Source organism: Bacillus sp. MYb209 (assembly GCF_002975175.1).
In the GTDB taxonomy this organism is placed as follows: Bacteria; Bacillota; Bacilli; order Bacillales; family Bacillaceae_G; genus Bacillus_A.
This window is the reverse complement of the sequence record NZ_PCNZ01000009.1, coordinates 57672-115342: the sequence shown is the minus strand read 5'-3', so window position 1 is coordinate 115342 and position 57671 is coordinate 57672. Positions and strand designations below refer to the sequence as shown.

The 57671-nt window shown below is 35.0% G+C and carries 50 protein-coding genes and 1 pseudogene (2 of these 51 cut by a window edge); 35 read left to right on the top strand and 16 right to left on the bottom strand.

The window, feature by feature from the left end; genetic code table 11:
* From CQZ94_RS16115 to CQZ94_RS16055, 13 genes and pseudogenes are all read left to right on the top strand, one after another.
* On the top strand, positions 1-657 hold the 3' portion of the coding sequence (locus CQZ94_RS16115) for a carbohydrate ABC transporter permease (RefSeq protein WP_105586176.1). It extends 276 nt beyond the left edge of the window; only the last 657 of its 933 coding nucleotides appear in the window; its start codon lies off the left edge, out of view; the stop codon is at positions 655-657.
* The gene (locus tag CQZ94_RS16110; RefSeq protein ID WP_105586175.1) at positions 654-1475 is read left to right on the top strand and encodes a carbohydrate ABC transporter permease; all 822 of its coding nucleotides are present in this window, start codon (positions 654-656) and stop codon (positions 1473-1475) included. Before CQZ94_RS16115 ends, CQZ94_RS16110 begins: the two co-directional genes overlap by 4 nt.
* Positions 1476-1502: 27 nt before the next feature.
* Positions 1503-2879, top strand: a complete 1377-nt coding sequence (locus tag CQZ94_RS16105; protein WP_105586174.1) for an ABC transporter substrate-binding protein — start codon at positions 1503-1505, stop codon at positions 2877-2879.
* Positions 2880-3298: 419 nt separating this feature from the next.
* Positions 3299-4003, top strand: a complete 705-nt coding sequence (locus tag CQZ94_RS16100; protein WP_105586173.1) for a metallophosphoesterase family protein — start codon at positions 3299-3301, stop codon at positions 4001-4003.
* A 212-nt stretch (positions 4004-4215) separates the two neighbouring features.
* Entirely contained in the window at positions 4216-4887 is a 672-nt protein-coding gene (locus CQZ94_RS16095; protein WP_105586172.1) for a response regulator transcription factor, read from the top strand.
* Entirely contained in the window at positions 4884-6134 is a 1251-nt protein-coding gene (locus CQZ94_RS16090) for a sensor histidine kinase (protein WP_105586171.1), read from the top strand. Before CQZ94_RS16095 ends, CQZ94_RS16090 begins: the two co-directional genes overlap by 4 nt.
* A gap of 236 nt (positions 6135-6370) precedes the next feature.
* The gene (locus CQZ94_RS16085) at positions 6371-7192 is read left to right on the top strand and encodes a transporter (RefSeq protein ID WP_105586170.1); all 822 of its coding nucleotides are present in this window, start codon (positions 6371-6373) and stop codon (positions 7190-7192) included.
* 43 nt (positions 7193-7235) lie between these two features.
* A complete protein-coding gene (locus CQZ94_RS16080) occupies positions 7236-7964 on the top strand; it encodes a C39 family peptidase (protein ID WP_105586169.1) in 729 nt (242 codons plus the stop codon).
* Between the two features lie 7 nt (positions 7965-7971).
* Positions 7972-8487 (top strand): annotated as a pseudogene (locus CQZ94_RS16075) (GrpB family protein).
* Positions 8488-8794: 307 nt separating this feature from the next.
* The gene (locus tag CQZ94_RS16070; RefSeq protein WP_308727844.1) at positions 8795-10393 is read left to right on the top strand and encodes a sensor histidine kinase; all 1599 of its coding nucleotides are present in this window, start codon (positions 8795-8797) and stop codon (positions 10391-10393) included.
* Between the two features lies 1 nt (position 10394).
* The gene (locus CQZ94_RS16065) at positions 10395-11102 is read left to right on the top strand and encodes a response regulator (protein WP_105586167.1); all 708 of its coding nucleotides are present in this window, start codon (positions 10395-10397) and stop codon (positions 11100-11102) included.
* 122 nt (positions 11103-11224) lie between these two features.
* On the top strand, positions 11225-12571 hold the full coding sequence (locus CQZ94_RS16060; protein WP_105586166.1) for a 2-hydroxycarboxylate transporter family protein: 1347 nt from the start codon (positions 11225-11227) through the stop codon (positions 12569-12571).
* Positions 12572-12637: 66 nt separating this feature from the next.
* Positions 12638-13840, top strand: coding sequence for an NAD(P)-dependent malic enzyme (locus tag CQZ94_RS16055; protein WP_105586165.1), 1203 nt, complete (start codon positions 12638-12640; stop codon positions 13838-13840).
* Between the two features lie 67 nt (positions 13841-13907).
* On the opposite strand, the gene CQZ94_RS16050 is transcribed toward CQZ94_RS16055, so the two are convergent.
* Together CQZ94_RS16050 and CQZ94_RS16045 are read right to left on the bottom strand one after the other, a co-directional pair.
* Positions 13908-14432, bottom strand: a complete 525-nt coding sequence (locus CQZ94_RS16050; protein WP_105586164.1) for a DUF4871 domain-containing protein — start codon at positions 14430-14432, stop codon at positions 13908-13910.
* 115 nt (positions 14433-14547) lie between these two features.
* A complete protein-coding gene (locus tag CQZ94_RS16045) occupies positions 14548-15474 on the bottom strand; it encodes a DMT family transporter (RefSeq protein ID WP_105586163.1) in 927 nt (308 codons plus the stop codon).
* Between the two features lie 120 nt (positions 15475-15594).
* On the opposite strand from CQZ94_RS16045, the gene pdxR reads away from it, so the two are divergent.
* Entirely contained in the window at positions 15595-16995 is a 1401-nt protein-coding gene (gene pdxR, locus CQZ94_RS16040; protein WP_105586162.1) for a MocR-like pyridoxine biosynthesis transcription factor PdxR, read from the top strand.
* A gap of 33 nt (positions 16996-17028) precedes the next feature.
* Here pdxR and CQZ94_RS16035 read toward each other — a convergent pair whose 3' ends face one another.
* The 3 genes from CQZ94_RS16035 to CQZ94_RS16025 all read right to left on the bottom strand — a co-directional run bounded on the left by CQZ94_RS16035 (position 17029) and on the right by CQZ94_RS16025 (position 19846).
* Positions 17029-17541: a GNAT family N-acetyltransferase gene (locus tag CQZ94_RS16035; RefSeq protein WP_105586161.1), complete on the bottom strand. Its 513-nt coding sequence runs from the start codon at positions 17539-17541 to the stop codon at positions 17029-17031.
* A 146-nt stretch (positions 17542-17687) separates the two neighbouring features.
* On the bottom strand, positions 17688-19142 hold the full coding sequence (locus CQZ94_RS16030) for a HAMP domain-containing sensor histidine kinase (RefSeq protein WP_105586160.1): 1455 nt from the start codon (positions 19140-19142) through the stop codon (positions 17688-17690).
* Positions 19143-19174: 32 nt separating this feature from the next.
* Positions 19175-19846 carry a response regulator transcription factor gene (locus CQZ94_RS16025; protein ID WP_105586159.1) on the bottom strand — a complete coding sequence of 224 codons (672 nt, stop codon included), beginning with the start codon at positions 19844-19846 and terminating at the stop codon, positions 19175-19177.
* Positions 19847-20179: 333 nt separating this feature from the next.
* Here CQZ94_RS16025 and CQZ94_RS31775 point away from each other — a divergent pair, with 333 nt between their 5' ends.
* Positions 20180-20302, top strand: coding sequence for a hypothetical protein (locus tag CQZ94_RS31775; RefSeq protein WP_002010441.1), 123 nt, complete (start codon positions 20180-20182; stop codon positions 20300-20302).
* Between the two features lie 513 nt (positions 20303-20815).
* Here CQZ94_RS31775 and CQZ94_RS16020 read toward each other — a convergent pair.
* Together CQZ94_RS16020 and fdhD are read right to left on the bottom strand one after the other, a co-directional pair.
* Positions 20816-21322, bottom strand: a complete 507-nt coding sequence (locus CQZ94_RS16020) for a GNAT family N-acetyltransferase (RefSeq protein ID WP_105586158.1) — start codon at positions 21320-21322, stop codon at positions 20816-20818.
* Between the two features lie 258 nt (positions 21323-21580).
* Complete coding sequence (fdhD, locus tag CQZ94_RS16015) at positions 21581-22387, bottom strand: formate dehydrogenase accessory sulfurtransferase FdhD (RefSeq protein ID WP_105586157.1); 807 nt, start codon at positions 22385-22387, stop codon at positions 21581-21583.
* A gap of 298 nt (positions 22388-22685) precedes the next feature.
* Here fdhD and fdhF point away from each other — a divergent pair, with 298 nt between their 5' ends.
* The 8 genes from fdhF to CQZ94_RS15975 all read left to right on the top strand — a co-directional run bounded on the left by fdhF (position 22686) and on the right by CQZ94_RS15975 (position 34817).
* Positions 22686-25628: a formate dehydrogenase subunit alpha gene (gene fdhF, locus CQZ94_RS16010; RefSeq protein WP_105586156.1), complete on the top strand. Its 2943-nt coding sequence runs from the start codon at positions 22686-22688 to the stop codon at positions 25626-25628.
* A gap of 12 nt (positions 25629-25640) precedes the next feature.
* Positions 25641-26123 carry a helical membrane plugin domain-containing protein gene (locus CQZ94_RS16005; protein ID WP_105586155.1) on the top strand — a complete coding sequence of 161 codons (483 nt, stop codon included), beginning with the start codon at positions 25641-25643 and terminating at the stop codon, positions 26121-26123.
* A 155-nt stretch (positions 26124-26278) separates the two neighbouring features.
* Positions 26279-28150, top strand: a complete 1872-nt coding sequence (locus CQZ94_RS16000) for a glycerophosphoryl diester phosphodiesterase membrane domain-containing protein (RefSeq protein WP_105586154.1) — start codon at positions 26279-26281, stop codon at positions 28148-28150.
* 369 nt (positions 28151-28519) lie between these two features.
* Positions 28520-29653, top strand: a complete 1134-nt coding sequence (gene ald, locus CQZ94_RS15995) for an alanine dehydrogenase (RefSeq protein ID WP_105586153.1) — start codon at positions 28520-28522, stop codon at positions 29651-29653.
* Between the two features lie 101 nt (positions 29654-29754).
* The gene (locus CQZ94_RS15990; RefSeq protein ID WP_105586152.1) at positions 29755-31170 is read left to right on the top strand and encodes an amino acid permease; all 1416 of its coding nucleotides are present in this window, start codon (positions 29755-29757) and stop codon (positions 31168-31170) included.
* Between the two features lie 126 nt (positions 31171-31296).
* A complete protein-coding gene (locus CQZ94_RS15985; RefSeq protein ID WP_105586151.1) occupies positions 31297-31848 on the top strand; it encodes a class I SAM-dependent methyltransferase in 552 nt (183 codons plus the stop codon).
* A 210-nt stretch (positions 31849-32058) separates the two neighbouring features.
* Entirely contained in the window at positions 32059-32436 is a 378-nt protein-coding gene (locus tag CQZ94_RS15980) for an ArsR/SmtB family transcription factor (RefSeq protein WP_002010461.1), read from the top strand.
* Positions 32437-32456: 20 nt separating this feature from the next.
* Positions 32457-34817 (top strand): heavy metal translocating P-type ATPase, encoded by a 2361-nt coding sequence (locus CQZ94_RS15975; RefSeq protein ID WP_105586150.1) that lies wholly within the window; start codon positions 32457-32459, stop codon positions 34815-34817.
* 116 nt (positions 34818-34933) lie between these two features.
* Here CQZ94_RS15975 and CQZ94_RS15970 read toward each other — a convergent pair whose 3' ends face one another.
* Positions 34934-36397: a nicotinate phosphoribosyltransferase gene (locus tag CQZ94_RS15970; protein ID WP_105586149.1), complete on the bottom strand. Its 1464-nt coding sequence runs from the start codon at positions 36395-36397 to the stop codon at positions 34934-34936.
* A 199-nt stretch (positions 36398-36596) separates the two neighbouring features.
* Here CQZ94_RS15970 and CQZ94_RS15965 point away from each other — a divergent pair, with 199 nt between their 5' ends.
* From CQZ94_RS15965 to CQZ94_RS15960, 3 genes are all read left to right on the top strand, one after another.
* On the top strand, positions 36597-37868 hold the full coding sequence (locus CQZ94_RS15965) for a helix-turn-helix domain-containing protein (protein WP_070140831.1): 1272 nt from the start codon (positions 36597-36599) through the stop codon (positions 37866-37868).
* A 1-nt stretch (position 37869) separates the two neighbouring features.
* On the top strand, positions 37870-37995 hold the full coding sequence (locus CQZ94_RS30900) for an NprX family peptide pheromone (protein ID WP_131798947.1): 126 nt from the start codon (positions 37870-37872) through the stop codon (positions 37993-37995).
* Between the two features lie 167 nt (positions 37996-38162).
* The gene (locus CQZ94_RS15960) at positions 38163-39863 is read left to right on the top strand and encodes a M4 family metallopeptidase (protein ID WP_105586148.1); all 1701 of its coding nucleotides are present in this window, start codon (positions 38163-38165) and stop codon (positions 39861-39863) included.
* A 63-nt stretch (positions 39864-39926) separates the two neighbouring features.
* Here the strand turns inward: CQZ94_RS15960 and CQZ94_RS15955 are convergent, their stop codons facing one another.
* Positions 39927-40475, bottom strand: coding sequence for a TVP38/TMEM64 family protein (locus tag CQZ94_RS15955; RefSeq protein WP_105586147.1), 549 nt, complete (start codon positions 40473-40475; stop codon positions 39927-39929).
* Between the two features lie 400 nt (positions 40476-40875).
* Here CQZ94_RS15955 and CQZ94_RS15950 point away from each other — a divergent pair, with 400 nt between their 5' ends.
* Both CQZ94_RS15950 and CQZ94_RS15945 read left to right on the top strand, forming a co-directional pair.
* Positions 40876-41394, top strand: a complete 519-nt coding sequence (locus CQZ94_RS15950) for an RNase A-like domain-containing lipoprotein (protein WP_105586146.1) — start codon at positions 40876-40878, stop codon at positions 41392-41394.
* A 14-nt stretch (positions 41395-41408) separates the two neighbouring features.
* Complete coding sequence (locus CQZ94_RS15945; protein WP_105586145.1) at positions 41409-41681, top strand: hypothetical protein; 273 nt, start codon at positions 41409-41411, stop codon at positions 41679-41681.
* Positions 41682-41735: 54 nt separating this feature from the next.
* On the opposite strand, the gene CQZ94_RS15940 is transcribed toward CQZ94_RS15945, so the two are convergent.
* The 3 genes from CQZ94_RS15940 to CQZ94_RS15930 form a co-directional block, all read right to left on the bottom strand.
* Entirely contained in the window at positions 41736-42998 is a 1263-nt protein-coding gene (locus CQZ94_RS15940; RefSeq protein ID WP_105586144.1) for a VanW family protein, read from the bottom strand.
* Positions 42999-43232: 234 nt separating this feature from the next.
* Positions 43233-44249: an LCP family glycopolymer transferase gene (locus tag CQZ94_RS15935; RefSeq protein ID WP_305037873.1), complete on the bottom strand. Its 1017-nt coding sequence runs from the start codon at positions 44247-44249 to the stop codon at positions 43233-43235.
* Positions 44250-44435: 186 nt separating this feature from the next.
* Positions 44436-45614 carry a NupC/NupG family nucleoside CNT transporter gene (locus CQZ94_RS15930; protein WP_105586142.1) on the bottom strand — a complete coding sequence of 393 codons (1179 nt, stop codon included), beginning with the start codon at positions 45612-45614 and terminating at the stop codon, positions 44436-44438.
* Positions 45615-45705: 91 nt separating this feature from the next.
* Here CQZ94_RS15930 and gloA2 point away from each other — a divergent pair, with 91 nt between their 5' ends.
* The 3 genes from gloA2 to aspA all read left to right on the top strand — a co-directional run bounded on the left by gloA2 (position 45706) and on the right by aspA (position 49119).
* Positions 45706-46092 (top strand): SMU1112c/YaeR family gloxylase I-like metalloprotein, encoded by a 387-nt coding sequence (gene gloA2, locus CQZ94_RS15925; protein ID WP_105586198.1) that lies wholly within the window; start codon positions 45706-45708, stop codon positions 46090-46092.
* 110 nt (positions 46093-46202) lie between these two features.
* The gene (locus CQZ94_RS15920; RefSeq protein WP_105586141.1) at positions 46203-47501 is read left to right on the top strand and encodes a hemolysin family protein; all 1299 of its coding nucleotides are present in this window, start codon (positions 46203-46205) and stop codon (positions 47499-47501) included.
* Between the two features lie 181 nt (positions 47502-47682).
* Positions 47683-49119, top strand: coding sequence for an aspartate ammonia-lyase (gene aspA / locus CQZ94_RS15915; protein WP_105586140.1), 1437 nt, complete (start codon positions 47683-47685; stop codon positions 49117-49119).
* Positions 49120-49290: 171 nt separating this feature from the next.
* Here the strand turns inward: aspA and CQZ94_RS15910 are convergent, their stop codons facing one another.
* Positions 49291-50910, bottom strand: coding sequence for a lactate permease LctP family transporter (locus CQZ94_RS15910; RefSeq protein ID WP_105586139.1), 1620 nt, complete (start codon positions 50908-50910; stop codon positions 49291-49293).
* A gap of 203 nt (positions 50911-51113) precedes the next feature.
* Positions 51114-51542: a TlpA disulfide reductase family protein gene (locus CQZ94_RS15905; RefSeq protein WP_080020866.1), complete on the bottom strand. Its 429-nt coding sequence runs from the start codon at positions 51540-51542 to the stop codon at positions 51114-51116.
* Positions 51543-52040: 498 nt separating this feature from the next.
* Here CQZ94_RS15905 and CQZ94_RS15895 point away from each other — a divergent pair, with 498 nt between their 5' ends.
* Positions 52041-52328 (top strand): ArsR/SmtB family transcription factor, encoded by a 288-nt coding sequence (locus tag CQZ94_RS15895; protein WP_001075217.1) that lies wholly within the window; start codon positions 52041-52043, stop codon positions 52326-52328.
* Positions 52329-52535: 207 nt separating this feature from the next.
* Positions 52536-52715 (top strand): acid-soluble spore protein H, encoded by a 180-nt coding sequence (locus CQZ94_RS15890; RefSeq protein ID WP_002010492.1) that lies wholly within the window; start codon positions 52536-52538, stop codon positions 52713-52715.
* A gap of 40 nt (positions 52716-52755) precedes the next feature.
* Here the strand turns inward: CQZ94_RS15890 and CQZ94_RS15885 are convergent, their stop codons facing one another.
* Both CQZ94_RS15885 and CQZ94_RS15880 read right to left on the bottom strand, forming a co-directional pair.
* Entirely contained in the window at positions 52756-54141 is a 1386-nt protein-coding gene (locus tag CQZ94_RS15885) for a peptide MFS transporter (RefSeq protein ID WP_105586137.1), read from the bottom strand.
* Between the two features lie 379 nt (positions 54142-54520).
* Positions 54521-55489, bottom strand: a complete 969-nt coding sequence (locus tag CQZ94_RS15880; protein WP_105586136.1) for an ABC transporter substrate-binding protein — start codon at positions 55487-55489, stop codon at positions 54521-54523.
* Between the two features lie 172 nt (positions 55490-55661).
* On the opposite strand from CQZ94_RS15880, the gene CQZ94_RS15875 reads away from it, so the two are divergent.
* Together CQZ94_RS15875 and CQZ94_RS15870 are read left to right on the top strand one after the other, a co-directional pair.
* The gene (locus CQZ94_RS15875) at positions 55662-56666 is read left to right on the top strand and encodes a FecCD family ABC transporter permease (protein ID WP_105586135.1); all 1005 of its coding nucleotides are present in this window, start codon (positions 55662-55664) and stop codon (positions 56664-56666) included.
* Positions 56663-57671: the 5' portion of a FecCD family ABC transporter permease gene (locus CQZ94_RS15870; protein ID WP_105586134.1), read on the top strand. 50 nt of this gene lie beyond the right edge of the window; 1009 of the gene's 1059 nt are visible here — the first part of the coding sequence; it begins with the start codon at positions 56663-56665; its stop codon lies off the right edge, out of view. Before CQZ94_RS15875 ends, CQZ94_RS15870 begins: the two co-directional genes overlap by 4 nt.

Sequence of the window (57671 nt, the reverse complement as noted above, 5' to 3'; positions counted from 1 at the left end):
TTTGTTGTATATACAGTGCCTACTAGTATTGTATTTGCTTTATTTCTTGCATTAATTGCAAATGAGAAAGTAAAAGGTATTGGATTGTTCCGGGTGCTCTTTTCTTCAACGATGGGGATATCGGTAGCTGCTAGTGCAGTGATTTGGTTATTTTTATTCCATCCAAGCGTAGGGTTATTTAATAATATATTAGCCTCTATGAATCTCCCTGCAATTGCATGGTTAACGAGTCCAGACTGGGCATTATTTTCTGTATCGGTTACAACTGTTTGGGTGAATACAGGATTTGCATTTTTAGTTATATTAGGCGGTTTACAAAATATTGATACGTCTTTATATGAGAGTGCATCTATAGATGGTGCTAGTTATTTATATAAGCTTCGCTGCGTTACATTACCGATGCTATCACCAACTTTATTTTTTATCGTGACAGTAACGTTGATTAGTGCATTTCAAAGCTTTGGGCAAATTGATATTTTAACACATGGTGGACCGAATGATGCAACGAATTTAATTGTGTACTCGATTTATAAAGAGGCATTTGTGAATCATCAATTTGGAACGGCAAGTGCACAAGCAATGGTATTATTTGTTTTCATTTTCATTGCTACATTACTTCAATTCAAGTTTGCAGAGAGAAAGGTGCATTATAAATGATCGTGAAAAAATGGAAACAAAATTTTCTTTTATATATGTTGCTCATCATTAGTGCGATGATGGTATTTTTTCCTGTACTCTACGCGTTTTTAATAAGCTTTATGACACCAGACGATATTCAAATGAGAAGGTTATTTCCAACTCAATTTACTTTTGATAATTTCATTAATATTTTTCAAAAAGTACCGCTTTTTACATATTTATATAACAGTTTAATTGTATCGACAGTTGTTATGTTTGGACAACTTATCGTATCAAGCTTAGCAGCTTATGCTTTTGTCTTTCTTCAGTTTAAAGGAAGGAACTTTATTTTCTTCTTGTTTATTTCAACGATGCTCATTCCGTGGGAAGCGACGATGGTACCAAACTTTTTAACGATTCAAAACTTCGGATGGATCAATAGCTTTGCTGGGATGACAGTGCCATTTTTTGCAACAGCTTTCGGTATTTTTTTACTACGTCAGCATTTTATGACACTTCCAAATGAACTGAAAGAAGCTGCTTTTATTGAAGGGATTGGAAATGTAAGATTTTTATTCAGTGTTGTAATTCCGTATTGTAAAACGAGTTTTATTACGCTTGGAGTATATAGCTTTTTAACAACATGGAATATGTATTTATGGCCGCTTTTAGTGACCACTGATGAAAAAGTAAGAACAGTTCAAATTGGTGTGAAGCAGCTCCAGTCTCAAGAAGTTGCAACTGATTGGGGAAGTGTAATGGCTGGTGTTACTGTTATCGTCATTCCAACATTGATTTTATTATTTTTAGGACAAAAGCAATTGCAACAAGGATTAACAAAAGGTGCAATTAAATAAGCATACATAGGAAAAGGTGGGATTGAGATGAGTTTATTGAAAAAAAGTGCTGCTCTTTTGATGGCAGCCACAATGGCGTTAACTGGGGCAGCTTGTTCAAGTAGTAAAACAGAGGGGAAATCTGAAGCACAGGAAAAAGTAGCTCCTGTTGAAAAAAATGGTGATAAAACTGTAATTCGCTTCTGGCATGCGATGGGTGGAAAAACACAAGGTGTGCTAGATGGGCTTGTTGCAGACTATAATAAGTCACAGAATAAATACGAGATAAAGGCAGAGTTTCAAGGAACATACGAAGAGTCTTTAACGAAGTTCAAAACGATAGCTGCAACGAAAGAAGCACCAGCTCTTGTTCAATCAAGTGAAATTACAACGAAATATATGATTGATAGCAAAAAGATTACGCCTATTGATAACTGGATTAAAAAAGATAAGTACGATACATCAAAATTAGAAAAAGCAATTACGAATTATTATTCAGTTGATGGAAAAATGTACTCTATGCCATTTAATTCATCTACACCAGTATTAATTTATAATAAAGATGCTTTCGCAAAGGCTGGGTTAGATGCGGAGAAAGCTCCAAAAACATATGCAGAATTAAAAGAAGCAGCGAAGAAGTTAACGATTAAAGAGGGCGGAAATGTAAAACAATATGGATTCTCTATGCTGAACTATGGTTGGTTCTTTGAAGAATTATTAGCGACACAAGGCGGTCTATATGTAGATAAAGAGAATGGACGTAAAGATGCAGCTACGAAAGCAGTATTTAACGGAAAAGAAGGTCAAAAAGTATTTGGGATGTTAGATGAATTGAATAAGGCCGGTACACTCGGAAAGTATGGAGCAAGTTGGGATGATATTCGTGCCGCATTCCAATCTGGACAAGTTGCTATGTATTTAGATTCTTCAGCTGGTGTTCGTGATTTAATTGATGCATCTAAGTTTAATGTTGGTGTTGCATATATTCCATATCCAGAAGATACGAAACAAAATGGTGTTGTAATTGGCGGAGCATCATTATGGATGACGAATATGGTTTCAGAAGAAACGCAGCAAGGTGCTTGGGACTTTATGAAATATTTAACGAAACCAGACGTACAAGCGAAATGGCATACAGCAACAGGGTATTTCTCAATTAATCCAGATGCATATAATGAGCCGTTAGTAAAAGAGCAATACGAAAAATATCCACAGCTAAAAGTAACGGTAGAACAACTACAAGCGACGAAGCAATCTCCAGCAACTCAAGGGGCATTAATTAGTGTATTTCCAGAATCACGAGATGCAGTTGTAAAAGCATTAGAAGCAATGTATGACGGGAAAAATAGTAAAGAAGCATTAGATGAAGCTGCAAAAGCAACAGATAGAGCAATTAGTATTTCAACTCGTACAAGTCAAAAATAAAAGAAAGCCGTATCCTTAAAAAGGATACGGCTTTCTTTACAGGGAGATAAGGGATCAAAGAAATGAGGAACTCTTATCTCTTTTATATGAGTAAAGGGTCTAGAATGAATCTTGTCTTTTTCATTATTTGTTTAACTCCATTGCAACTTGTTTGCCATTTACGAAAACCACTGCCACCGCTACTACAACTTCCATCACTTTTTTCATATCTCATCTCTCCTTGTTTTTTGTTTCATTTCTTACCTTAAGTATAAGGAAATGTAGTAATTACAACTATCGAATTGGATGACAAGAGACTTACATTGTTGTAAGGGTAATAGCTTTATTTGTAAGAAATGATATTTCGGATTAGGATTCAGAAATTTCTGCTGGTTTGATCTATAATTAGAAAGAGAGTGGTTTAGAAAGAAGGGGAAGAAATGAGGAGAATACTTGTTATTAGTGATATTCATGGAGAAATAGAAAAGTTCGAGAAATTATTGAAAGAAGCTCAATACGACGCGAAACAGGATCAGCTCATTTTATTAGGGGATTATGTGGACCGGGGTCCAAATGCATGTGCTGTAATTGAAAAGGTGAAAGAGTTAAAAAAAGAGGGAGCTTTCGTTTTAAAGGGAAATCATGAGGATATGATGATTAAAGCGTTAACGACAGATGAGGAACGTTCATGGAATCATTGGGTAAAAAGAAATGGTGGCGATAAAACATTATATAGCTATGGATTCCTAGAAGAAGATATTGCGGTTAATGAGGAGGACTTCCAAAAGCCGGTTTTACAATCTCATGTATTAGAAGAACATGTAAAGTTTATTCAAGAACTAGATCATTACATTGAAACAGAAGAGTATATATTTGTACATGCTGGTGTTGAGCCGATGAAACGAGTTTCTGAATCTGAACCGTACACGTTAATGTGGATCCGTAATGAGTTTCATAGTGGATATAGTGGCGAAAAGGTTGTTGTATTTGGCCATACGGAAACGAAGACGCTTCATGGTAATGGAAATTGCGGAGTATATTTTGGTAGTAATCGTATTATTGGAATTGATGGCGGGTCTGTGTATGGTGGGCAGTTAAATTGTTTGGAGTTGCCGAGTAAAAAGGTGTATGTAGTAAAAAATTGAAAGAGATAAGGGAAATCTTATTTCTTTCAATTTTTTATTAAGCAAAATTTAAGAAAGAGCTTTTATAATAAAGGTTCAAAATTCTATATCAAGCAAAACCTTAGAAGGAAATATTCGAAAATAAAATTACATAATATGATTACATTCTTTCGTTATGAAGAGAAGAAATGTAATAATAAATAGAGTTGAAATAGATTGTGGAAGGTGAGAATATGCGCTTACTTGTAGTAGAAGATAATGCTTCTTTATTAGAGTCTATTGTCCAAATCTTACGTGATGAGTTTGAAGTAGATACAGCGTTGAATGGAGAAGATGGATTATTTTTAGCACTGCAAAACATTTATGATGCAATCCTACTTGATGTGATGATGCCAGAAATGGACGGATTTGAAGTGATTCAAAAAATACGTGATGAAAAGATTGAAACGCCAGTCCTGTTTTTGACAGCGAGGGATTCTTTGGAAGACCGGGTGAAAGGATTGGATTTTGGTGGAGACGACTATCTCGTTAAGCCATTTCAAGCACCGGAATTAAAAGCGAGAATTCGTGCTTTATTACGACGAAGTGGTAGTTTAACAACAAAGCAGACAATTCGTTATAAAGGGATCGAACTGTTTGGAAAAGATAAAGATGCACAAGTAGATGGACAAGCAATTAAGTTGACTTTAAAACAGTATGAACTTCTAGAGTACCTCATTCAGAATAGCGGTAAGATTTTAATGCGTGAACAAATTTTTGATCGTGTTTGGGGATTTGATTCAGATACGACAGTAGCGATTGTAGAAGTGTATGTGCATCATTTACGTAAAAAATTAGAACCATTCGGTTATCAGAAAGATATTCAAACCGTTCGAGGTATTGGATATATATTAAAAGAACAATGAAAAAAGGAAGTATGTTTCAAAAAACACGCATTCGTCTGACTATATTAAATTCGTTAGTGTTTATCCTATTAATAGGAGTTTTAGGCAGTATTATTTATGCATACACATATAAACGTACTTATAATGAAGTAAATAGATCTATAGAAAAAACGGTTCAATATAGAGAAAGATTAGATGATAAAATCCCTCGTAGGAAATTTATGGAAAAAATTCCAGTTGGAGATCCGCGGGTAGTGCAGTTAACTTGGATTGGAAAAACGGTAGAAGTAGATGTTGATAATCGTAAACTTCGTCCCACTTTTGAAGAGCATTTAGAGAAGTTTTATCCCAAAAAGTTAGAATCCGTACAAGATATCGAAGTGCAAGGCAAATATTTTAGAACATTTTCGTTTCAAAAAGATGGGAAAATAGTTCAAATCGTACGTGATACAACAGCTGAAGAAGAGATGCTAAATACTTTATTTTTAATTCTCGTTATTGGCTGTAGCATAGGAAGTCTATGTGCAATTGGTATCGGTTTTTTCCTAGCTGGTAGAGCGCTCATACCTATTCAAAATTCATGGGAAAAACAGCAACAATTCGTTTCAGATGCATCACATGAATTAAGAACACCGCTTGCAGTTATTCAATCAAAAACGGATGTGTTATTCCAATCACCATCCGCTACGATAGAAGAAAAAGCGATGGATATTTCTACGATTTCAAAGGAGTGTAGACGGTTATCGAAGCTCGTAGCTAATTTATTATTGTTAGCACGTTCGGATTCTAATCAAATCGAGATGGATAAGAAAACATTTGAATTGGATAAATTGTTAGAAGAAATAATAGATCCATATAAAGAAATTGCTTCTTATCAAGAAAAAGAGATGCTATTAAAAGTAGAACGTGACATATCGTTTATTGGCGATAGAGAGAGAATCCATCAATTGATGGTTATATTGCTAGATAATGCGATGAAGTATACGAATGAAGGTGGACATATTCAAATTAATTGTATGCAAACGAGTAGTTCAATTCGCATACAAGTGAAAGATAACGGGATAGGAGTTAAAGAAGGGGATATTCCAAAGTTATTTGATCGTTTTTATCAAGGAGATAAAGCGAGAAGTCCATCAGAAGGAGCGGGATTAGGTCTTTCAATCGCTAATTGGATTGTAGAAAAGCATTATGGGAAAATATCGGCAGAGAGCAAATGGGGAGAAGGAACTTGTTTTGAAGTGATTTTCCCAAAAAATCAAAGATTATAAGTGAGAAGACGATCTTGTTTTTACAAGGTCGTCTTTTTTAAGGGAAAGTTAAGGAATAACTTGTAGCATGTATTACATCATGGAAACTTGTAATAGAAAGAGACGCAGGAGTAGATGTTTTTTGAATGAATTAGATGAATCATACTGTTATTTCTAACAGTGATGAAGTTGATGTATAGTATTGGAAAAATTATGGTGAAGATGGAAAAAGAAAGCGTGACAGGGAGGAAGAAGTCTTGAAAAAGAAAATGATGACGGTATTCGCTATTGGAGTAATGAGTTTAAGTATATTAGGGGGTGCCTCTCCTTCTGGAATGACAAAAGGAAAGACAGATTACACGCAGCGTAGTAAAGAACAATTAAATGATGGGAAAATACATGCAATGCATACAGAAGAAAAAGCGGAAAAGTTAGGCATTGAAACGGATGGTAAAGAACAAATTACGTTAGAAAAAGAAATTCATGAGACGGAAGTAGGAAGAGAAGCTGATCAATTAGGTATCTCGGCAGAAGGAAAAGATGTTGGAATTCTTTCAGAAGAAATTTATGAAACAAAAGTGAGGCAAGAAGCATTGAAATTAGGAATATCTATAGAGAATACGTCGATTGTAAGTTTAATTGATCAAATTAATAAGATTAAAATTAATAATGAAGCAGAAAAGCTTGGTGTTTCAACTGAAGGAAAAGAAATAGAAGAGATTGAGGAAGAAATCTACGGAACGAAAGTTAGAGAAGAAGCAGAAAAGCTAGGTATTGCTCAACAAGGAAAAGATATGGAAGAGTTAGCACAAGAAGTGTACGAACAAAAAGTGCAGGAAGAAGCAAAAAAATATCATATTGATTTATATGGCAAAGATATATATCAAGTATTAAGAGAAATAAATGAGCAAAAGGTAATAGAAATAGCAGATGAGCTTGGTATGGATAGAGCGAATTTGAATATTCAAGATTTAGCGGAGAAGATAAATCTTGAACAACCTGAAAAGGGAAAAGAGCTTAAGTTTGTTCCTATGGTTCAAACAGATGCTGATGCGTTTTATTCGTATTTAACGAATTAAAAAGGGTGTGAGAGTGATACGAAAATGGAAGTGGTATATATGTATGGCCGTACTATGTATAGGAATATGGGGTGTATATACAAATGGGATTACAACGTATGTGGAGAAAGTAAAGGGGTTACTATTCTCAAGTATACAAAGTCAAAAACGAATAGAGTTTAGTAATAACGATGAAAAAGTCATGTTATCAAATGTGCCTTTAATTCAGCAGTTACCAGAGCTAGAGAGAGGATGCGAAGTAACAAGTTTAGCGATGATGTTACAATATGCGGGTGTTTCTGCAGATAAGATGAAGCTAGCAAATGAAATAAAAAAAGTTAATTTTTTAGACGATGGTGTAAGAGGAAATCCGAATGAAGGATTTGTTGGGAACATTTATACGTTTTCTGAATCGGGATACGGTGTATATCATGGACCACTTTTTCAATTAACAAAAAAATATTTACCGAATGAAGCTGTAGATTTAACAGGAAACAGTATAGAAGAAATTTATAAGAGTGTAAATAATGGGCAACCGGTAGTAATGATTACGAATGCAACATATGCCCCATTAGATGAGGATGAATTTACTATATGGGAAACAAATAGTGGGGATGTTTCTATTACTTATAATGAACATTGTGTTGTTCTTGTTGGATATGATAAGGAGTCTGTATATATTCAAGATCCACTTAATGAACGCCCGAATATCAGTGTATCGAGAGCGGATTTTGAAAAGGCGTGGGTACAAATGGGGAGCCAAGCGATTAGTTATGTGAAAAGATCAAAATAAATTAGGCATAACGGGTGACGAAATTAAATTAGTGACTTATACAGATGAATGGAAAAAAGAATTTTCTAAAGTGAAACATGAAATACAAGAAAATATGCATATAGAGGCGAATCGTATAGAACACATTGGTAGTACAGTTATTGAAGGTATGGTATCCAAGCCAGTTATAGACATATTAGTAGCTGTAGAGGATTTTAATGCAGTAGAAAAGTGTATTACGGATGGTTTTAAATCTATAGGATTTTTACAATTAAAGGTGGAACGACCTGGTGAAATTATCTTTGAAAAGTTTACTGATTCTACTTTTTAAAAACGCACACATTATATCCATTTAGTAGAGTATGAAAAAGGGATTTGGAATGATTTAATCTTCTTCAGAGATTATTTGAATGCCAATGAGGAAGCGAAAGTGGAGTACAAAAATTTAAAATTAGATTATGCTAAGAAGCATTCAGTCGGGATAAAGAAGTACATGGATCATAAAGAAAGTTTTGTAAAAGGTGTTTTTAAGAAGCGAAAGTGATATGAAACAAGAGAACTTCTATATGGGGTTCTCTTATTCTGTAAGTTAATCTTTTTAAAAATAACTAAATATGCAGAAATGCATAATTGAGCAAAATAATACATGTTATTATTATATATTGTTTCCTAAGTTGGTGAAATAACGAAGAGTGCAGCGGCTGTAGAAGAATAAGTTAATTTGATGGAAGAAGAAAAGAACTATAAGAAATGACTGTAAATTTAAAGTATAATAACAGCAAATAGGTAAGGTGAAAATGATACCACCTTACTTATTTTTCTATTTAATAACTAGGGGAGCTATTGAAGGAATGAGAAAAAGAAAAAAACTATGGAATTTATGGAAAACGATTACATTATTAGTGTGTACAGTTGTAATTTTTTCTTTACTCGTAACAGATATTTTAATTAGCCATAATGTTGAACGGGCGACAGAAGATAGTCAGGCTGAGAAGGCAAAAACGATTGCACGTATTGTGGCGAATGATTCTATTGTAATTGATGGGTTGGCGGGGAAGGTAGATACCTCCTTGATTCAGGTGTATACAAATAAGCTCTTAAAGAGTACAGATGTTCAATTTATTGTAGTTATGGATATGAATGGAATCCGGAAATCTCACCCCAATCCTCAAAAAATAGGGCAACATTTCATTGGAGGAGATGAAGGAACGGCATTGAAGGGAAAGGAACATGTGTCGCTAGCAGAAGGAACTTTAGGGATTTCTATGAGAGTATTTGTGCCGGTTTTTTCTGAAACAGGGGAACAACTTGGAGCGGTTGCGGTTGGAATTTCAGCAGATAATGTAAAAGAGCGAGTTAAGGAAAGTAGATATATTATGTATATCGGTGTTGGAGTTGGAGTATTAGTTGGCATTATAGGGGCGATATTGCTAGCTAGACATATAAAGAAAAGTTTATTTGGTCTTGAGCCGCATAGGATAGCAAAAATTCTTGAAGAAAGAAATACGATGTTGCTTTCGGTGAAAGAAGGTATTATTGCTGTAGATAAAGAGGCGAATGTAACTTTAATAAATAATGAGGCAAAACGATTATTTAAGAAAAGTGGACTTGAAGAAGATTTTATTGGTAAAGATGTTGAATTGTATATGCCAAATTCACGTATAAAAGAAGTGTTGCAAACAGGAGAGGTACAATTAAACGAAGAACAAAATATTTATGGAATTACGATTGTTACTAATCGTGTTCCTTTATATGTAAAAGGAGAAATAGTTGGCGCGATTGCAACATTTCGTGATAAAACAGAAATTAGAAAATTAGCAGAAGAATTAACTGGTATTAGGCTATATGCGGAAGCATTACGGGCTCAATCTCATGAATTTATGAATAAAATGCATGTCGTATTAGGGTTAACACATATGAAACAGTATGAAGAATTGCAGAAATATGTAAGTAGTATGGTATCAGAGCATCAATATGAAATTGGGGGGGTTATGAAAAAAATTAAAAGCCCAGTATTTGCTGGATTTTTACTAGGTAAACTTAGTTATGCTAGAGAGAAGAATATAAAGTTAATTATAAAAGAAGATTCTTACTTACCAGAAATATATGATGAACGTATCATTCATGAACTGATCACCATTGTCGGAAATTTAATTAATAATGCATTAGACGCAGTGACGAATTGTGAGAAGAAACAGGTTGAAGTTGGAATACAATATGGGGATACATTAATTATTACAGTACAAGATACAGGGAAAGGCATAAAAGAAGATGAAATTGATGCATTATTTATAAAAGGTTATTCCACAAAGGGTGATAATCGGGGGTATGGTTTGCATCTCGTAAAGGAAAGCATACAGCGAATAAATGGGGAAATTTATGTTCATTCATTGTTAGGAACGGGAACGACAATAACGATTGAAATACCTAAAAGTAGGGATGAGAGATAAGATGATCAAAGTTTTGATTGTAGAAGATGATCCGATGGTTGCGATGTTAAATACGCATTATTTAGAGCAAGTGGGAGGGTTTGAACTTGTCCATGCAGTTAACTCAGTAAAATCGGCGATAGAAGTATTAGAGAAGTCACGAGTAGATTTCATATTACTTGATATTTTTATGCCTGAGGAGACTGGATTTGAGCTTTTAATGTATATTCGGAATCAAGAAAAAGAAATTGATATTATGATGATTTCAGCTGTGCATGATATGGGAAGTATCAAAAAAGCATTACAATATGGAGTTGTAGACTATCTAATTAAACCATTTACATTTGAACGCTTTAAAGAGGCATTAACTGTATATCGAGAAAAGCTTACTTTTATGAAAGATCAACAAAAAATTAGTCAATCGGAATTAGATTCGCTAATTTTACAAAAAGAAAAAAGAGAGTCCTTTATCTATAAAGAGCTTCCGAAAGGATTAACAAAGCAAACGCTGCAACTAATTTGGCAGCAAATCAAATCGCTTCATGGACAAGCATTTACAACAGATGAAATGGCGAAATTAGTAGGGGTTTCAAGAGTTTCTATTCGAAAATATGTAATGTTTTTGACTGAAATTGGAGTGTTAGAGAATGAAATGGTGTATCAGCATGTTGGAAGGCCTGTAAGTAAATTAAGGTGTATTGACCAAAACAAAATAGACTTTTACGTATAAGCGACTTATTATAGGTCGCTTATACTTTTTTTAATTACAAAAGTAGTTACAAAACTTACAAAAACTATTTTTACTATTGAAAGCGTTTTAATATTGTTATTAAGAAAACAAGGAGGTGCCATATGGGAATTCAAAAAAATGTGGAAGCGGTATCATTTTCTGAGGGGAATGAGGTACAAAGAGAATCGTTCGCTTCTAAAATTATGAATGTAAAAATCGGTGTAATACCTTTACCGTTATATGTAGTATTGGCTGCTATTATTTATGGGGCATCTGTATATAATAAATTACCAGCAGATATGATTGGTGGATTTGCAGTTATTATGATTATGGGTATTTTCTTAGGTGACATTGGGATGAGAATTCCAATTCTAAAAAACATCGGTGGTCCAGCAATTCTTTCATTATTTATTCCATCGTTACTTGTATTTTTCAACTGGATGAATCCAGCTTCAATGGAAGCTGCGACTATGTTAATGAAAAAATCGAATTTTTTATATTTATATATTTCTTGTTTAGTAGTAGGAAGTATTTTGGGAATGAATCGTAAAGTGCTAGTACAAGGTTTCGTTCGCATGTTTATTCCTTTAGTAGTAGGAACATTAGCTTCTATCGCAGTAGGCTTATTAGTAGGTTCACTATTTGGGTTTGAAATGAAGCAGACATTTTTCTTTATCATCGTACCAATTGTGAGTGGTGGTATTGGAGAAGGAATTTTACCATTGTCGCTAGCTTACGGTGATATTTTAAACGAATCATCAGCAACATTTGTATCACAGCTTATTCCTGCGGCTATTATCGGGAATATGTTTGCGATCGTAAGCGCAGGCTATATGAAACGTTTAGGGGAGAAGAGACCTGAACTTAGTGGGAATGGTGTATTAGTAAAAACAGATAATCAAGCAGAGTTATTAAAAGGGCAAAATGTAGAAAAACCAATTGATTTCTCATTAATGGGAGCAGGGTTATTGATTGCATGTACATTCTTTATTTTCGGAGGATTCGCTTCTAAGTTTATTGGTATTCCAGGAGCAATCATTATGATTTTTTCAGCAGCACTTGTGAAATACTTTAAATTAATGCCAGCAAAAATGGAGCAAGGTGCATTCCATTTATATAAATTTATTTCAAAGAACTTCACTTGGCCATTAATGGTCGGTTTAGGATTGCTATATATTCCGTTAAAAGACGTAGCAGCAGTTCTTTCTGTAGGATATGTTGTTGTTTGTGCATCAGTTGTTCTTACAATGGTAGCATCAGGTTTTCTTGTAGGGAAAGTGATGAAAATGTATCCAGTTGAATCAGCGATTGTAACTGGGTGTCATAGTGGTTTAGGTGGAACTGGTGATGTTGCTATTTTATCAGCTTCAAATCGTATGGAATTAATGCCGTTTGCGCAAATTTCAACGCGTTTAGGCGGGGCAGCAGTGGTCGTAACAGCAACAATTTTATTGAAAATGTTTTCATAAATTATGATCAAACAAGCTAGCTATATACATATAGCTAGCTTGTCAAATTAAGGGGAGATTATAAGTATGTTAGAAAGTCAAATTAATGAAAGATCATTATTATTGCATAAAGAATTAGTGGGGAAAATTGAGATTACAAGTAAAGTAGAAGTAAATTCAGCGGATGATTTAAGCCTGACTTATACACCAGGGGTAGCTGAGTCTTGCAAAGCAATTGCGGCAGATGAAGAAACAGCGTATGACTATACAGCAAGAGGAAATATGGTTGCAGTTGTTTCAGATGGAACAGCAGTACTTGGTTTAGGGAATATTGGACCGAAAGCGGCTATGCCTGTTATGGAAGGGAAAAGTATTTTATTTAAGAAGTTTGCGAATGTAGATGCTTTCCCGTTATGTTTAGGGACGACGGATGTGGATGAAATCGTTACCCTTGTGAAAAATTTAGAGCCTACATTTGCAGGTATTAATTTAGAAGATATTGCAGCACCACGTTGCTTTGAAATTGAAAAACGATTAAAAGAAGAAACGAATATTCCTATATTCCATGATGATCAACATGGGACGGCTATTGTCGTTTTAGCAGCTGTTATTAATGCATTAAAAGTCGTAAGTAAACAAATAGATGATGTGAAAATTGTTATTAACGGTGCGGGTTCGGCAGGAATTGCAATTGGAAAATTATTATTAAAAGCTGGTGCAAAACATATTACGTTAGTTAGCTTAGAAGGTATTGTTTGTGAAGGTGAAACATGGATGAACGAAGCACAAATCGAGGTTTCAAAGAAGACAAATCGAGAATACGTACGTGGAACATTAAAGGAAGCGATTCATCAGGCTGATATTTTCATTGGTGTATCTGCCCCTAACGTATTAACGAAAGAACTTGTACAGACGATGAATGAGAAACCAATTGTGTTTGCAATGGCGAATCCAATTCCAGAAATATTTCCAGAGGATGCATTAGAAGCAGGGGCGGCTGTAGTAGGAACTGGGCGTTCTGATTATTCGAATCAAGTAAATAATGTATTGGCGTTCCCTGGTATATTCCGTGGTGCTTTAGATGTACGTGCGACAGATATTACAGAAGAGATGAAATTAGCGGCAGCATATGGAATCGCTAACATCATTACGGACGAAGAGCGTAATGCGAATTATGTAATTCCAAATCCATTAGATAAAAGAGTTGTTCCAAGTGTTGCAGAAGCAGTAGCAAAAGCAGCCATTGAATCAGGGGTGGCGCAAATTACGAAAATGCCAAGTTATAAATAGTCAAAAGCAGTGCCTTTAAGGCACTGCTTTTTTGGAGATAAGAAATCAAAATAATGAAGAAGTGTATTTACTCGGCATTGATTACAAATTGATCATAATATCTTTCATTCACATATATGTTTAATACCCATAATCCAGATGAAGGTAGTGACATTACGAGAGGGAGTTCCTTTATGATTGTATCGACTGTATTTGAAGTAGTCCAAATTTGTTTGGAATTTTCTTTTTGAAAGAGTACTGGTGTTGGAGTTGTAGTTCCTTGTTTTAACGCGATAATAGATAGTTTTCCAGTTGGCATTTCAGGATCTAGGAAGAACCACATTATTTCATTTTGTTCATTTGCGATAATAGAGCTATCAGCCATTGCAATTTTTCCTTCAATGCCTTTTAACGGTATTTTTCCTTCTACGAATGATGGCGCTTCTTCCCAATTTACATCTTTTAAGACACTAAGATGAAAAAAGGAAGGTGCGTTAATTTGAGAGGATGACGTTTCTAGTACTTCTTTTTTAGGTACATTTGAATCTGGCTGCACTTGCGCGCAGCCAGTAATGAGGAAGGAGAAAAGTAGCATAGTTCCGATTTTTTTCATGGTGCCACACTCCTAATTTTTATTGTTAGTGTAATTGTATTTGCTAGAAGACGAGACAATTCCTTTAAATCATAAAAAGAGGTCGTAAGTTTTGTACGACCTCTTTTGACATTTTCTATATTTGTTCAGTTGAAAAGGTTGGTTCTCTCTCTTTTTGAGGCATTGTTAAGAAAATAACAGAAAGAACGATACATACTCCGCCTAATAATTGATATGCTCCAAAAGATTCATTAAGCCAAGCGATTGAAACGATGGCAGCTACAAGTGGTTCAATGCTAGATAAAATACTTGTTTCTGTTGCTGCTAAATATTTAAGACTCCCGATATAAAGAAGGAAAGAAAGAGTGCCACTTATAATGATAAGAATAAGCATAGAAAAAGTTTGAAGTGTGAAAGTTTGTGAAATCTGATTCCATCCAAAAGGACGATTACAAATAAGCAGTGCAATCCCTCCAATTAACATCCCCCAGCCAATTACTATAGTTGTTCCACAGTCTTTAATAAGAGAAGCCGGATGAAGGGTATAAAACGCGAAGCCAATCGCTGTTAATAGGCCGAAAGTAATAGCTGCTTTAGATAAAATAATATTTTCAATTGAACCGTTTGTAATAATAAAGTATGTCCCTGTTAGAGCAGTTATAATTGCGAGTATTTGCATAGAAGCAGGGAATTTCTTTTGCTCAAACGCAACGTAAATAGTAATAAGAACAGGGCCTAGAAATTGAAATAGTGTTGCCGTTACGGCATTACTAATATGAACTGTTTCGATAAAAGCGTACTGCGCACCAAGCATGCCAAGAATAGAGAAAATTATAAGATGTATAAAGTGTTTAGGATGTTTCCAAATGTGAAATATGTTTTGGTTTTTAATAAGCAAGAAAGATAAAATGAATATTCCTGCGAGTAACAGGCGAATTGTTAAAAAATCAATTGATGATACGTTAGTATGTTGAAATAGCCACTGAATCATGGGACCAGATAATCCCCATAGGGTAGCTCCTGTAATAATCATCATAAGTCCAAGGCGTCTACCATTGTTCATTATCATGCATCTCCTCTCTAGTATTTGATTATTAATGTGTTACATGATAAAAGGAATTATATAGAACTTCTGATACTGTAAAAAGTATCAGTTATGTGTTTTTAGGAGGGGTCAGATGTTGTGTTAGAACTAACGCCTAATTTGAATGCAAATAGTAAGACAGCATTGTATGTACAATTGTATGAGTATATAAAAAAAGAGATTAAAGATGGAACGATTCCAGCCTTTACGAAATTACCGGCTAAGAGGAAGCTGGCGACATATTTACAAGTGAGTAAAAATACAGTTGAAGCTGCTTATGAGCAACTTCTTGCCGAAGGATATATTGAGTCGATTTCTAGAAAAGGTTATTTTGTATGTGAAGTCGAGCAAATGATTCATGTGGAAGGCAGTGAAGAGGTAATAGGAGAAGCGCCTTTTCAAGATAAGAAGTATAAATTTGATTTCACTCAAAGGGGTGTTGATACTAATACTTTTCCGTTTCGTGTATATCGAAAAATTATGAATGAGGTATGGCAATTTGAAAATAAAGATTTACTTTTTATTGGACATCCGCAAGGGGAGGTAAGTTTACGAGAAGCAATCGCGAGCTATTTGTATGAATCTAGAGGTGTACGATGCGCAGCTAGTCAAATTGTAATAGGAGCGGGTACGCAAATATTAGTAAAAATGGTATTTCAGCTGTTAAAGGGAAGTCGTTATGCGGTTGAGAATCCTGGGTACCATCGGAAAATGGTTGTTTTTGAGCAAGGGGAACAAAATGTCCAAATGTTATCTTTAGATGGAGATGGAATTTGTATGTCACAGTTAACTGATAGCCATGCAAATGTTGTATTTGTTACACCTTCGCATCAGTTTCCTTGCGGGATGATTATGCCAATTACGAGAAGAATGCAGCTTTTACAATGGGCGAAAAAAGAAGAAGGAAGATATATTATTGAAGATGATTATGATAGTGAATTCCGCTATTCAGGAAAGCCGATTCCGGCGCTGCAAGGGTTAGATAGAGATGGGAAAGTAATTTATATGGGGACGCTCTCTAAAGCGCTATTGCCATCATTACGGATGAGTTATATGGTGTTGCCAAAACAGCTCATTAAACAGTATCAAGAGCAATATTTATTTTACACACAAAGCGTTTCAAGAATGGATCAAGAGATCATTAAGAAATTTTTAAATGACGGGAATTGGGAAAAGCATATTCATAAAATGCGTGTTGTGTACCGAAAGAAGAGAGACCGTCTTGTTTCGGTAATAGAAAAATATTTTTCTAATCGCATTGAAGTAATAGGGGAAGATTCCGGCCTACATATTTTATTAAAAGTGCATAATGGGATGGAAGAGAAAGAATTAATGGAAGCTGCAGCTGAAAGGAGTATTAAAGTGTATCCTGTTTCGATGTATTATAAGGAAGGGACTTCTCCAAAAAGTACAGTATTACTTGGATTTGCGACTTTATTAGAGGAAGAAATTGAAGAGGCCATTCAATTATTATATACAGCATGGTTTACAAGAAAGTAAAAAACATCCTCATAAATGGAGGATGTTTTTTTGTTATTTTTCTTCATCTAGGAAAAGAACCATATGCTCTTCATCCCAATATTGTCCGTTATATTTTAATGAGCGTTCTTGCACACCGAATGTTTTAAATCCTAATGACTCATAAAGTTTTTTTGCACCATCGTTTCCGACAACAACATCAAGCATAACTTGCTCTACTTCTAAAGATTTAGCAAGCTCAAGACATTCTTTAATAAGTGCTTTTCCCGCTCCAAGTCCGCGTGCTTTTGGAGAAACGTATACTGAACCAATTTTCGCTTTATGTTCTTGTTTTACATATGGTTTCGTTTCCAGTGTTGCAACTCCGATTAATTTTCCATCTTTAAATGCACCTAGTGTATAGTTCTCATCTTGTGCTAATTTTTGGGCTTTATATTCAATAGCACACTCTTTATTAATAATATCTTCATAAGAAGAACTGAAAGCTTCCGGGTTTTGTTTTAATCCTTCTACTCGAAGTTCTAAGTAAATTTCTGCTTCGTCTTTTGTTAATACATGGATATCCAATTGTATCACCCTCCAATTCTTTGACAAATGTATTTATATTTTATATTGAAATAAGAATAATTTCAAAAGCTTAGCTTATAATAGTTGGTTTTATAAATAAAATATCACCAGTAGTGTTGACTACTACTGGTGATTTCACGCATATATTATTCAAATGGTAATTCAATTATAAATTCTGTTCCGACTTCTAATTCGCTTTTAACTTCAATAGAACCATTATGAAGTTCTACAATTTCTTTTGCAACAGCCAGTCCGATACCTTTTCCTCCTGTAGCTCGTGTTCTGGATTTATCGACACGGTAAAAGCGATCGAAAACATGTGGGATATCTTCTTCAGGAATACCTTCACCTTCATCTTGTACACTTATTGTAAAAGTATTCGTACTCGATAGTACACGTATTGTTATAGAAGTGTTTTCTGGTGAATGTTGATAAGCGTTGTGCAATAAATTTAACAACACTTGCTCCATACGTCGTTCATCTATACAAACTTCTAAATCATTTTTACAGTATACATGAATTTCTATTTGTTTGTTGGTTAATGTTGTTTTTGTTTTTTCAACCATTCGTTCTAAAAATGGCCTAAGGAGCATTTTTTGTTTTTTAATAACGAATTGATGTTGCTCTAATTGTACGAGCATAAATAAATCTTGTACGAGATCAGTTACACTATCGGTTTCATCCTCGATGATTTGTAAATACTCTTCACGTTCTTCCTTCGTTAAAGAATCTCTCTTTGCCACTTTTGCATAACCTTTCATATAAGTTAGTGGAGTTAGTAACTCGTGCGCTACACTGGCAAGAAATTCGTTTCGCTCTTTTTTCATATACGTAAGCTCACTAGACAGTTCTTCAATGGTTTTGGCCAAACTTCCAAGTTCATCATTTCGTTTAATCCCTAATTGAATTGGTTTGTTTAATTTTGACATTTTTTCTGTTGCTCTTTTCATCTTTATAAGAGGATCTGTAATAACTCGAGAAAAAACAAAGACAGAAATAGTTGTTAAAATAAGTGTTAAAATACTCACGATAATGAATTGATTCATGAGTTTAAGGAGCATATTTTCTAAGAAGGATGTTTTTAAGAACATGTGTAATTTGCCTTGAAAGTCTTTTGTGTCAATTGGTGTTACTGTTGAGATGAATTTTGAGTTTTTCCAATTCTTTTCTACGATTAATCCACCCTTTTTAATGGGGGGGAGCTTACAATGAAGTTGTTTTTGCATATCTTTTGTTACTGTTTCTGAGGCCGAAGTGATTTTTCCATTACTGTCAGTTATAACAATGGATATATCCGAATTAGTAAGTGCTTCTGTTTCCATTAAATCTTCAGCGGCATCTTCAATAGAGAAGCCGGAAGAGGCAGGGCGATTGAGATGTTCAGCATGTTTTCTTTGCTCAGCGTATTTGCCGTATTTGCTCCATTTTGCACGCCGTTCAATCGTATCACGATAGCGATTTCCTTTCTCTAAAAGAGCAACGGTTTCCTCTTCAACACGCATTTTTGAAAGACTTTTATAAAAAGATACGAAAGCGATTGTCTCAATACATAAAGCTAATATTAAAAAGTATGTCCCAACTTTAAGGGAAAGTTTGCTCATTTCCTCACCATACCTTATTTCATATAAAGTAATTATTCATTTTTCCATTTATATCCGACTTTATAGACAGTTTCTAAGTAATCTTCAACTGGAAATCCTTTTTTGCGTAACTTATCCCGTATATTACGAATATGTGAATCGATAGTTCTGTATTCGATGTCTGTTTGGTAGCCCCAAATCTTTTCGATTAAATCGTCTCGACTGTAGGCACGGTTTGTATTTTGTAAAAATAGTCCGAGTAACGAAAATTCAATAGGAGTTAGTGAGATTTTTTCATTATAAACTATAACAGTATGTTTTGTTTTATCCCACTCAATACCATTGAAGCTAACAAAGCCATCTTTCTTTGTGCGACGTAATATAGCCTCGATTCGCGCGACTAATACATGTTCATCGAATGGTTTTGTAATATAGTCATCTGCTCCTATGGTCAGGCCTTTGACCATATCATAATTTTGGTTGCGAGCTGTTAGCATAATAATTGGAACGTTGGAAATTTGACGGATTTGATAGCAAGTATCCCACCCATCCATATTCGGCATCATGACATCTAATAAAATAATATCGAAGTCCTTTTGTTCGATTAATTCTAGCGCTTCAAGGCCAGAACTAGCTTTCATACAAAAATAGCCACGAGGGCTTAAGAACAAATCTAATAATCGTAACATACGTTCTTCATCGTCTACTAATAAAATTTTTACCATAATCTTGTGCACCCCAAACTATTCATTCTACTTGTATAGTTTACATGAAAATAATAAAAAACTCTTTTTATGTGATTGAATGGATGGCTGATTTCTTCAATCAGGGCAATTGACATAAAAAATGCACTAGTTTTGCACAACTATTTTTTATAATAGAAAACGTAGCGACACAAATACCCTATGTTGCGACATAACGTCATGTCATTTTATTTATAAAATGACAATTCCATTCTATTGTGTATGTGAGATAGAGAGGGTTTTCGTATTCACCTCGCATCGGATAAGAAAAATTTCCTATCTCACACTTTTTTTAATATAAAGGGGATTGTACACATGAGTAAAAAAGTAGAACTTTTACAAAAAGAAAAGCAAGATCGTAATGCGATTGTAATGTGTGTTGCGGTATCTATGCTTATTATGATAAGTTGTGTAAATAAATTTTTCGGGATTTTATAATAGAAAAAAAGCTTATTGCTTCTTAAGAAGCAATAAGCTTTTTTAATGTGTTCTATATAATAAACCAAGGTAGAATTGCCAGTCCAGAAGTTACAATTGCTGCAGCAAATATTAAAAAGATAGCTTGTTTGTTTTGTTTCATGTTACATTCTCCTCTACATATCAATTGCATGCTATACGTTCATTTAATAATCAGCGGGAGATGGTTCCTCCTCACTGAGTAAAGTTTCACTTTATCCCGAATTAACGGGCAGTAAGACTCCCATCTCAAAATTTAGCGGATGCGAAGAAGTTAGATGGGAGGCGGGCTGCCCATAAAAGCCCGATTGGTGTGGGCTAATAATCAGTGGGGGATGGAGCTCCCCATTGATTAAAGTTTCACTTTATATTTTTAGTATAACGAATGGGAAGGATTGGAACGATCGATAAAGGTGACATGAAAATTACATTATTGTAATAAAAAAAAGCATCTTTATTAATAAGAAGATGCTTTTGAAAAGTTATATTGAATTATTAATTATTTAAGAATAAAACCATATGTTCTTCGTCCCAATATTGGCCGTTATGCTTTAAGGAACGTTCTTGTACGCCGTAAGTTTGGAAGCCAAGGGACTCATATAATTTTTTGGCAGCAGTGTTTCCAGCAACAACATCGAGCATGAGCTGTTCTACATGTAATTTATCGGCATTTTCAATAATTGCTTTAATTAAAGCTCGTCCTGCACCAAGGCCACGCGCTTTTGGAGAAACAAAAACGGAACCGATTTTCGCTTTATGTTCTTGTTTAATAAATGGTTTTGTTTCTAAAGTAGCAATACCGACTAAATCATTATCTTTGAAGACACCTAGAGTATACTTATCCGGATTGCTTAATCGTTTTGCCATGGCAGCGACAGGGTTTTCATGTTTCAAAACATCTTCGTAAGAAGAGCTAAAAGCTTCAGGATTTTTCGTTAAGCCTTCCATACAAACTTTTAAATATATTTCTGCATCCTCTGTTGTTAATAAGCGAATTTCCATAGTTGTAACCTCCTTGGTTAATCCAAATTTAATCTATTAACGTTATAAGATTAAGCGTAGTTTGACTTTATAAATATATTCTGTGAGTATTCTTTCTTAATTTGTAAAAGAATGAAAAGATTATGCTACTATGTTGTCATTTTATTTATGTAATGAAATTATATATTAACTTCATTAACTATTCAAGTTTTTAATATGTTACATTTTTATAACTAAAATGACCCCTTTGTAAAGGAGTCATTTTTTTATGTTACGTATTTAATCGTTTATTTTGTATCCATCAATTCGTTCTGGATGTGTATAAATATTGCAAGATTCATTTCGAATAAAGCCTACTACGGTAATACCTAAATCATGAGCGAGTTGCAGAGCTAGTTTAGTTGGAGCTGATTTAGATAGAACAATTTCGCAACCAATTTTTGAAACTTTCAACAAAATTTCAGATGAGATACGGCCACTAAATGCAATGATTTTCCCTTGAACAGATATATTGTTTCGTAAACAATGACCGTATATTTTATCTAGCGCATTATGTCTTCCGATATCCATTCTTGCTAAAAGAATGTTCTTTCGATCACATAGAGCGGTATTATGCACACCACCCGTTTGGCGAAATGTAGTTGAAGATTGTTGTAAGGAAGTCATTAGGTGAAAACATTCTTCCGGAGTAATAGTTATATGTATATCATGTAACTTTTTTGCTTTTGCTGCATCGTTGACGAAAACAAAACCTTGTCTACTTTTCCCGCAACAAGAAGTTACGTACCGTTTATTATATAAAGTTTGATAGAGCGGATTAATTTTTGATGATTTTACATGAACAATTCCGTTTTCTTTTTGAATCCATAATTCTTCAATATCTTTATAAGAAGAAATAATTCCTTCAGAAATTAAAAAACCGATTACCATATCTTCAATGTAATTAGGAGTGCATACAACTGTTACGTATTCTTCGCTATTTAATTTAATTGTAATAGGAGATTCTGTAACAACCTCATCAGTTTGTTTTGAAAATGTACCAGACTGGTAGCGTACAATTGTATACGTTTCTTGAATAGGCCCCATATTAAATTCCCCTTTATATGTATTTTTCTCCATATTTATCATAAAACATCGAAAAAATAAAAGCATCTACTAGCAGGAAGATAACAGATTATTTTGGTTATTATTGTATATGTACGATATAATAGAGCTGTAGAATAGTAACATTTTCGAGCTTTCGTAGTTATACCTTATAACATCTAGAATCGACTTCAAAAGAAGAGTATTTCAACATGGCAATGCAAAAATATGTAAAGCAACGCAGTTTTGAAAACGGATTCATAACTATGTTGTACAGTTGGTTGTAAGGAGAGGGGAAACTATGACAGAGCAGACAGTCCGTGTAACCGTTGATGGTAAAGAGTTTTTCGCATCAGGTGAAAAGACGATACTTCAATTATTTAACGAAAGTGATTTAGAACATCCTCAAATTTGTCATGTACCAGAGGTAGATCCTATTCAAACTTGTGATACATGTATTGTAGAAGTAGATGGGAAGTTAATGCGTGCTTGTTCAACAAGGTTAGAAGAGGGCATGCATATTGAAAGACAATCACAGCGTGCTAAAGAGGCACAGACCGAGGCAATGGATCGAATATTAGAGAATCATTTATTGTATTGTACAGTATGTGATAACAATAATGGTAACTGTAAAGTCCATAATACAGTACATATGATGGAAATTGAGGAACAGAAATATCCATATGAACCGAAAGTAAGTGCGTGTGAAGTAGATACGTCTCATCCTTTTTATCGTTATGATCCCAATCAATGTATTGCTTGTGGACAATGTGTAGAAGTATGTCAAAATTTACAAGTGAATGAAACTTTATCGATTGATTGGAGTTTAGAACGTCCACGTGTTATTTGGGACAATGGTGTGAGTATAAATGACTCGTCTTGTGTTAGCTGTGGGCAATGTGTAACAGTTTGTCCTTGTAATGCATTAATGGAAAAAACGATGATAGGAGAAGCTGGATTTATGACTGGTTTAAAACCAGATGTGCTAAATCCAATGATTGATTTTGTAAAAGATGTAGAGCCTGGATATAGCAGTATTTTAGCAGTTTCAGAAGTAGAGTCCGCGATGCGTAAGACGAAAATTAATAAGACAAAAACAGTTTGTACATTTTGTGGTGTAGGTTGTTCATTTGAAGTATGGACGAAAGATCGTCAAATTTTAAAAGTGCAACCTGTTTCAGATGCACCGGTTAATGGTATTTCCACATGTGTAAAAGGAAAATTTGGATGGGACTTTGTGAACAGTGAAGAGCGTATTACAAAGCCGTTAATTCGCCAAGGGGATATGTTTGTTGAGGCTTCATGGGAAGAGGCTCTTGAAGTTGTCGCATCTAATATGCAACATATTAAATCAGAATATGGTAGCGATGCGTTTGGGTTTATTTCTTCTTCAAAAGTAACAAATGAAGAAAACTATCTTATGCAAAAACTAGCTCGTCAAATATATGGAACAAATAATGTAGATAACTGTTCCCGTTATTGTCAATCTCCAGCAACAGATGGTTTATTTAAAACTGTCGGTATGGGCGGAGATGCTGGAACAGTGAAAGATATTGCTGAGGCAGGTCTTGTTATTATTGTTGGTGCAAATCCAACAGAAGGACATCCTGTACTTGCAACTAGAGTGAAACGTGCTCATAAATTACATGAACAAAAACTGATTGTCGCAGACCTTCGTAAACATGAAATGGCGGAGCGTGCTGATATATTTGTTCACCCGAGTCAAGGAACGGATTATGTATGGCTTGCTGGGATAACGAAATACATTATTGATCAAGAATGGCACGATAAAAAGTTCATAGCTGAAAATGTAAAGAATTTTGATGAATATAGCAAAATGCTAGAAAAATATACGCTTGATTATACTGAGGGAATTACAGGGATTTCTAAAGCTCAGTTAAAAGAAATGGCTCGTATGGTATATGAAGCAGATGGTACTTGTGTACTTTGGGGAATGGGTGTAACTCAAAATACAGGAGGAAGTACAACGTCAGCAGCAATTTCAAATTTGCTTCTCGTTACAGGTAACTATCGTCGTCCTGGTGCTGGTGCGTATCCGTTACGCGGGCATAATAACGTACAAGGCGCTTGTGATATGGCAACATTACCGAACTGGCTTCCGGGTTATCAAGCAGTTTCAGATGATGTGCATCGTGCGAAATTTGAAGAAGCATATGGTACTACTATTCCGAAAGAACCGGGATTAAATAATATCGCAATGTTACTTGCAGCGGAAGAAGGAAAACTGCGTGGTATGTATGTTATGGGAGAAGAAATGGCTTTAGTAGATTCGAATGCCAACCATGTGCAACATATTTTATCGAATTTAGACTTCCTCGTTGTTCAAGATATGTTTTTATCGAAAACAGCTCGTTTTGCTGATGTTATTTTACCGGCAGCACCAAGCTTAGAAAAAGAAGGAACGTTTACGAATACAGAACGTCGTATTCAAAGATTGTATGAAGTATTGAAGCCACTTGGTGATTCTAAGCCAGATTGGTGGATTTTACAAAAAGTAGCTCGTGCACTGGGTGGAGATTGGAATTATGGAAGTCCAAGTGAAATTATGGATGAAATTGCATCGCTTGCCCCGTTGTACTCACAAGCAACGTATGACCGTTTAGAAGGCTGGAATAGTTTATGTTGGGGTAGCCATGATGGTAGTGACACACCGTTATTATATGTAGATGGATTTAACTTCACAGACAAACTAGCACGTTTATCATTAGATGAATGGGTACCGCCAGTTGTAGCACCGGATGAGTATGATTTACTATTAAATAACGGCCGTATGTTAGAGCATTTCCATGAAGGGAATATGACGAATAAATCGGCTGGAATTTTATCTAAAATCTCTGAAGTGTTTGTTGAAATTTCGCCTGAACTTGCCGAGAAGCGCCATGTGAAGGATGGTGGTCTTGTAGAATTAGCATCACCGTACGGAAAGATTAAAGTGCAAGCGCTTGTTACAGACCGTGTAACAGGAAATGAGTTATATTTACCGATGCATGCGACAGTAAATGAAGAGGCAATTAATATTTTAACAGGAACAGCAACAGACATTTATACGTGTACACCAGCTTATAAACAAACAATGGTGAAAATGCGCGTATTACGTGAAAAGGGAAAACGCCCATTACCATTTTCAAACCCGAGAGATAAAAAACGTCATCCACAAAATGGTGTTGAAATTCAGCAAAAGTGGCAAAGAAAACAATACGTATCACTTGTGGACCAGAATTAGGGGGCGGAGATAGTGGCAAAAGAAATTACATTGATCCAAAAGAAGGTTGTAACAGAAGAAGAAAAGAAACAACAATTAACAGATGAACTGTTAACTGAGCTAGCTAAAAACCGGGAAGCAGTAGAAGAGACGATGCAGCTATTAGCGCAGTTGCAACAAGCTGGGATTTTAGATGCAGCGATTAGCTTGCTTGCTGCAAAAGAAGATGTTTCAAAAATAGCTGTTGAACAATTAAATCGTGAACCAGTAAAAAATGCATTAAACAATATGATGGGGGCAGGAGAGGCTTTGTCTTCAGTGGACCCAGAAATAACGAAACAAATAACATCTAGTTTAGTCAATGGATTACAATTTGCAACGGATGAGCTGAAAAACGGAAAGAAAACAAAAGTGATGGATTTCTTTAAGGTATTAAAAGATCCAGATATCAACAGGGCGATTACATTCGGTTTTAGTTTCTTAAAAGCATTTGGCCAAGGACTAGAGAAAAAATAGAGTGAGTGAAAAAAGTGATGGGATTAGCCATCACTTTTTTCATTATATGTATAAGAGTGTTCATGTTAAGCGGAATATATTATTATTAAAAAGATGGATTTAAATTGGAAATGTGGAATCCATCTCAAATATAGTTTTAGAATGTGGAGGAATATATGCAACACCGTAAAAGACTATCTATACCAGGAGTAATGAGACATTCCTTTCAAACAGTACAATTTGCTTTTTGGAATGTGTTAACATTTCAGCTCGTCTATAAATTGTTAGCTGCAATTGTGTTTATCCCCCTCTTAGGTATTGTTTTCAATAAGTTATTGTACTTTGGTGGTTATGCAAATGCGACAAATGATGAATTAGTAGCATTTTTGAAAACACCATATGGGATTTTGGCGATTGTAATTTTATCGATACTAGCATTGTTTCTTATTTTTACAGAATTTGCAGTGCTTATTATTATTTCGTATTTCGCTCATAAAAGGCAAAAGGTAAGATTACGTCCGATTTTGTATAAAACAGTAACGTATTTACCTTCTCTTTTTACATATTGCTTACCAGGATTTGTGTTGTATGCAGTTGTGTTATTACCGCTATTAAGTATGGGATATAAATCTGCATTGATTCCTGAAATTCAAATTCCTAATTTTATTACAGGTGAACTATTTAAGACGACAATGGGTCAGGTTGGTTATTATGCTTTCTTTGCTGTAGTTGCTTATTTAAATCTTCGCTGGATTTTTGTTTTACCTATTATTGTTTTAGAAGAAAAACCATTCCGCATAGCAGCACGTAAAAGTGCGAACTTAGTAAAAGAAAGCTTTTTTAAAGTGTTGTTCTTTTTAGTAGGAGTTTTCATCTCTGTAGGAATGGTCTTTCTTTTGTTTATAGGAGTGTATTTACTCTGTTTATGGGGAGTATACGAATTTACAAACCCAGAAGGGACATTTGCGCTGTTAGCGGAGTCGACGATTTCGGTCTTCTTAACGAGTACATTGTATTTATTTAGCTTCATTATGACGCCGTTTTATATTATGGCGTTAACAAGATTATACTTACAGAAAGTTTCGGTTGAAGATGTTTTATTAGAAGAAGGATTAGATTATTCAAAAACAAAAGCAGATAAATGTTTCTTCAAAAAACACCGTTGGAAATTTATTGGTGTATATATCGTGGGGATTATTACTGCTGGAATGGTCGTTGCCTTCATTGTGACCTTTATTTCAAACACATATAAAGAACCAATTATTATGGCGCACCGTGGATATATATCAAAAGGTGTAGAGAATACGAAAGAAGCAGTACAAGGTGCCATTGATGCAAAAGCAGACTATGCTGAAATAGATGTCTTGCAAACGAAAGATGGCGAACTAGCGGTCATACATGATTTGAAGTTGAAACGTCTTGCGAATGCGAATGTGCATGTATCAGATTTGACGATGGATGAGCTAAGGGAGCTTACTCTTAGTCAAGATGGATTCTCGGGACAAATAAGTACACTTGATGAGATCATTAAGCTTGCAAAAGGCAAAATAAAACTTAATATAGAAGTGAAACTTCACGGTAATGAGAAGGATTTCGTACAGAAAGTACTAAAAACAATTAAAGAGAACGATTTTGAGAAACAATGTGTAATTCAAACGTTACATTACCCGCTTATTAAAGAGTTTAAGCGTGCAAATCCGGATATAAAAGTAGGGTATGTATTGTTTGCAAGCAGGGCTAATTTAAAGAATGTACAGGCGGATTTCTATGTAGCAGAAGAATATATGTTAAATAAACGCCTAGTGAAAGAAGCGCGAAAGCTAAATAAACCAATTTACGTGTGGACAGTAAATGATATGGAAAGTTTAAAGGCATATTATAAGTTGAACGTGGATGGTATCATTACCGATTACCCTGAAGACGCGCGTGAAACAATTAAGATGTTAAAAGAGCAAGAAGATCGTGAAAGTGATATATTTGATAAAATTACTGAAACGACAGAAGATTTATTTTCAAAGTTATTTATGATCTATCCAGCTGCTGGCTAAATGCTAGTAGCTGTTTTTTTATGAAAAGAGTATATTTCCAAAGTATTGTACAAAGTAATAAGTGTATATGTATACGTCATTGCTTAGTTTTTTTACATTGTTACATTATTGTCAAATAATAAATAATTACTATGCATTTTGAATGGATATAATAGAAATAGAGTGATAGATGATGAAATGGTACGAAGAACCCAATAAAATCAATGTTTAGTATATTTACACTATTCTAAATATATAAACTTTAAAAAAATAGTATGTTAGCGTTTTCATAATTTTTAAGTTATGCTAGAATAAGGACATAAGTTATTAATTATTAAAAAAAGAAAAAAGAATTCCTTTTTTCTGTTAATTATAAGGGGGCATTTCATTATGCGTATTGGGGTACCAGCAGAAATTAAAAACAACGAAAACCGTGTGGCAATGACACCAGCAGGTGTTGTACATTTAGTTCGTAACAATCACGAAGTATTCATTCAAAAGGATGCAGGTGTAGGATCTGGTTTCACAGATGCTCAGTATGTTGAAGCGGGAGCAAAAATTGTTGATACAGCTGAAGAAGCTTGGAACATGGAAATGGTTATGAAAGTTAAGGAACCAGTTGAAAGCGAATACAAACACTTCAGTGAAGGTTTAATCTTATTCACATACTTACACTTAGCTCCAGAGCCAGAATTAACAAAAGCGTTAATTGAAAAGAAAGTTGTTGCTATCGCATATGAAACAGTACAATTAGAAAACCGTTCATTACCATTACTTGCACCTATGAGTGAAGTAGCTGGTCGTATGGCTGCACAAATCGGTGCGCAATTCCTTGAGAAAAACAAAGGCGGTAAAGGTATCTTACTTGCAGGTGTTCCAGGAGTTAAACGTGGTAAAGTAACAATTATCGGTGGTGGACAAGCTGGTACAAATGCTGCTAAAATTGCAGTTGGACTAGGTGCGGATGTAACAATCATCGACTTAAGTGCAGAACGTCTTCGTCAATTAGATGACATTTTTGGTAACCAAGTAAAAACATTAATGTCTAATCCATACAACATTGCAGAAGCTGTAAGAGAATCTGATCTTGTAATCGGTGCAGTATTAATCCCAGGTGCAAAAGCGCCAAAACTTGTAACAGAAGAAATGATTAAATCAATGGAACAAGGTTCTGTTGTTGTAGATATCGCGATTGACCAAGGTGGTATTTTCGAAACAACTGACCGTATTACAACTCATGATAACCCAACTTATGAAAAACACGGCGTTGTGCATTATGCAGTTGCAAATATGCCAGGTGCGGTTCCACGTACATCAACTCTTGCATTAACAAACGTAACAGTACCATATGCAGTACAAATTGCTAACAAAGGCTACAAAGAAGCTTGCCTAGGCAACACTGCATTATTAAAAGGTATTAATACATTAGAAGGTTATGTAACATTCGAAGCAGTTGCAGAAGCTCACGGTGTAGAGTACAAAGGTGCAAAAGAATTATTAGAAGCAGAAACAGTATCTTGCTAATAGCAGCATTATACAAAAAAATCGAACAATATATAATACAACATGATAAGAGCTAAGAGATAATACCTCTTAGCTCTTCTTAGTAAAAGGGGGCATTCATCGTGGCCAACCTATTCAAAAAGAAATCCGTTACGCAATTGTTAGGGGAAAGTAAAAGTAAAACTTTGACGAAAACGCTAGGGGCATTTGACCTAACAATGCTAGGGATTGGTGCGATAATTGGTACAGGAGTTCTAGTATTAACGGGATTAGTAGCAGCAAGAGATGCTGGTCCAGCAGTTATTTTTTCATTTATGATTGCAGCAATTGTTTGTGGATTTGCAGCTTTATGTTATGCAGAGGTTGCATCTGCACTTCCTGTTTCAGGTAGTGTGTACACATATTCATATGCAACAATTGGTGAGTTTGTTGCACATTTAATGGGATGGACATTGCTATCCGTATATGTCGTAACGACTGCCGCAGTAGCTGGCGGATGGACAGGTTATTTCAATAATTTAGTGAGTGGATTGGGACTTGAAATTCCAAAAGCATTGTTAACGATTCCATCGCAAGGTGGTATGGTGAACTTACCCGCAGTTATCGTTACGTTGGTGATAACTTGGTTATTATCACGAGGTACAAAAGAAAGTAAGCGTGTGAATAACATAATGGTATTAATTAAAATTGGTATTGTTGTTTTATTCATTGCAGTTGGTGTATTCTACGTGAAACCAGAAAACTGGATACCATTTGCACCGTACGGCTTAAGTGGAGTCTTTGCCGGAGGGGCAGCAGTATTCTTCGCTTTCTTAGGATTTGATGCATTAGCAACTTCTGCTGAAGAAGTAAAAAATCCGCAACGTGATCTACCGATTGGGATTATTGCTTCGTTAGTCATTTGTACAATCATTTATGTTGTAGTTTGTCTCGTTATGACAGGTATGGTTTCTTATAAGGAATTAGATGTACCTGAAGCGATGGCCTACGTATTAGAAGTTGTAGGACAAGATAAAGTGGCTGGTGTAATCGCTATTGGAGCTGTAATTGGTATTATGGCTGTAATTTTCGCATACATCTACGCTACGACACGTGTATTCTTCGCTATGAGCCGTGACGGTTTATTGCCAAAATCTTTCGCGAAAATTAACAAGAAGACAGAAGCACCAACATTTTCAGTTTGGTTAACAGGAATTGGTAGTGCTTTAATTGCCGGATTTATCGATTTAAAAGAATTGTCGAATTTAGCGAATATTGGAGCGTTATTAACATTTGCGATGGTTGGTGTAACTGTCATCATTCTTCGTAAAACGCATCCGAAATTACAACGTGGATTTATGGTACCACTTGTACCAATCTTACCGATTATTTCAGTTGCAAGCTGTCTATTCTTAATGGTAAATTTACCATTAACAACATGGATTTACTTCGGTGTTTGGTTAGCAATCGGAGTGGTTGTATACTTTGTTTATTCGAAAAAACATAGTCATTTAAAAGACGATGGAAGTTCGCAAGATAGTTTAGAAAAAGCTAATTAAAGGGATATAAAGTTAGTAAGCCTTGTGCATCTAGGGAGCGCGCAAGGCTTTTTCTTTTGGGGAAATAAAGGAGACCAATGTTATGTTGTCGAATTTTTATGTCGGAATATACGAAGGGGTGGAAAGATGGAGACGAAAGTTGTCGTTGGAGCAGAGGGATATAATAATAACCCAGGTTGGTTACATACGAATGAAGAAGAATTAAATTTATTAAAAAGAGAAACGTGGCTTAATAAATTTCAGCCTAATTCTTTATCGGTAATTTTAGCTGAACACGTATGGGAACATTTATCGTATGAAGAAGGTATAGAAGCAGCTAAAATATGCTATGAATTTTTACAAGATGATGGTTACATTCGTTGTGCGGTACCAGATGCATTTTTTCCAAATGAAGAATATCAGCAAGGTGTGCAAGTAGGAGGGCCAGGTCCATTAGATCATCCGGCTGCAAGTCATAAAATTGTACATAACTATAAAACGATTGTATCTATGTTTGAAGTAGCGGGTTTTCAAGTAAAGTTGCTAGAGTATTGCGATGAAAATGGAGAATTTCAGTATAATGATTGGAATGAGCAAGGAGGTTTTATTTATCGCTCGAAGCGCTTTGACCATAGAAATCAAGATGGAAAGTTAGGATTCGCTTCGTTAATTGTGGATGCAGTGAAAGTTAATAAATAAGAAAAGGATGCACGATAGCTTTCGTGCATCCTTTTTGTATGAAGATCATGATAGATGCTGAGAATATTTACAGGTGCATTTTGAAATGTGAACGAAATTTTCGGAAAAATGTATGAGAATTCATTGACACATATGAATAGACGCTCATATAATAAAGGTATAAGATATATGAATGATTGTTCATATGTTCAAATGAAGAGGTGAGCTGTGATGGCTGAAAATAAAGTAGAAACGCAACAGGAAGCATGTTCTCAAACGGTAATTCACGAGGAAATCGTGGATCAAGTAAAACAAACAATTCCGACTGATGAAAGTTTAAGTAAAGTAGCAGAATTATTTAAAGTATTAGGTGACCGTACACGTACGAGAATATTGCATGCATTATTTGAAGCTGAAATGTGTGTTTGTGATTTAGCTTATTTATTAGGAATGACGCAATCTTCAATCTCACATCAGCTTCGTGTATTAAAGCAAGCAAAGCTTGTAAAGAACCGTAAAGAAGGAAAGGTAGTTTATTATTCATTAGCTGATCAACACGTAATTCATATCTTCGAGCAAGCGTTTGAACACGTAAACGAGGAAGAATAAAAAGGCGAGGAGGGAGAATGATGGCAGAAGCATTAGTGAAAAAGAAACTTATGCTAGAAGGTTTAGATTGTGCAAATTGTGCAATGAAAATTGAAAAAGGTGTTGGGAATATAGAAGGAGTAACATCTTGTTCCGTAAACTTTGCAACAAAAACGATGCTTTTAGAAACACCGCAAAATAAAGAAAATCAAGTTGTTACGGAAGCGAAGCAACTTGTTACAAAATTAGAGCCGCATATTAAAGTGCAAGAAGAGCAAAAAACAAAATCAATAAAAGAAGTATTTGTATTAGAAGGGTTAGACTGTGCAAATTGTGCAATGAAGATTGAAAATAAGGTAAAGGAAATGCCGGCCGTTTCAGAAGCGACTGTTGATTTCGTATCAAAGAAATTACGAGTAGAAGTTGCAAACAAACGAGAACTTGAATCGACTATACAAAATATAAAAAATGTTGTTCAAAAGCTAGAGCCTGATGTAAAAGTTGTTCGTGAAGAGGAAAAAGGACACGACCACGGCCATGATCATGGTGATGGAAATGTGAAAAAGATGATAGGACGATTAGTAGTCGGCGGAATTTTGACAGGGATTGCTGCGTTAGCCGGATTACCGCAAATGATAACAATTCCATTATTCGTCCTTGCGTATTTATTAATTGGTGGAGATATTGTTTGGAGAGCAGTAAGAAACATAACTCGCGGCCAAGTGTTTGATGAAAACTTTTTAATGGCAATTGCAACTTTAGGAGCTTTCGCGATTCAACAATATCCAGAAGCGGTAGCAGTTATGCTATTTTATCAAGTAGGGGAATTGTTCCAAAGTATTGCAGTAAATCGTTCTCGAAAATCAATTACGTCATTAATGGATATTCGTCCTGACTATGCGAATGTGAAAGTTGGAAACGAAACGAAACAAGTATCACCAGAAGATGTGCAAATTGGTGAGTATATTATCGTAAAACCAGGTGAAAAAGTACCGTTAGACGGAAAAGTAGTTGAGGGAACATCAATGATGGATACTTCAGCGTTAACAGGTGAGTCTGTACCGCGAGAAGTAGAAGTTGGTAATGACGTATTAAGTGGTTTTGTAAACCAAAATGGTGTATTAATTGTTGAAGTTACAAAAGAGTTCGGTGAATCGACTGTATCGAAAATTTTAGACTTAGTACAAAATGCAAGTAGCAAAAAAGCGCCAACAGAAAACTTTATTACGAAGTTTGCACGTTATTATACTCCTGTTGTAGTTATAACAGCATCAATAATGGCATTTATTCCACCACTTATTTTAGATGGTGCTACATTCTCCGATTGGATTTATAGAGCTTTAGTGTTCTTAGTAATCTCTTGTCCATGTGCGCTCGTTGTATCGATTCCTCTTGGATTCTTTGGCGGTATTGGTGGGGCATCTAAAAGTGGTATTTTAGTAAAAGGAAGTAACTATTTAGAAGCATTGAATGATGTGAAATATATCGTTTTTGATAAAACAGGAACATTAACAAAAGGTGTCTTTAAAGTTACGAAGATGGAGCCTAGTAAAGGTATTACAGCTGAAGAGCTATTAGAATATGCCGCATTTGCAGAAGTATATTCTAATCATCCGATTGCACAATCTATTCGAAATGCATATGGAAAATCAATCGATGAAAATGTTATTGAAGACTATAGTGAAATTTCTGGTCATGGTACGGTTGTAAAAGTACAAGGAAAAGAAATTTTCGCAGGTAATGCTAAATTAATGAGCAAAGAAAACATTACATTTAAGCAACCAAATACAGTAGGTACACTAGTTCATGTTGCTGTAGATGGTAAATATGCGGGTTATATTGTTATCTCTGATGAGGTAAAAGAGGATTCAAAACAAGCAATTCAAAAGTTAAAAGAACTAGGTATTAAGAAGGCAGTCATGTTAACTGGTGATGCAAAATCAGTTGGTGAAGCTGTTGGTAAAGAATTAGGTTTAGATGAAGTTCATGCCGAATTATTACCACACCAAAAAGTAGAAGAAATCGAAAAAATTGATGCAGCAAAACGCGGTAAAGAAAAGATTGCATTCGTCGGTGATGGTATTAATGATACACCAGTATTAGCGCGAGCAGACGTTGGTATTGCGATGGGCGGCTTAGGGTCAGATGCAGCAATTGAAGCTGCTGATATCGTTATTATGACTGATGAGCCTTCAAAAATTGCAACGGCAGTAAAAATTGCAAAACGTACACGTAGCATCGTATGGCAAAATATTATATTTGCATTAGGGGTAAAAGGGTTAGTGTTATTACTCGGCGCCTTTGGTATTGCAACAATGTGGGAAGCAGTCTTCTCAGATGTTGGTGTGACACTACTTGCAGTTTTAAATGCAATGCGTGTACTGAGAGTGAAAGATTTATAAAAATAAGCGAGGGCGCGATTACGCCCTCGCTTATTTTTATTATTTTACCGTGTTATTGAGGGTGACTGTTGGTAACATAATATTGAAAATAAACAGAGAAGGAGAAACTTCTCTGTTTATTTTTGTGTGTTTTTCGCAACCTTTTCTCGAACAGTTTGAATGTAATTCATTTTATGATCCCAACATTCTTGGCTTAAATCTACAGGGTACTCTTCAGGATTTAAAGTTCGCATATATTCTTCCCAAAATAGTGAGAGGCTGTGTTCGTTATATTTTTGAATGTCTAATATATTAGGTAATTCATACGTTCTTTTACCGTTAACGAAAATATCTTGATGCAGTTCGCGTGCTTCAAAGTTTGTTACGAATTTACTTATATATGTATGAACAGGATGGAACATTTTTAGACGTTCTTCTTTACCAGGTTCTTCAGACTCTAAAGCAATATAATCGCCTTCTGCATGATCGTTAACACGGTTAATAATACGATAAATTCGTTTAAGTCCTGGGGTTGTAATTTTTTCAGGGTTAGATGAGATTTTAATCGTATCATTTAATTTTCCGTCGGTATCTTCAATAGCAACTAGTTTATAGACAGCACCTAATGCTGGCTGCTCAAAGGATGTAATCAGCTTTGTGCCAACACCCCATACATCAATTTTTGCCCCTTGAGATTTCAAGTGCATAATCGTATATTCATCTAAATCGCTAGAAGCGATAATTTTTGTGTTTGTAAATCCAGCTTCATCAAGTTGTTTTCTTGCTTCCTTTGATAAATATGCCATATCACCACTATCCAGACGAATGCCATAAAAATCGATACGATCCCCGAACTCTTTTGCAACACGAATCGCATTTGGAACACCAGATTTTAATGTGTCGTATGTATCGACAAGAAATACACATTTTTTATGTGTTTCAGCATATTTTTTAAATGCAACATATTCATCGCGATATGCTTGAACGAAAGAGTGGGCATGTGTGCCAGCTACAGGGATGCCAAAACGTTTCCCTGCGCGAACGTTACTTGTAGATGAAAACCCACCAATAAAGGCAGCGCGTGTGCCCCAAAGGGCAGCATCAAACTCATGAGCACGTCTTGTACCGAACTCTAAAAGCTTATCATTATTTGCAGCGTGCTTCATACGTGCAGCTTTTGTAGCAATTAATGTTTGGTAATTTACAATATTTAAGAGGGCGGTTTCAATTATTTGTGCCTCGCCGAGTGGTGCGTCAACACGTAATAAAGGCTCATTATTAAAAACAACTTCACCTTCTTGCATACTGCGAATCGTGCCAGTGAATTTCATGTTTTGTAAATAATGAAGGAAGTCTTCTTCAAATTGCAGCTCTGCTAAATAAGCGAGATCACTTTCAGTAAAGCTGAAATTTTCTATGTACTCTACAATTTTCTCAAGACCAGCAAAAATAGCATAGCCATTTTCAAACGGAAGCTTTCGAAAGTATAGATCAAAAACAGAACGGCGAGTATGAATACCATCTTTCCAATATGTATAAGCCATGTTGATTTGATATAAATCTGTATGTAAGGCATAACTATCGTCTTTATAATGATTCATTGCGAAAACACCTCCGTAATTTGGTTATAGTATACCAATTTTCCACCCTTCGTAGCAAAGAAGTAATAGAGGATTGAAGTCAAGAGAGAAAAAAATGAAATAATGCATATTTTTTAGAAAATTTACATTTATCAATTTATATTTCTCCAGATTTTATGTATTATTAGAGTAATGGGGGTAATGAGAATGGAGGAGGACAATGCAACAAACATTAGAAAAAATAGGCAAGCAAGTTTTTTATAAGCGGCTACAGCAAAAAATGACACAAGAAGAATTATGTCAGGGCATTTGTTCTGTCTCATACTTAAGTAAGATCGAAAATGGGAAGATAGAAGCATCAGAAGAGATTCTACAATTGCTCTGCACAAGACTAGAAATTGCTGTGACGGATTTGAGAGATGTAGAAGAAGATGTGAAAGTGAAGTTGGACGAGTGGTTGAATGCATTAATTCATTTGGACAAGCAACAGGTAGAACGCATATATGAAGAGTTACAAGGTGAAATGAAACATGTTTTAGATTTTGAAATCATAAATTATTATAAACTACTTTATACGCGGTATTTAATTATGAAAAGGGATTTTCCTGCTGTTGAAGAAGAGTTAGAGAGCTTAAAGAAGATGTACAAAAAGTATTCACCATTTCAGAAATTATTATATACGTATAGCAAAGGGTTATATTATTTTTTACAACATAAATATAAGAAGGCATTAGAGTACTTAGCTCGAACAGAAATAATGGCGAAGGAACAAGGGTATCATGAAAATGGGATATATTTCAATTTAGCTCTTGTTTATAATGAATTAGAAGTTGAACATATGACTTTACATTTTGCTAATGTGGCAATGGAAGGGTTTAAGAACGAATATAAGTTCCGTTATGTGATAAATTGCCAATTACTCATTGCACTGAGTTATATACAAAAAAAACAATATAATGAAGCGCTATCTATTTATAATAATATTTTGAGAGAAGCGAATTCTTTTGCTGATAAAGAAAGCATAACAGCTATTGCTTTAAATAACTTAGGATTCTTGTACTATAACTTAAAAGATTATGCAAAAGCTAAAGATTATTATTTGCAATGCTTACAGTATAAGAAGGAAGAGGATTTAAATTATATTGATGCAGTATATGAGATTGCTTTACAATGTATTGAATTAAAAGAGTTTGAAGAAGCGAAAGATTGGATTAGTAAAGGGATAGGTGTCGCGAAGAGGGATGAAAAGTATAAAAGTATGCTGTATATACTTTTAATGCTTAAGAATAAATACTTTGAAACTAAAGATGTTTATAAAAAGTTTTTAGAAGTTGAAGCAATCCCATTTTTTAGAGGCGAAGAGAATAAAAAGGAATTAAAAAGGGTGTATTTAGAACTAGCAGAGTATCATGAAGAATTATTAGAGTTTCGAGAAAGTAATAGCTATTATAAATTAGCAATTAATTTATTAGAAGAAAAGGGAGGAAAATAATATGAAAAAAATAATTATTGGTGCTTTGGCTTTGGTAGCTGTATTAGTGGTATTGGAGCCACAATATGCTTGGACATCGGATATCTATGGCCAAGGAGAGAAGGTAGTTGAAGTAGTAAACTCTTAGAAAAAACCCCTTTCCAATCGGAAAGGGGTTTTTTCAATATTTGTTCCTCAAAATTCTACAAAACTTGAGAAATTAATTATTTGAATTTTTAGTATATTAATAGTGGAAACATAATGCTAATATAAAATTACTCTTTTTCAAAAATTTTTTATTAGGGGGAAGGTTATATGAAAAGGAAGAGTTTAGCATTAGTTTTAGCGACAGGAATGGCAGTTACAACGTTTGGAGGGACAGGCTCTGCGTTTGCGGATTCTAAAAATGTACTCTCTACGAAGAAGTACAATGAGACGGTGCAGTCACCTGAATTTATTTCTGGTGATCTAACTGGAGCAACTGGCAAGAAAGCGGAATCTGTTGTGTTTGATTACTTAAACGCGGCAAAAGGTGATTATAAGCTAGGGGAAAAGAGTGCGCAAGATTCTTTCAAAGTGAAACAAGTGAAGAAAGATGCAGTAACTGATTCAACGGTAGTGCGTATGCAACAAGTTTACGAGGGAGTGCCTGTATGGGGTTCTACTCAAGTAGCTCACGTAAGTAAAGATGGTTCTTTAAAAGTATTGTCTGGAACAGTTGCACCTGATTTAGACAAAAAGGAAAAGTTGAAAAATAAAAATAAGATTGAAGGCGCAAAAGCGATTGAAATCGCGCAGCAAGATTTAGGAGTAACACCTAAATATGAGGTAGAACCAAAAGCGGACTTATATGTATATCAAAACGGTGAAGAAACAACATATGCATATGTTGTGAATTTAAACTTCTTAGAGCCAAATCCAGGAAACTATTATTATTTCATTGAGGCGGAAAGCGGTAAAGTGTTAAATAAATATAATAAACTTGATCATGTAACGAATGATGATAAGTCACCAGTTAAGCAAGATGCTCCTAAACAGGATGCAAAAGCGGTTGTAAAGCCTGTAACAGGAACGAATAAAGTGGGAACTGGTAAAGGTGTATTAGGAGATACGAAATCGCTTAATACAACGTTATCGGGATCATCTTACTACTTGCAAGATAATACACGTGGAGCAACGATTTTCACATATGATGCGAAAAATCGTTCGACGTTACCAGGAACATTATGGGCAGATGCAGATAATGTTTTTAATGCAGCATATGATGCAGCGGCAGTTGATGCTCATTACTATGCAGGTAAAACATATGATTATTATAAAGCTACATTTAACAGAAACTCTATCAATGATGCAGGAGCGCCATTAAAATCAACAGTTCATTACGGAAGTAAGTATAATAATGCATTCTGGAATGGCTCACAAATGGTATACGGAGATGGTGATGGTGTAACATTCACTTCATTATCTGGTGGAATTGATGTAATTGGACACGAATTAACACATGCTGTTACGGAAAATAGCTCGGATTTAATTTATCAAAATGAATCAGGAGCATTAAATGAAGCAATTTCTGATATCTTTGGTACTTTAGTAGAATTCTATGATAACCGTAACCCAGATTGGGAGATTGGTGAAGATATTTATACACCTGGACAAGCAGGAGATGCACTTCGTTCTATGAGTGATCCTGCGAAGTATGGTGATCCAGATCATTATTCTAAGCGTTACACTGGTTCAAGTGATAACGGTGGCGTTCATACAAACAGTGGTATTATTAACAAACAAGCTTATCTATTAGCAAATGGTGGTACGCATTCTGGTGTGACTGTAGCTGGTATCGGTAAAGATAAATTGGGTGCGATTTACTACCGTGCAAATACACAGTATTTCACGCAATCTACTACATTTAGTCAAGCTCGTGCTGGCGCAGTACAAGCTGCTGCTGATTTATATGGTGCGAGTTCTGCTGAAGTAACAGCAGTTAAGCAATCATTTAGTGCTGTTGGTGTAAACTAAAGCTTTAAAGGATAGTTATTAATAAAATACCTCAAAAATAAAGAAGGAGCATATGCTCCTTCTTTATTTTTTTCTCCATTTTTTCCACAAATAAAATAATCCGATACAACCTGCGATTGTTACAATCCATTTCGCTTCATTTGTTCCGTTCATAACTTGGTATGCCGAATATACTTCAATCGATAAGGCCGGTATTTTACCTATTGTACTGGCAATACTGAAGGAGAGTAATGACATTTTGCCTAGAGCTGCAAACAAAGTAACGATACTTGATGGAATGAAAGGGATAAAACGAAAAGATAGAACGAGTAGAAAGGCTTCTTTGCCTTCTACGTACAGGAGACGCTCTACCTTTGGGTACTTATTTACTTTGTCGTGAGTGAATTTTTGAAGGCCTATGCGATAAATATAAAACGAGATAATAGCCCCTAATGCTTCACCTGCGATCGAAATGATTGTGCCATTTGTTACACCGAAGAGCTGTATATTAATGGCCGTCAAAAAGATGCTAGGAATAACACCTAATAGACTAATAACAATATTGATCAAGATACTAAGTGGTATTGCGATTGAGTAATATTCCGTTAAGAAATTTTGAATGGTTTCTGTCATAGTGTAAAATCCTTTATCTTTTTTTGAATTACATCATATTTCAATTGTATAGGCAAGTGTAAATTTACATAATATAGATATTTGTCGATACGAACGATACCCAATACCCTTTATGGGTATTGGGTATATAAAGTCAGGGGTATATTTAGTTTGTTTAAAAAACACTCCATTAATCCTATATTTAAAGGGTTTATGGAGTGTTTTAGTTGACGTTTTTATCTGGAAAATAATCCGAAAAACATGGGGGTATATTTTAATGTAGGCGAAAAACAGTGGTTTGATGAAAGTGGATTGGCAAATATAGCAAAATGAATGAGGGATTTTAAAACTGTATACACTTTTTCTTTGTGAAATTGACTTTTAGTGGAGTTACGATAATAATCATGGAAGAGGTGATACGATGAAACGACTAAGTAGTCTTTTCTTGAGTGGTTTATTGGCACTAATGCTGATTTTAAGTGGATGTGCAGGAAAAGAACAAAAAACAGAAAAACCAAAAGAGGATCATTCTACATCAGTAGAAAAAATTAGTGATAATATTTTAGATGAAATGGAAGGGCCACCTAAAAATGGTCATACGATTGAAAGGCATGTAGGCAAATCAGAAGAGGATTTGAAGAATCGTTTGAAGACAGATAAAGTTTCAGCGGCAAGTACATACTATGATAAGGAAACAGCGACAAAGGCTGTGAAAGATAGTTTAAAACAACATGATAAAGAAATTCAGGATTGGTTGAAAAACTCTAAAGAGGCTCGCCTTGTATTGAATACAACTCATTCATTCCCAGTTGGAAAAACGGTAATAAAGAAAAATATGAATGTAAAAGACAAACTAGTAAAGACTGTTACTGTTTTAGCGAGAGATAAATCAGGAGATCTAGGATTTAAGATTATTACTTCTTATCCATCAGATAAATAAAGGGGGGAGTATATATGTATACGACATTACAATACTTTCTTAAATCGTACTGTACGTTAAGTGTTCATGAGGATGAAATAGTAAGCGTGATGGAAGAGTTTATAGAGCAAGAAGACGAAGAAATTGTTTTGAAATTACGCGATGAATTAGTAAATATGAAGAAAAAGAGCGCGTGGGAAGAAGCGTGCGTATTAGCTGCGAAGCAAGGAAATCGTGTGTGGTCTTTAGAAGAAACGAAAGATCATCTGGAAATTTTTTTACTATTATTGCAAAAGAAAAAGGTGTGAGTAGATCACGCCTTTTTGTATACACTTTTTGAAATTTGTCCGTTTGATATTACCTCATTGTTTTGGGGCACTTTTATATACGCTTTTTGAAATTTGTCCATTTGAGAGTACTTCACCGTTTTGTGTTACTTTTTTATACGTAACCGCTGTTATTTTATCACCAGTATTACTAATTACTTGAGAAGAAACTTCAACATTTTTACCAGTATTTGTACCGAAAATACGTGTAGTAATACTACCGCCATTTGAAAATGCTTGAATGTAAATATGCTTACCTGTATTGTTTTTAAATTTTAAATCCGGACCATAATCTGCCACTGCTGCATCTTGCCCAAGTGGTAAATAATTTACGGGCATAGAATGATTGCTTCGAGAAACAATTCCTAAATCCGCCCTTAAAGCTGCGCTGTATAAAGTACTACTTACTTGGCAAACGCCTCCGCCTGCACTTTGTATAACTTTACCTTGTGAATATACTGCTGCGGATTTATAACCATGTGCAGCATCAGTTACGCCAACACGGCCATTAAAACTAAACGTTTCATCAGGTGCTACAATAACTCCACTTAAAGTATTAGCTGACTTATTTACGTTATAGGACTGATTTCCATTACGGCCAGCCATTGGGGTAGAGTATTCAGCAATCACTTCTTTAATCCCCATTTGTTGTATATCTTCTGTAGAACGTTCAGGTTTTATTAGTGTAACTGGTAATGCAACATCGGATGTGCCAGAAGTAATAGCCTGTTTCGTTAAATCGGTTAATTTTCCTTTATCAATTTTTTCCCCATTTTGACTTTGGCTAATATTTACTGTAGAGCCTTCAACACTTAATTCGGCGTTGACAGGATTTTTTAATGTTTCATTATATTTATCCTTTATAAAGGTTTCATAAGTTGTTGTATTTAATTGTGGTGTTAATTTATAGTCACGTTTTACTTCACCGTTTTCAGCTTGCTTACGCATGTTGTAACGATTCATTACGTTCCCTTCTTGTTCTTTAAAGATATTGTCGACAATATCCTTCTCTTTATAATCTACCCCTAAATCTTTCCATGTGTAATTTTGTTTATCATTTTGGAATACGTAGTTAAGAGATTTTTGATTTAATTCATTCACCTTTTGATTAACAATAGCTTGAATATCTGCTTTATTTTTTCCATCAAGAGAAATACCTTCAAATGTAGTGTTGGGTAGTGCAGTTGTATTTAGTTGATTATTTAATTTGGATACATATTGATATCCACCAACCCCACCAGCACAAAGTAAAATGCCACCAGCAATAGCGGAACCGATCAGTATTTTGCTTAGCTTCATTTATTTCCCCCCAGAAAAATTTGTATAAATATATGTATTACATTTTTTGTATAAAAATGATGAAAATAACATTATGTACGTACTAGTATACTATTATTTTCACTATGTGTGTAATGTTTTCATAAAAAATGTTACACTGTTGTAATAATTGTCTCTTTTTGTCACAATATGCATGAGAAATATGTTGAAAATTATAATAAAAAGGCTGCTTAGAAAGATCTAGCAGCCTTTTTATTATAATTTTTTATGCTCATTTTTATTCGTAACATCAAGATGTTCTTGCAGTGTTGTCGATATATCCTGAACGCTTTTTTCGTTCGGAACGTAATAATAAATACCACCTATATATTTATCAGTACCTTCTACTTGTAGCTTATCCATTTTTAAATTTGAATCCATTGAATTTTTTGCAATAGCCATCATATCATCAAAAGTTAAATTTGTTTTTAAGTCGTTATCGACAGCATCTAATAAGCTTCCGATTTTATTAACGGAATTGAGCGATAGTGCTTTTTCAGCAATAGCTTCTAAAACAAGTTGTTGTCGTTGACCACGCATATAATCACTATCAATATGACGAGTTCTAGCCAGTGCAAGTGCTTCTTCCCCATTTAAATGTTGGCGCCCTTTTTTGAGGTGAATAGCATCTGCTTCGTCGCTACTATTTTGTTCTGTGAACTCAACTGGAACGTCGACAGTAATACCACCGAGGGAATCAACAATATTGATAAATGATTTGAAATTAAATTTTACATAGTAATCAACTGGGACATCTAAAAAGTTTTCTACTGTATCAATTGTGCTGTCCACACCACCAAATACGTGTGCATGTGTAATTTTATCATATTTATCACGTGATTTAATGTAGACGCGTGAATCACGTGGAATGCTGACTAGTTTAACAGATTTATCATTTTTATTAATTGTTGCAAGTAGTAATGCATCTGTACGAGTCGCTTTTCCGTAATCTTTTTCCCTAATATCACTTTCATCAACACCCATGATAAGAACAGAAATATTGTCAGTCATAGGCTTTACAGCTTTTTCACGTTTGCTGGATTTATCTCCTCGGCCTAATTCGGAATAGGCGTTGCTTAAGACGGATTTTGCTTTACTGTATATATGGAAGGAATAGCCTCCTGCTCCCATTGCTACAATAAGTAAAGGAATAAGAATGAACCAAAGTAGGCGCTTTTTCTTCGAACGTCCTTTTTTGGCTCGAGTTTCGTTGTTAATGTCGGATTTCATCATTTTTTCTCCTTTAAAACAATCAAAGTGTATACATCTAGAAGCGTATTAAGACACATAAAAAATATTGTACGCTAAATAAAAGGTATTGTACATGTATAAAAAATAGATGTCTTGATTATTTATAAGACATCTATTCGTTATTGTATACAAAAGACAGGGATAAGAAAATGATAAAATTTTTCCTAATTAAAGCATAATACTTACAATAATCGCAGATAAAATGCTAACAAGAGTAGCTCCGTATAGTAATTTTAGGCCGAAGCGGGCAACAACATTTCCTTGTTCTTCGTTTAATCCTTTTACCGCACCTGAAATAATTCCAATGGAAGAGAAGTTGGCAAAAGAAACGAGGAAGACAGAAATGATACCAATTGTACGGGTAGAGAGAGTACTGGAAATTTTGCTAAGGTCCATCATGGCAACGAATTCATTAGTTACAAGCTTTGTTGCCATAATGCTACCAGCTGTGACAATCTCAGAACTTGGTACGCCGATAAGAAATGCAATAGGGGCAAATACATAGCCTATTAGTTGTTGGAAAGTAATGCCGAATATAATGAGGAATAGGTCATTAATGCAACTCATTAATGCGACGAATCCAATGAGCATAGCGCCGACGACAATTGCTACGCGAAAACCATCAAGAATGTATTCTCCAAGCATTTCAAAGAAACTTTGTTTTTCCCCTTTGATTTCCAAAATATCTTCATTATCGTTAACGTCGTAAGGATTAATAATGAGTACGATAATAAAACCACTAAATAAATTGAGAACGAGTGCGGTTACTACATATTTTGGTTCGATCATTGTCATATAGGCACCGACAATGGACATAGATACTGTTGACATAGCAGAGGCGCAAAGTGTATAAAGCCGATGTTTTGGGATTTGGGCTAATTGTTTTTTTACCGTAATAAAAACTTCTGATTGGCCGACAATAGCGGAAGCGATGGCGTTGTAAGATTCTAATTTCCCAAGACCATTTATTTTGCTAAGAAAGAAACCAATCCAATGAATGAAGAATGGTAGTATTTTGAAATGTTGTAATATACCAATTAAGACGGAGATAAAGACAATCGGTAATAATACGTTAAGGAAAAATGACATTTCACCTTTGTTTGCAAGACCGCCAAATACAAAATTTATACCAGATGCAGCGTAGTCGAGTAACTTTGTAAACAAATTAGAAATTATCGTAATAAGTACGAGGCCAATTTCTGTATTTAATAATAAATAGGTTAAAATTAACTGTATAATAAGCATGATGAAAATTGGTTTGAATTTAATATGTTTTTTATTGTTACTAGCAATATAGGCGAGCAAGAAGACGACGATAAGTCCGACAAAGAAAGTGATAAATTTCATAATAAGCCTCCTAAAAGAGATATTCTGATATATATGTTTTTCATTTAAAGGGAGAATATGCATGTTTGGTAAAGAGAGGAATAGAGGAATCATGAATATATGTAGAGTACATCACGTTGCAATTATTTGTTCGAATTATGAAGTGTCAAAAGATTTTTACACAAGAATATTAGGTTTCAAAGCGATAAATGAAGTATACAGAAAGGAACGAAATTCTTATAAGTTAGATTTATGTGTAGGGGGAGAGTATCAAATTGAATTGTTTTCATTCCCAAGTCCACCGAAGCGCCAAAGCTTTCCAGAGGCTGCTGGACTTAGACATCTAGCCTTTGCTGTTACGGATATAGAAGAAGCTGTTAAACATTTAAATCAATGCGATGTTGAGACAGAATTGATACGTGTTGATGAAATAACGGGAAAAAAATTCGTCTTTTTCCAAGACCCCGACGGTTTGCCATTAGAATTGTATGAGGGCTGAAAATTGGTGAATTTTATATAGGGTTGCTTTCAAGTAAATGAAGAAACTAAAGTGAAACTTCTTTATTTAAAGGAGGTGTAACTTTAGCTAAGAAAAGCTAAAGGACATATGTGGATATTTTTAAATTATTGATGGTAGCTGTTCTTATTGCGCTAACAGGTTTCTTTGTAGCTGTAGAGTTTGCAATTATAAAGGTGCGTAGCAGTCGTATCGATCAACTCGTTAGTGAAAAAAGACGAGGCGCATTGGCAGCTAAAAAAGTAACTTCAAATTTAGATGAGTATTTATCGGCATGTCAATTAGGAATTACGATTACTGCTTTAGGGCTCGGGTGGTTAGGAGAGCCGACGATTAAACATTTACTCGAACCGCTGTTTTTAAAATTGGATTTATCTCCTGCAATTGCAAGTACGGCTTCATTTATTATTGCATTTGCAGTCATTACATTTTTACATGTTGTAATTGGTGAACTTGCTCCAAAGACGTTAGCTATCCAAAAAGCAGAGCAAGTTAGTTTATTATTATCGCAACCAATTATTTATTTTTACCGAGTTATGTATCCATTTATTTGGGCTTTAAATGGCTCTGCACGATTTGTGACAGGCTTATTTGGTTTACATCCTGCATCTGAACATGAAGTTGCGCATTCTGAGGAAGAACTAAGATTAATCTTGTCTGAGAGTTATGAGAGTGGCGAGATTAATCAAACTGAATTTAAATATGTAAATAACATCTTTGAATTTGATAACAGGGTAGCAAAGGAAATCATGGTACCTCGTACTGAAGTTGTTGGTTTATATGAAGATGAGCCGTTTGAGACACATATTAAAGTAATCGCACAAGAAAAATATACGAGATATCCAGTATTTGGTGAAGATAAAGATGAAATTATTGGGATGGTTAATGTAAAGGACTTATTTATTCGTTATATGGATGGTAATCGAGATGAAGAGTGTTCGATTACACCATATACACGTCCAGTTATTGAAGTGTTAGAAAATATCGCAATCCATGATTTACTATTGCAAATGCAAAGAAGGCGCATTCCATTAGCTGTATTATATGATGAATATGGTGGCACAGCAGGGATTGTTACATTGGAAGATATTTTAGAAGAAATTGTTGGAGAAATCCGAGATGAATACGATGAAGATGAGCATCCACCTATAGAACATATAAGTGCGGTGTGTAAAATTGTAGATGGGAAAGTACTGATTAGCGAAGTAAATGATTTATTTGGCATACATTTGGTCGCTGATGATGTTGATACAATTGGTGGTTGGATTATGGTACAAAAACAAATCGTTGCTGAGGGAGATATTATTGAGAAACACGGCTTTTCTTTTAAAGTTCTTGAAAAGGATATACATCAAATTAAGCGAGTTGAAATAAAGAAAGTAGAAGAATGAATGGATTTTCTATTATATAAACTTTAATAAAAAGTATATATAGAAAAATAAATGTTTGCGCTTTCAAAAAGGGTGCTATATAGTGAAGGTGGATACTGAAGAATTCTTTTAATGATACTCGTATTTTATAGGGCGAATTCTTTAGATAAGGATTTAGAATGAAAAGTATAGGTGATGAAAAATGATAGCAACGAAGGATATACGTATAGAAAAAGATTTTTTAGGTGAAAAGGAAGTACCGAGTGTAGCTTATTATGGTGTACAAACATTACGTGCCGTAGAAAACTTTCCTATTACAGGATACCGCATTCATCCGTCACTCATTACGGCAATGGCAATTGTAAAGAAAGCGGCAGCGCTTGCGAATATAGATACAGGTTACTTAGCTAAAGATATCGGACAAGAAATTGCAGAAGCTGCACAAGAGATTGTGGATGGAAAGTTCCATGATCAATTTATTGTAGACCCAATTCAGGGCGGGGCAGGTACTTCAATTAATATGAATACTAATGAAGTAATTGCTAATAGAGCGTTAGAACGTATGGGATACGAAAAAGGTGAATATGCGAAAATTAGCCCAAACACTCACGTGAATATGGCGCAATCAACAAATGATGCGTTCCCAACTGGGATTCATATTGCAACTCTTATGATGCTAGAAGAACTTCTTGTTACAATGGAAGAACTTCACTCTGCTTTTCATGATAAAGCAAAAGAGTTTGATCACGTCATTAAAATGGGGCGTACACATTTGCAAGATGCAGTTCCAATTCGCCTTGGACAAGAATTTGAAGCATATAGCAGAGTGCTAGAGCGTGATATAAAAAGAATTAAACAGTCTCGTCAACATTTATACGAAGTTAATATGGGTGCGACAGCTGTCGGTACGGGATTAAATGCAAACCCTACTTATATAGAACAAGTTGTGAAGCATTTACGAGCTTTTAGTGGTTTCCCTCTTGTTGGTGCAGAGCACTTAGTTGATGCGACGCAAAATACAGATGCGTATACAGAAGTATCTGCAGCACTAAAAGTATGTATGATGAATATGTCTAAAATTGCAAATGACCTTCGTATTATGGCGTCTGGTCCACGTGTTGGGTTGGCGGAAATTCAATTACCAGCTCGTCAACCAGGTTCATCTATTATGCCGGGTAAAGTAAATCCAGTTATGGCAGAAGTAATTAACCAAGTTGCTTTCCAAGTAATTGGAAATGATCATACAATTTGCTTAGCGTCAGAAGCTGGACAATTAGAGTTAAATGTAATGGAGCCGGTATTAGTATTTAATTTAATTCAATCCATCAGTATTATGAACAATGGATTCCGTGTATTCCGTGAATATTGTATTAAAGGAATTACAGCGAATGAAGAGTTGCTTAAGCAATATGTTGAAAAAAGTGTTGGAGTTATTACAGCAGTGAATCCTCATATTGGTTATGAAGCAGCTTCTCGTATTGCACGTGAAGCAATTGCGACAGGAAAATCTGTTAGGGAGCTATGTTTAGAACATGGTGTACTTACAGCAGAAGAGCTTGATATTATTTTGGATCCATACGAAATGACGCATCCTGAAATTGCTGGAGCTTCTTTATTAAAGAATGAAGTGAAACTTTAATCAGTGGGGGCCATCCCCCACTGATTATTAGCCTTCACCAATCGGGCTTTTACGGGCAGCCCGACTCCCTTACATTCGCCGAATTTTGAGGTGGGAGTCTTACTGCCCACAAATAGCGGGGTAAAAAATGTAATGTAAAAAGCACCGATCCATTTGGATCGGTGCTTTTTTTTAGAAGATATTAAATACAGCGTTTAATTGAAGTAAGCTAATAACAGCTAAGAAGATTAAACTGTATTTCATTGCTGTTTTAAATAAGGCAGATTCTTGACCAACTAGTCCAACTGCTGCACAAGCAACTGCTACAGATTGTGGTGAAACCATTTTCGCCATTGTACCACCTACTACGTTTAACGCAACGAGTGTAGAAGGAACGATGTTTAATTGATCTGCAGTTACTGCTTGAAGCGGTGCGAATAATGAACCACTTGATACTACTGATCCTGTAATGAATACGCCAATCCATCCTAAGATTGGAGAAAGAACTGGGAATGCATTACCAGTAGAAGAGAATGCAAGTCCAAGTGTAGATGACATACCAGAATAGTTCTCTACGTAAGCTAAAGCGATAACGCTACAAATTGTATATACTGGAGCTTTTAGTTCTTTAATTGTTTCAATCATTAGTTCTTTAATCATTTTACCATTTACGCGGTAAACGATAAGTGAAACGATAATTGCTAATACAATCGCAGTAGTTGTAGAAGAGAATACATCAAATTTGAAAATCGCTGCGAAAGGTGTATCAGCTTTTGTAATTGGTGCAGTTTTCATAACCATATTATGAAGACCAGGGAACTGAATGTTAAATACTAAGTTTGCTAATGGACCATCTGGAGCAAATAAAGCTTTAATCGGTTTTAAATTAAAGATTGTTACGAATGCAGTTAAGAATACGAATGGAGACCAAGCATATAAAATTTGATTGAATGTATGAGATTCTTTTTCTTCTTGTTTTTCTTCTTTAGCAGAAGATTTTGGCTGCCAAACACGTAAGAATAATGCAAGAGAGACCATACTTACAACGGCTGCGAAAATATTAGTAAGTTCTGCACCTAAGAAGTAAGTTACAAGGAACTGAGTAATTGCGAAAGAAACACCACTTACAAGAATACCTTGCCAAGTTTCTTTAATACCTTTAATTCCATCGACCATTGAAACAAGTAAGAAAGGTAAAATAATGCTAATGAATGGTAAAATAAGAACAGTTTGACGACCTATAGTTAATGCGTCGAGTCCAGTTAATTGTGCTGGTACTGTAACTGGGATACCCATAGCACCCATAGCACCACCAGCGATGTTAGCTACTAAACAAATACCTGCTGCTTTTAATGGATTAAAGCCCATACCTACAAGTAATGCAGCTGTAATAGCAACTGGAACCCCTAGACCAGCTGCGCCTTCTAAGAAAGCACCGAAAGAATAAGCAATTAATAATACTTGTAAACGTTGATCATTTGTAATGCTTGAAATACTATCGCGAATTATGTTGAATTGCTCTGTTTTAACAGTTAATTTGTAAAGGAAAATCGCTGCGATAACGATAGTACAAATTGGATAAAATCCAGATAAAATACCGAATCCGGCAGATGCTACAGCTACAGTTGCGGGCATTTTATAAACAAATATAGCAAGAATAATAGCGACAATCACACTATAAAGCCCAGCGATGTAACTTTTCATTTTGAGTCCCATTAAACAAATGATGAAACAGAAGATTGGAAGTGCTGCGATTAGTGCAGATAACCAAATATTGTTTAATGGGTCATAAATTTGTGTCCAAGTACTCATAATAATGACAACTCCTATCTATTGTATGTGAAGAAATTCACATTATTTGTGAAACTATTCACAATCGACTTACATGCTTAGTATATTCTCCTTCAACACTATTGTCAACGTGAAAAAGTATAATTATTCCATAATAGTGTTAAAAGTAACATTTTGTTCATAAAGTAGACAAAAAGCGTAATCAAATTGATTTGAATACGCTTCTATAAATTATTTACATATTCTTTCATTTTTTCATATGTCATTGGTCCCACATGCTTATATTGAATGACACCGTTTGTATCGATGACAAAAGATGTTGGAATGCTGATGATTTGATATGCGGCACTTGCCTGTCCTTTCTGATCTAATAGGACGGGGAAGGTGTATTTGTTTTCTTCAAGAAATTGTTTTACATTGTTCGGGTCTTTTTCAGTAGCTGTCGCATTTACAGCGACAATTTCAATCCCCATATCTTTAGTATCATGATAAAACTTTTCCATATCAGGCATTTCTATTTTGCATGGACCACACCAGCTTGCCCAAAAATTTAATATTACTTTTTTTCCTTTATAGTCTGTAAGGCGAACTTCTTGACCGGTGGTTGTTTCCAGAAGGAAATTGCGGGCAACATTGCCAACTTCAGTTCCAATGGGGGTGTTTGATTTTGAAGCTATATCTTCTTTGTTGTCTAATAGGAAGTGATCGATAATAGTCCAGCCAACCGCAATGCTAATTAACGCAATAATAAACCATTTTTTAATATTAAATCATCCTCCTTACTTAAATTTCCTTTTTATCGTAACAAAGTGGTTAAATATGGTCAAATTACTTTACGATAGGTTATCAATTATAGACGATATTTTACAATATCATTACTGTACATTTCAGTAAGGTGAAAATATAACAAAAAGCCTGATAAAACAACGTTTGTAAGCAAAGTATTGCTATCCCTTTGTTTTGCTTTTTTATTGTATCATATAGTATAATATTCAAAATCAGGTGGGATTTTTTCTTGAACTGTGTGCTGATAAAAGTCGGAAAATTTTCTCAGCATTATAGGTTGATAAAGTTATGTCGTAACAGGAAATATAAGAACAGATATATAAATAAATAAAAAGAAAATAAAAAATGAAAATGAGGGGAATTTTATGAACCAAAACCAATTTGACTGTCGTATTTCAGAAGAAGACGTACAGATGTTAAGAGCATTAGCTCATCCGCTACGTCTACGTTTAGTAATGGAACTAATGCAGCGTGGAACATGTAATGTAACACAATTACAAGAGGTATTAGAAATTCCGCAATCAACTGTTTCGCAGCATTTAACGAAATTAAAACAAAATAAAGTAGTACGCTTTGAGAGACGCGGGTTAGAAGTGTACTATCAAATTCATAACGATAAAGTAAGTGAAGTAGTAAAAACATTATTTTCTTAATTTTTGAATATTATGGAAAGAAGACGTGTAAAATATACGTCTTTTTTTATTTGGAAAAGATGTAATAATAGGAAGATTTGAGAGCGTATATATTAGCGTGTGAGAAAGAAACAAACTATCGGTTGAAATGCTAAATTGACGGAATATATTCTGAAGGGATATGAAAAGATAGAAAGGAGTGTTGTAAGCCAAAGGAGGAATAATATAATGGATGTAAAACGTGTGAAACAGATATTATCTTCTTCAAGTAGAATTGATGTTACATATGAGGGAGTCCCCGTATGGATTGAGAGCTGTGATGAGCAGAAGGGTAGTGCTCAAGTGTATGACGTATCCAATCCAGGAGAGAGCGTTCACGTGGACGTGACGGCTTTAGAAGAGATGTAATAGAAAAGACGCTTCTAATTTTAGAAGCGTCTTTTTTGTGTTATTCCATCATACTTGCAACTTTTTTAGAGCAGAGAAGAAGTACAACTCCTAGGACGATAACGATAATACCGATACTTGCAAATACTTCAAGATAGCCTAATGATTGTGTAAAGGAAGCAAGTTTACCTGCTAACCAGTTAGCCATACCCGTACCAGCTAACCATACACCCATTAATAATGATGCTAATTTTACAGGAGCAATTGCACTTACCATTGATAGACCGATTGGTGATAAGAATAACTCACCAATTGTATGGAAGAGATAAGTGATAACGATGAATAATAAGTTTGCTTTTACAGTTATATCAGCTTCATTACTTCCAGTTTTTAGAACTGCTAATGTTAAAACAAGATAACCTATACCTAGTAAAATCATACCAAATGCCATTTTTGTTGGCACTTTTAAATCACCGCGTTTTGTTTTAGAAAGTTTTAACCATAACATAGATACGAATGGTGCAAGTAGTACGATAAATGCTGGGTTAACTGATTGGAACCAAGATGTTGGAACTTCCCAACCGAAAATTGTACGATCAACAAATTTATTTGTATAAAGTGTTAGAGAACTACCAGCTTGTTCAAATCCTGCCCAGAAGAATACTACGAAACAAGTTAAAATTACAATTGCCCAAGTGCGATTTTTCTCTTGTTTTGTTAAAGGTTTCTTTTCGATTGCAGGTTGATTTTTTGATTTTTTACCGACAACTGTCGTTCCTGCTTTACCAAGGTAGCGAGGAGCTAATAAGTTGAAAACAATTTGTCCAATAATCATACCGATACAAGCTGCTAAGAATCCGTATTTATATCCCATAACAATAACGCCATCAACGCTTGTTTTAAAGAAATCTTCTGCTAAAAATCCACAAATAAGTGGAGCGAAGAAAGCACCTACGTTAATACCCATATAGAAGATAGTAAATGCACTGTCACGACGTGAATCATTTTCGCCATACAATTCACCTAACAGTGTAGAAATATTTGGTTTGAAGAATCCATTACCAATAACTAATAGTATTAATCCAAGTAATAGCCCTGTTTTTGTATTCATTGAGAAGAGTACAAAGTTACCGATTGCCATAATAATTCCGCCGAGAGTAATGGCATGACGTCTTGTAATATAATGATCAGTTAGCCATCCGCCTATAATTGGCATGAAATATACTGCCGCTGTAAAAGTACCATATAATTGCACTGCGACTGCCTTATCAAATCCTAATCCGCCACTAACAGCGGCAGTTGTTAAATAAAGAACTAAAAGGCCACGCATTCCATAATAACTAAATCTTTCCCACATTTCTGTTAAGAACAACAAATATAATCCTGGTGGATGTTTTTTTGGTGATTGTTGTTCTCCAGCTTTGTCTAATTTTAAAGCTGTATCCATTTTTGTTTCCCCCTAATCCTGTATAACGGATATTTATGTAATTATTTTAATTCACAAAATATTTAGAAGTCAATAGAATTATATGGAAATAGCAAGAAAATTTCTAAAAAAATCTATTTTCCTTCAACCGTTATTGTATTTTTCCCTGAAAACAAGATAATAAGCGTTTTCAAATGTAGTAATTGAATTCTAAAAGAAAGTAAAATAGTGATAAATCAGAAAATTTAGATTAGAATATTTATTCTGATATAGAGAAAATAAACTATATTTACTTTTATAATATAACATATCGGGAATAAAAATACAAAATGAAATAATGTGACACTTCAGTGAAATGAAAAAACCAGCTCCATAAAAGAGGGAGCTGGTTAGAATGAAATTATTTAACAAAGCGTTTTTCAATGTCATCTAGTAGTAAGTTAGCAGCCATTACACCGCCAGCTGTATTCCAAATAACGTCGTCAACTTTGTATGCTTTTCCGTTCTTTACTGCATTTAGGTTTTTAAATAGAGGATCGTTTATATATTCTTTTTCTAGTTCAGAACCTTTTTTCTCATTGCCTTTATCGAATGTGAAGTAGAATAATACATCACCATCCATTGCAGAAATACGCTCTTTAGATACGTTACGTTCTGCGAAATCATTTTTATTTTGATCACCAGGACGCTTAAATCCAAGTTCTTTTAAAATAACACCAGAGAATGTATCACCGTGATAAATACGAACATCACCAGGCATGAAACGGACCATAGAAATTTCTTGATTTACTTTATCGCCAAGCTTGCCTTTTAAATCTTTCATACGTGATTCGTAATCAGCTAAAACCTTTTGACCTTCTTTTTCTTTATTTAAAGCCTTTGCATAAAATGTGAAGTTATCTTTCCATTCACCACGTAATGTTTCCGAGAAAACAGTAGGTGCAATAGCCTTTAGTTGCTCGTACACTTTTTCGTGACGCATTTTGTTACCGATAATTAAATCTGGTTTTAAAGAAGCAATCGTTTCAACGTTAACTTGTCCTTCGTCACCAACAACTTTTACATCTTTCATTTTGTCCTTAATATGTGGATACCACGGATCACCAGTCCAAGACTTTACAGCACCAACTGGTTTCACACCTAATTCAAGTAAAGCTTCAGTTCCTTCATTCGTTAAAATAACTACACGTTTTGGATTAGCAGGAACTTCTGTTTTACCCATTGCGTGTTCAACCGTAATCATTTCTTTTTTATTATCTTCTTTTGTTGATTCTTCTTTGTTATTTGACTTTCCACAAGCACTTAAAAGCAGTGAAAATGCTAGTAGAAATACAAATACTGTAAACGATTTCTTTTGCATGAAATTCATTATGTACCCCCTACATGTTGAGAAAATTTTTCAATAGCAAGCATGATATTAAAACTTTGCTGCTCGGTTGTCAATATATATCACTGAAAATGATTATCAGTTTTATTGACAATGCGAATTAAGTTGAAATAAACTAACAACGTATCATTATACATTGAAGGGGAAACGCTGCATGTTATTAAAAACAAATCAAGCAAAATGGATTGGATTATTTGTTGGAATCATTGCAGTCGTTATTTGTATTTGGGGAAGTATTATTTTCGGATATACAAATACGAGTTGGAAATTAGCGCTAGATGCTTTTTTCCATTTTAATGGTTCAAATGAACATATTATTATTCAAAATGTGCGTCTGCCAAGGGCGTTAATTGCGGCTAGTGTTGGTGCTAGTTTAGCCATTGCGGGTTGTTTAATGCAAACTTTAACAAAGAACCCGCTTGCTGCTCCAGATTTCATCGGATTAAATTCAGGTGCTGCTTTCTTCATAGTTGTAGCAATTGTGATTTTTTCCGTCACATCATTATCAGCTTTCACTTGGATAGCCTTTTTAGGAACGGCAGTTGCAGCAGTACTAGTATTCGCTTCTAGTTCTTTAGGAAAAGAAGGGACAACCCCGCTCAAGTTAACTTTAGCAGGTGTAGCGATAAGTGCTTTGTTTTCATCATTAACACAAGGGTTACTTGTATTAAATGAAAAAGCTCTTGAGGAAGTATTATTTTGGCTTGCTGGATCTGTACAAGGGAGAAAGATAGAAATATTACAATCTGTATTCCCATACTTATTAGTAGGTTGGGTTGCATCCCTTATGATGGCAGGGAAAGTAAATACATTAATGATGGGGGAAGATGTCGCAAAGGGGCTCGGACAACGAACTATTTTAATGAAATCATTAGTATTACTTATTATTGTACTGTTGTCAGGCGGTTCGGTTGCGGTTGCTGGTCCAATTGGATTTATTGGCATCGTTACTCCTCATTTTGCAAGAGCTCTTGTTGGGGTAGATCACAGGTGGATAGTACCGTATAGCGGGTTGCTAGGGGCCATACTATTATTATTTGCTGATATAGCGGCACGATATGTCATTATGCCACAAGAAGTACCAGTAGGGGTTATGACAGCGTTTATAGGGGCCCCATTCTTTATTTATATTGCACGTAAGAGAGGGCTTAGCAAATGAAGAAGTATATTCCGTTTCGTATAGGAAAAGAGGGGCTCTCGTTTTTAATGTATAAACGAGCTTGTCTAATCTTATTAAGTTTACTAGCTATTTTAATAGGATTATTTTTTGCCAGTGCAGGTATGGGAGATATGAAAATTGCTCCTTATGATGTATGGCAAGCGATTACCGGAAATGGCGATGCGATGTCAAATATGGTTGTAAATAAGTTTCGTATGCCGCGTATTTTAATTGCGATCCTTGTGGGAATCGCACTTGCTGTAGCGGGTTGTATTTTACAAGGGCTCGTTCGAAATCCGCTTGCTTCTCCTGATATCATCGGAATTACGGGCGGGGCAAGTGTTGCAGTTGTACTATTTTTAGCTATATTTAGTGATAAAAATAATGCGCTAACAGTAAGCATTCATTATATGCCGCTCGCAGCCTTTGCTGGAGCAACGATTGTAGCGTTATTTGTATATTTATTTGCATGGAGAAATGACGGGTTATCACCGATTAGTCTTGTTTTAATTGGTGTTGGATTTTGGGCATTAACGAAAGCAGCAACGACTTTATTTATGTTATTAGCACCAATTTATCAAGCGAGTCAAGCAAATGTATGGATTACAGGTACTGTTTACGGTTCTTCATGGCAAAATGTTATGGTACTTGCGCCGTGGGTTCTTATTTTAACGGTAATATCATTTATAGCGGCTAGACATTTAAATGCCCAAGAGCTAGGGGATGATATTGCAGTAGGACTCGGTATTCCTTTAACAAAGTCGCGCGTATTCATGCTATTACTTAGTACAGCTTTAATTGGCGGGGCAGTTGCTTTCGCAGGAGGAATTGGATTTGTTGGTTTAATGGCACCTCATATTTCTCGAAGACTAGTTGGTTCTTTATACGGTGCATTACTTCCAGTTGCAGCTATTGTCGGTGCAATTCTAGTACTTGCTGCAGATTTAATTGGGCGTACAGTTTTCACACCACTTGAAATTCCAGCAGGGGTATTTACATCAGCAA

Coding starts and splice junctions, on each gene's coding strand:
- CQZ94_RS16110 (WP_105586175.1), top strand. CDS start 654: ATGATCGTGAAAAAATGGAAACAAAATTTTCTTTTATATATGTTGCTC.
- CQZ94_RS16105 (WP_105586174.1), top strand. CDS start 1,503: ATGAGTTTATTGAAAAAAAGTGCTGCTCTTTTGATGGCAGCCACAATG.
- CQZ94_RS16100 (WP_105586173.1), top strand. CDS start 3,299: ATGAGGAGAATACTTGTTATTAGTGATATTCATGGAGAAATAGAAAAG.
- CQZ94_RS16095 (WP_105586172.1), top strand. CDS start 4,216: ATGCGCTTACTTGTAGTAGAAGATAATGCTTCTTTATTAGAGTCTATT.
- CQZ94_RS16090 (WP_105586171.1), top strand. CDS start 4,884: ATGAAAAAAGGAAGTATGTTTCAAAAAACACGCATTCGTCTGACTATA.
- CQZ94_RS16080 (WP_105586169.1), top strand. CDS start 7,236: ATGGCCGTACTATGTATAGGAATATGGGGTGTATATACAAATGGGATT.
- CQZ94_RS16070 (WP_308727844.1), top strand. CDS start 8,795: ATGAGAAAAAGAAAAAAACTATGGAATTTATGGAAAACGATTACATTA.
- CQZ94_RS16065 (WP_105586167.1), top strand. CDS start 10,395: ATGATCAAAGTTTTGATTGTAGAAGATGATCCGATGGTTGCGATGTTA.
- CQZ94_RS16060 (WP_105586166.1), top strand. CDS start 11,225: ATGGGAATTCAAAAAAATGTGGAAGCGGTATCATTTTCTGAGGGGAAT.
- CQZ94_RS16055 (WP_105586165.1), top strand. CDS start 12,638: ATGTTAGAAAGTCAAATTAATGAAAGATCATTATTATTGCATAAAGAA.
- CQZ94_RS16050 (WP_105586164.1), bottom strand. CDS start 14,432: ATGAAAAAAATCGGAACTATGCTACTTTTCTCCTTCCTCATTACTGGC.
- CQZ94_RS16045 (WP_105586163.1), bottom strand. CDS start 15,474: ATGAACAATGGTAGACGCCTTGGACTTATGATGATTATTACAGGAGCT.
- CQZ94_RS16030 (WP_105586160.1), bottom strand. CDS start 19,142: ATGAGCAAACTTTCCCTTAAAGTTGGGACATACTTTTTAATATTAGCT.
- CQZ94_RS16025 (WP_105586159.1), bottom strand. CDS start 19,846: ATGGTAAAAATTTTATTAGTAGACGATGAAGAACGTATGTTACGATTA.
- CQZ94_RS31775 (WP_002010441.1), top strand. CDS start 20,180: ATGAGTAAAAAAGTAGAACTTTTACAAAAAGAAAAGCAAGATCGTAAT.
- CQZ94_RS16020 (WP_105586158.1), bottom strand. CDS start 21,322: ATGGAAATTCGCTTATTAACAACAGAGGATGCAGAAATATATTTAAAA.
- fdhD (WP_105586157.1), bottom strand. CDS start 22,387: ATGGGGCCTATTCAAGAAACGTATACAATTGTACGCTACCAGTCTGGT.
- fdhF (WP_105586156.1), top strand. CDS start 22,686: ATGACAGAGCAGACAGTCCGTGTAACCGTTGATGGTAAAGAGTTTTTC.
- CQZ94_RS16000 (WP_105586154.1), top strand. CDS start 26,279: ATGCAACACCGTAAAAGACTATCTATACCAGGAGTAATGAGACATTCC.
- ald (WP_105586153.1), top strand. CDS start 28,520: ATGCGTATTGGGGTACCAGCAGAAATTAAAAACAACGAAAACCGTGTG.
- CQZ94_RS15985 (WP_105586151.1), top strand. CDS start 31,297: ATGGAGACGAAAGTTGTCGTTGGAGCAGAGGGATATAATAATAACCCA.
- CQZ94_RS15980 (WP_002010461.1), top strand. CDS start 32,059: ATGGCTGAAAATAAAGTAGAAACGCAACAGGAAGCATGTTCTCAAACG.
- CQZ94_RS15975 (WP_105586150.1), top strand. CDS start 32,457: ATGGCAGAAGCATTAGTGAAAAAGAAACTTATGCTAGAAGGTTTAGAT.
- CQZ94_RS15970 (WP_105586149.1), bottom strand. CDS start 36,397: ATGAATCATTATAAAGACGATAGTTATGCCTTACATACAGATTTATAT.
- CQZ94_RS15965 (WP_070140831.1), top strand. CDS start 36,597: ATGCAACAAACATTAGAAAAAATAGGCAAGCAAGTTTTTTATAAGCGG.
- CQZ94_RS30900 (WP_131798947.1), top strand. CDS start 37,870: ATGAAAAAAATAATTATTGGTGCTTTGGCTTTGGTAGCTGTATTAGTG.
- CQZ94_RS15960 (WP_105586148.1), top strand. CDS start 38,163: ATGAAAAGGAAGAGTTTAGCATTAGTTTTAGCGACAGGAATGGCAGTT.
- CQZ94_RS15955 (WP_105586147.1), bottom strand. CDS start 40,475: ATGACAGAAACCATTCAAAATTTCTTAACGGAATATTACTCAATCGCA.
- CQZ94_RS15950 (WP_105586146.1), top strand. CDS start 40,876: ATGAAACGACTAAGTAGTCTTTTCTTGAGTGGTTTATTGGCACTAATG.
- CQZ94_RS15945 (WP_105586145.1), top strand. CDS start 41,409: ATGTATACGACATTACAATACTTTCTTAAATCGTACTGTACGTTAAGT.
- CQZ94_RS15940 (WP_105586144.1), bottom strand. CDS start 42,998: ATGAAGCTAAGCAAAATACTGATCGGTTCCGCTATTGCTGGTGGCATT.
- CQZ94_RS15935 (WP_305037873.1), bottom strand. CDS start 44,249: ATGATGAAATCCGACATTAACAACGAAACTCGAGCCAAAAAAGGACGT.
- CQZ94_RS15930 (WP_105586142.1), bottom strand. CDS start 45,614: ATGAAATTTATCACTTTCTTTGTCGGACTTATCGTCGTCTTCTTGCTC.
- gloA2 (WP_105586198.1), top strand. CDS start 45,706: ATGAATATATGTAGAGTACATCACGTTGCAATTATTTGTTCGAATTAT.
- aspA (WP_105586140.1), top strand. CDS start 47,683: ATGATAGCAACGAAGGATATACGTATAGAAAAAGATTTTTTAGGTGAA.
- CQZ94_RS15910 (WP_105586139.1), bottom strand. CDS start 50,910: ATGAGTACTTGGACACAAATTTATGACCCATTAAACAATATTTGGTTA.
- CQZ94_RS15895 (WP_001075217.1), top strand. CDS start 52,041: ATGAACCAAAACCAATTTGACTGTCGTATTTCAGAAGAAGACGTACAG.
- CQZ94_RS15890 (WP_002010492.1), top strand. CDS start 52,536: ATGGATGTAAAACGTGTGAAACAGATATTATCTTCTTCAAGTAGAATT.
- CQZ94_RS15885 (WP_105586137.1), bottom strand. CDS start 54,141: ATGGATACAGCTTTAAAATTAGACAAAGCTGGAGAACAACAATCACCA.
- CQZ94_RS15880 (WP_105586136.1), bottom strand. CDS start 55,489: ATGAATTTCATGCAAAAGAAATCGTTTACAGTATTTGTATTTCTACTA.
- CQZ94_RS15875 (WP_105586135.1), top strand. CDS start 55,662: ATGTTATTAAAAACAAATCAAGCAAAATGGATTGGATTATTTGTTGGA.